Source organism: Actinospica robiniae DSM 44927 (assembly GCF_000504285.1).
GTDB lineage: Bacteria > Actinomycetota > Actinomycetes > Streptomycetales > Catenulisporaceae > Actinospica > Actinospica robiniae.
The window spans coordinates 5,113,842-5,171,512 of record NZ_KI632511.1 but is presented as its reverse complement, the minus strand read 5'-3'; the positions used below and the strand labels follow the sequence as shown (position 1 = coordinate 5,171,512).

The window sequence follows — 57,671 nt, the reverse complement described above, 5'->3', positions numbered from 1 at the left end:
GTACCGGTTCGACTCGATCGACCCGCGCGAGTTCCTGGTCCGCGGGCTGAAGGTGATCGACGCCGCCGCGGTCTCGCTGTGCGGCGACAACTCGCTGCCGCTGCTCGCCTTCGGCATGGAGACCGAGGGCAACATCGGCCGCGCCATCGCCGGTGAGAAGATCGGTACGCTGGTGAGCCGTGTCGACGGCTCCGACGCGCAGTAGCGTGAGCCCTGCAGTACCCGCCGGCACACGCGTGAGCACCTGGCGCAGTACCAGGCGGCCGCACGCGAGCGAGTGGCCCACAGCCGTAATCGAACCGATGTAGGGAGCCGTGATGATCGACGAGACCCTCCTCGAGGCCGAGGAGAAGATGGACAAGGCCGTGAGCGTGGCCAAGGAGGACTTCACCGGCATCCGCACCGGACGCGCCACCCCGGCGATGTTCAACAAGATCGTGGTGGAGTACTACGGCACGATGACGCCGGTCCCGCAGATGGCTTCGATCCAGGCGCCCGAGCCGCGGATGGCGGTGATCACGCCCTACGACAAGACCTCGCTGGCCGCGATCGAGAAGGCGATCCGCGACTCCGACCTGGGCGTGAACCCGAGCAACGACGGCAACATCATCCGCGTGGTCTTCCCGCAGCTGACCGAGGAGCGCCGGCGCGACTACATCAAGCTGGCCAAGTCCAAGGGCGAGGACGCGAAGGTCTCGGTGCGCAACATCCGCCGGCACGCCAAGGAGGCCATCGACAAGCTGGTCAAGGACGGCGAGGTCGGCGAGGACGAGGGCCGGCGCGCGGAGAAGGAGCTCGACGACCTGACCGCGAAGCACACCGCGCAGATCGACGAGGCGCTCAAGCACAAGGAGAACGAGCTGCTCGAGGTCTGAGCCGCTCGGCCCGCCGCGAACGGGCGCGGGACGGCCGCCGGACGTAGGCTTTCGGCCGGAGGAACGGCGCACCGCGTCCGGGTGTAGCCTCTCCGACGGCGACGTGACGTGATCACCGGGGCGGTGCCCGCGGACTGTGGAGGAAAAGGTGAGCGGGCAGATGACGAGCGCGGTCAAGCGGAGGGAGCAGCCCGTGGCGGAGCCGAAGGCCACGGGCAAGGCCGGTCGCAACCTGCCCGCCGCCATCGGCGTCGGCGTGGGCCTCGGCGCGGTCATCATCGCCTCTCTGCTGGTGGTCAAGGTCGCCTTCCTGGGCGTGGTGGCGCTCGCCGTGGTGGTGGCGCTGCACGAGTTGAGCGTGGCGCTCAAGGAGCGCGGCGTCTCGGTCCCGCTGATCCCGGTCACGGCGGGCGGGCTCGGCATCCTGGCCTCGGCGTACTTCGCGGGAGAGGGCGCGCAGACCGCGGTGCTCGGACTGACCGTGGTGGCCGTGCTGGTCTGGCGGCTGGCCGACGGCGCCGAGGGGTATCTGCGCGACGCCACGGCCGGCCTGTTCGCCGTCGTGTACGTGCCGTTCCTGGCGGCCTTCGCGATGCTGCTGACGGCGCAGGACAAGGGGGCCGAGAAGGTCCTGCTGTTCCTGCTGCTGGTGGTGTGCAACGACACCGGCGGGTACGCGGCCGGGGTGCTGTTCGGGCGGCACCCGATGGCGCCGAGGATCTCACCGAAGAAGTCCTGGGAGGGGCTGGCCGGCTCGGTCGTCACGGCCGCGGTGGCCGGCGCCCTGTGGATGGATTTCGTGCTGCACGGCAAGCCCTGGCAGGGCGCGGTGCTCGGCGTCGCGGTGGTGGCCAGCGCCACACTCGGCGACCTGTGCGAGTCCATGATCAAGCGCGACCTGGGCATCAAGGACATGGGCCGGCTGCTGCCGGGGCACGGCGGGATCATGGACCGGCTGGACTCGCTGCTGCCCACCGCTCCGGTCGTCTACCTGCTGCTGCAGCTCTTCCTCAAGCACTGAGCCCCGTGCCGCGCCGAGCGGCCGCTCGGCGACGCGGACCGAGCTGTCCGTGCGGGATGGGACAATAGTGGGATGAGTTCCGCACAAAAGCCCGGTGAACTGGTCTTCGAGGCGCCGCGTCGCGGCAAGCCCCCGCGCCACCTCGCGGACCTGACCCTGATCGAACGCAAGCAGGCCCTGTCCGACGCCGGCCTGCCGGGCTTCCGTGCCGCGCAGCTCTCCAAGCACTACTTCGACCGGCTCGAGGACGACCCGCAGGGCTGGACCGACATCCCGGCCGCCCAACGCGAGCAGCTGCGTGCGGCGATGCTTCCGCCGCTGCTCACGGCGGTGCGCGAGCTGACCGCGGACCAGGGCACCACCCGCAAGACGCTGTGGAAGCTGCACGACGGCGCGCTCGTCGAGTCGGTGCTGATGCGCTACCCGGACCGCGCCACGATGTGCGTCTCCTCGCAGGCCGGCTGCGGCATGAACTGCCCGTTCTGCGCGACCGGGCAGGCGGGGCTGACCCGCAACATGTCCACGGCCGAGATCGTGGAGCAGGTCGTGGCGGGCGCCCGGACGCTGGCCCGCGGCGAGGTGCCGGGCGGGCCGGGGCGGATCTCGAACGTCGTGTTCATGGGCATGGGCGAGCCGCTGGCGAACTACAAGGCCGTGATCGCGGCGGTGCGGCGGCTGGTCGAGCCCGCGCCCGAGGGGCTGGGCCTCTCACAACGCCACATCACCGTCTCGACGGTGGGCCTGGTGCCGGCGATCGAGAAGCTGATCGAGGAGAGGCTCAACGTCACCCTCGCCGTCTCGCTGCACGCCCCGGACGACGAGCTGCGCGACGAGCTCGTGCCGGTCAACACGCGCTGGCAGGTGGGGGAGGTGCTGGGGGCCGCGTGGGATTACGCCGCGCAGACCGGCCGCCGCGTCTCCATCGAGTACGCCCTGATCAAGGACGTGAACGACCAGGCGTGGCGGGCCGACCTGCTCGGCAAGCGGCTCAAGGGCAAGCTGGCGCACGTCAACCTGATCCCGCTGAACCCGACCCCCGGCTCGAAGTGGACCGCCTCCCGTCCGGAGGACGAGGCCGCGTTCGTCCGCACGCTGCAGGCGCACGGTGTCCCGGTGACGGTGCGGGACACCCGCGGCCGCGAGATCGACGGAGCCTGCGGCCAGCTCGCCGCGCACGAGGACTGAGGGAGGGGTCGCGATGGCCATCGACATGGAGCCGGCGATGATCGACGGCGCGCAGATCAGGCACGTGGTCTGGGACTGGAACGGGACCCTGTTCGACGACCAGCGCCTGGTCACGGCGGCCACGAACGCCTCGCTGCGGGCGGTGGGCTGCGCGCTGATGGATGAGGAGCACTACCGCGACCTGTACCGGCGGCCGTTGCAGGAGTTCTACTTCTCGTTGTCCGGCCGGCCGTACTCGGCGGCGGAGTGGGAGCTGATAGACAGCGCGTTCGCCCAGACGTACGCGGACGGCATCGGAACCTGCGGGCTGACGGTGGACGCGCTGGTCGCGATGGACAGCTGGGCGCCGCAGGGCCAGTCGCTGCTGTCGATGTACGACCACGACAAGCTCGTCCCGCTGGTCGACTCGCTGGGCCTCGGCGCCCGGCTCAACCGAGTGGACGGCCGGCCCGCCGCCCGGGACTACGGGACGAAGGCCAAGTACCTCACCGCTCACCTGACGCGTCTTCAGGACCTCGATCCGGGCCTGTCGGTCGGTCAGGTCGCCCTCGTCGGCGACTGTGTGGACGACGCGCTGGCCGCGCTCGAGGTCGGCGCGACGGCGGTGCTCTACACCGGCGGCTCCTCCAGCCGCACCAACCTCGAGGCGGCCAAGCTCGGTTTGCCGATCGTGGACACGCTCACTGAGGCTGTGGCTCTGCTCCGCGCCGGTCGAGCCGGCTGAGCATCCGTCCGAGCCACAGCCCCACTGTCTTTCCCGCCTCGCTGCTGAGCAGCGCGGTCAGCGCGACCAGCAGCAGCGCGGCGAGCGGCGCCGCATACGCCCAGCCGGCCGAGGACGACTTGATCGCCACGGCGAGCGGAGCCGTGCCCGGCAGGATCGTGCTCAGCGGGCCGTGCAGTATCAGGATGAGCAGCACCCCCAAGGCCGCGCCGATGAGCGGATAAGCCAACTGACGGCTCAGCGAGGTCATCGCAGCCGCCTGCCGGCTCAGCCGCACCTGACGCAGCGCCAGGGCGGTGCCGCGCCGCCGATCCCCGAGCTGGATCGCGTTGCGCCACAACAGCGGCAGCCCGGGGACGGACAGACACAGCAGGCTGGTCGCGGTGATCGCGGGCAGGCCGGCGTCGGCCAGCGCGATGGTCAGCGGCATCGCCAGGTACGCACACGCCCCGCCGACCCGGATGAGCGTGCGCCAGTCGCCGCGGTCGAGCGGCGGCAGGAAGCGCCAAGCGAGCCAGGCCAGCACGGACAGCCGGCTGTCGGTCGGGCTGCCGCCCTCGAAGGATTCCTCCGCGCCCGCGGCCTCTTTCATCGATGTCCTCCCGCGGTCGCTCTGGCGGCGCGGCTCGCCTCGGCGCCGGAGAGCACCGGCACGGCGGCGGGACGCGGCCCCGCGGGCTGCACGTCGGTCCGGCCGTCGGCCAGCCGGATGGTGCGGTTGAAGTACGCCGCCGTCATCGGATCCCGGGTGAAGACGACCACCGCGGTGCCGTGCGAGACCGCGATCGAGCGCAGGATCCGGGCGGTGGACTCGGCCGTCTGCGCGGCCAGCCCGGCCAGCGGCTCGTCCGCGAGCAGCACGAGCGGGTCGTTGACCAGCGCGCGGGCCAACGCCGCGCGGCGGAGCACCGGCGCGGTGAGCGTCGCGGCACGGCGCGGGGCATGGCGCTCTATCTCGAACCGCTCGAGCCAGATCCGGGACCGCTCGACCGCGTGCGCCGCGCTCATCCCGGCCAGGCGCAGCGGCAGCGCCACGTTCTCGGCCACGGTCAGCTCGGGCAGTATCCGGCAGTCCTGCGGCAGCACCCCGAACTGCCGCCGGAACACCTCGATCCGCTGCTCGGGCTCCATCGCGTGCAGCGGACGGCCGTTGGCCCACAGCGTGCCCGCGGCCGGGTCGATCAGCCCGGAGAGCACGGCCAGCAGGGTGGATTTGCCCGAGCCGGCTTCGCCGAGCACGGCCACGGCCTCTCTCTCGCCGACCGCGAGACCGGCCCCACGCAGCACCGAGCCGTCAGCCGGATAGGTCAGGCCGGCGGCGTTCAGAATGGGATTGTCCGAGGGTAGGCTCACTCCTCGACTCTGCCCAGGGGCACCGGGTTAATCCACCCAAACCGGGCGAGATTCGTCCGATCTGATGATGGTGCGCCTGGCTGGGCTGCGCCCGGCCGTGCCGGACACCGCGACCGGCGAGCGCGGCGCCGGTTCAGGCACCCAGGAAGCGCCCGAAGATCCGGGCCCGGCGGGAGGGGCGGCCGGTGCGGGCCTCCTCGGCGTCGGCGCCGTCCATCACCCGCAGGCCGAGGTTCGCGCCGATCCAGCGCAACGGCTCGATCTCCCATTTGGGTGAACGGTGACCGACCCAGGGCAGGGCGGTGAGGTCGGTGTGCTGACCCCGGATCAGGTCGGCCAGCGTGCGCCCGGCCAGGTTGGTCGCGCCCACGCCGTCGCCGACGTAGCCGCCGGCCCAGGCCAGCTTGGCCGTGCGGTCCAGGCCCACCGAGGCGAACCAGTCCCGCGGCACTCCCAACGCTCCGCCCCACGTGTGGGTGACCTTGACGTCGCTGAGCACCGGGAACAGCTCGGTCAGTACGCGCTTGAGCTCCGCGTGCACCCGCGGCTCGCGGTCGTACTCCGGCTTGATCGAGGAGCCGAAGTGGTAGGGCGCGCCACGTCCGCCGAACGCCAGCCGGCCGTCGGCGGTGCGCTGCCCGTAGATGATCAGATGGCGACCGTCGGAGAACGTCTGCCGTCGGTTCAGCCCGATCTCGGCCCAGGTGTGCTCCGGCAGCGGTTCGGTGGCCAGCATGAGCGAGTAGACCGGAGCCAGGTCGCGCTTGAAGCCGCCGATGCTCGTCGTGTAGCCCTCGGTCGCCCGCACCACGGTCTCGGCCTTCACCGAGCCGTGCGGCGTGCGCGCCTCGCCGTTCCCGATCGAGGTCACCGGGGTCTGCTCGTAGATCTCCACACCCATCCGCTCGACCACGTCGGCCAGGCCGCGCGCGAGCAGCGCCGGCTGGATGGCCGCGCAGTGCGGGGTATACGTGCCGCCGAGCACGTTGGTGGCGTTGAGTTCGGCGCGTGCCTCCTCGGCCGTGAGCAGCCGGTGGTCGTCTTCGCCGAAGCCGAACTCGCGGAACTCGGCGATCTCCTCGCGCGCACGCTCGAGCTGGACCGCGCTGCGGGCGAGGATGACCGTGCCGCCCTTGCCGAAGTGGCAGTCGATGCCCTCGGCTGCGGCCACAGCGCCGACCTCGTCCACCGCGCCGTTGAGTGCGCGCTGCAGGTTGATCGCCGCCTGCTTGGACCCGGCGACCTTCGCCACTTTGCCCAGGCTGGACGGGAACAGCGCCGAGCACCAGCCGCCGTTGCGGCCGGAGGCGCCGAAGCCCGCGTACTGCGCTTCGAGGACGACGACCCGCAGGGACGGGTCGGCCTTCTTCAGGTAGTACGCCGTCCACAGGCCGGTGTACCCGGCACCGACGATGGCGACGTCGGCCTCGCGGGAGCCGGGCAGACGGGGGCGTACGACGACGGGGTCGGGCAGGGAGTCATGCCAGAAGCTCGGCGCGGTCACGAACGTTCCTTAGCTGATCCGCTGTCGCCAGCGGTCGATGTACTCGGGTATGCGGGCGTGCTCGGGGGCGAGGTCGTCGGCCGGCACGGGCTCGCCCCACTGCCGTACCAGCGGCAGCCGGCCCGCCCAGACCGGAAGCGCGAGGTCCGCCGAGTCGTCGGTCGGACCGCCGTCGGAGACCTTCAGCGAGCACTCGTCCAGCGGGAGTTCGAGCACTGCGGTGGCCTTGAGCTCCTGGGCCGAAGGCGCGCGGATCTCCTCCCAGCGGCCGGGCATGAGGTGCTCGCCGATCTGACGCAGCCCCAGTTCCTTGGTCCGGCCGTGCAGAACGGTGCAGTGGCCGAGCACCATCGCGCTGCGGTAGTTCATCGACGACTCGAAGGCCGAGCGGGCTAGGACGAGCCCGTCGAGCTCGGTGACGGTGAAGCACACCGGCACTCCGGCCGCGCAGAGCCGGAAGAGCCGGCTCGCGCTCGAGCCGTGGAAGAGCACCGATTCGCCCGAGCGGGCGTACGCGACGGGCAACACGTACGGCTGGCCCGTCTCGTCGGCCGCGGCGAGGTGGCCGACCAGCGCGGCGTCCAGCAGTTGATGCAGCGCGCTGCGATCCCGCACGGCGTGTTCGGGGAGGCGGCGAACCCGGGTCCGCTCGGTGCAACCCGGGTTCGCGAGCAAAGCATCCATCGGAACGCTTACAGCCTCGTCCAGGCTTCGGTGAGCACGGAGCGCAGGATCTGCTCGATCTCGTCGAACTGCTCCTGGCCGGCGATCAGCGGCGGGGCCAGCTGCACCACCGGGTCGCCGCGGTCGTCGGCGCGGCAGTACAGGCCGGCGTCGAACAGCGCCTTGGACAGGAAGCCGCGCAGCAGGCGCTCGGACTCGTCCTCGTCGAACGTGGTCTTGGTCGCCTTGTCCTTGACCAGCTCGATGCCGTAGAAGTAGCCGTCGCCGCGCACGTCGCCCACGATCGGCAGGTCGTGCAGCTTCTCCAGGGTGGTCCGGAAGGCCTGCTCGTTCTTGAGCACGCGCTCGTTGAGGCCCTCACGCTCGAACAGGTCCAGGTTGGCCATCGCGACCGCGGCCGAGACCGGGTGGCCGCCGAAGGTGTAGCCGTGCGGGAAGTAGTTCGTGCCCTGGTAGAAGGGCTCGGCGATGCGGTCGGAGACGATCGCGGCGCCGATCGGGGAGTAGCCCGAGGTCATGCCCTTGGCGCAGGTGATGATGTCCGGGACGTAGCCGAACTTGTCGCAGGCGAACATCGTGCCCACCCGGCCGAAGGCGCAGATGACCTCGTCCGAGACCAGCAGCACGTCGTAGGTGTCGCAGATCTCGCGCAGCCGCTGGAAGTACCCGGGCGGCGGCGGGAAGCAGCCGCCGGAGTTCTGCACCGGCTCGACGAAGACCGCGGCCACCGTGTCCGGGCCCTCGGCCAGGATCGTCGCCTCGACCTGGTCCGCGGCCCAGCGGCCGAAGCGCTCGAGGTCCGCGCCGAGCTCCGGCACGCCGGAGATCTCCTCGGCCCGGTAGAAGTTCGTGTTGGGCACCTTGTGCGCGCCCGGCACCAGCGGCTCGAAGTACTTCTTGGCGTCCGGGATGCCGGTGATCGACAGGGCGCCGTGCGGGGTGCCGTGGTAGGCCACCGCGCGGCTGATCACCTTGTGCTTCATCGGCTTGCCGACCAGCTTGAAGTACTGCTTGGCCAGCTTCCAGGCGGTCTCCACCGCCTCGCCGCCGCCGGTGGTGAAGAAGACCTTGTTCAGGTCGCCCGGGGCGTAGCCGGCGAGCCGGTCGGCGAGGTCGATCGCGTGCGGGTGGGCGTAGGACCAGACCGGGAAGAACGCGAGCTCCTTGGCCTGCTTCGCCGCGGCCTCGGCCAGCTCGGCCCGGCCGTGCCCGGCCTGCACCACGAACAGGCCGGCCAGGCCGTCGAGGTACTTGCGGCCGTTCGCGTCCCAGATGTAGGCGCCCTCGCCCTTGACGATCGTGGGCACGGGGTTGTCCTTGTACGAGGACATCCGGGTGAAGTGCATCCAAAGGTGGTCGTAGGCCCGGCTGTCGGCAGTGGTCATCTCGTACCCCAGGTGTAGGTCTGTTTGTGCAGTTTCAGGTACACGAAACTCTCGGTGCTCCGGACCTGCGGGATCGCTCGGATCCTCTTGTTGATGATGTGCAGCAGCTGGTCGTCGTCCTCGGCGACCACCTCCGCGAGCAGATCGAAGGAACCCGCGGTGGCGACCACGTAGGCCACCTCGGCCATGCCGGACAGCGCCTCGGCGACCGGTTCGATATCACCTTCGCACCGAATCCCGATCATCGCCTGGCGGTTGAACCCGACCGTGAGCGGGTCGGTCACCGCCACGACCTGCATGACCTCCGCGTCCAGCAGCCGCTGCACCCGCTGGCGCACCGCGGCTTCGGACAGTCCCACCGCTTTGGCGATGGTCGCGTAGGGACGCCGGCCGTCCTGCTGGAGCTGTTCGATGATCGCCTTGGACAGCGGATCCAACGCCACGCCCGCGTTCTTGCGCCGGGGCGCTCCGTCGATCGACACGTCGTTCATCATGAGTGCTGTTCCCGTCGTTTGGCAAGCCTTTCGCGATGGATTTCGCGTTTAGTGGCCACTACCACTACGGATTCCATTGCTTCTCCTGCCTCGCTCTGTATCATTATCCGGACTAGAGTGCTGTGTGGAGCACCTTTTGAAGACCGATGGAGAGTGGTTATGGAGCCTCGCGTGCTGCGCAACATCGTCGGCGGCAAGCCGGCCGAGACCGTCGGCGGACGGACCAGCGAGATCATCGACCCGGTCACCGAGCAGGTGATCGCCCTGGCCCCGGTCTCCGAGGCCGAGGACGTCGAGAAGGCGCTGCGCGCCGCGGCCGAGGCCTTCAAGGAGTGGCGGCGCAGCACTCCGGCGGCCCGGCAGCGGGCTCTGCTCAAGCTGGCCGACGCGGTCGAGTCCCGCGCCCAGGAGTTCGCCGAGGTCGAGTCGCGCAACACCGGCAAGCCGGTGGGCCTCACGCGCACCGAGGAGCTCGTCCCGATCGTGGACCAGCTGCGCTTCTTCGCCGGCGCGGCGCGGCTGCTCGAGGGCCGCGCGTCCGGGGAGTACATGGACGGCCACACCTCCTCGATCCGGCGCGAGCCGATCGGCGTGTGCGCCCAGGTCACGCCGTGGAACTATCCGCTGCTGATGGCGATCTGGAAGATCGCCCCGGCGCTGGCGGCCGGCAACACCGTGGTGCTCAAGCCCTCGGACACCACGCCGATGTCCACGCTGCTGCTCGCCGAGGTCGCCCAGGAATTCTTCCCGGCCGGCGTGTTCAACGTCGTGTGCGGCGACCGGGACACCGGCCGCGCGCTGGTGGAGAGCCGGATTCCGGCGATGGTCTCGATCACCGGTTCGGTCCGCGCCGGTATGGAGGTGGCCACCGCCGCCGCCAAGGACGTCAAGCGGGTGCACCTCGAGCTCGGCGGCAAGGCGCCCTGCCTGGTGTTCGAGGACGCCGATCTGGACGCGGCGGCCGAGGGCATCAGCGTCGGCGGCTACTTCAACGCCGGTCAGGACTGCACCGCGGCGACCCGGGTGCTGGTGCACGAGTCGGTCTACGACGCTTTCGTGCAGAAGCTGACCGAGGCGGCGGCCGCCACCAAGACCGGCCTGCCGAACGACGAGGACGTGCTCTACGGCCCGCTCAACAACGCCGGCCAGCTCACCCGGGTACAGGGCTTCATCGAGCGGCTGCCCGCGCACGCCACCGTCACCACCGGCGGCAGCCGGGTCGGGGAGACGGGTTACTTCTTCGCCCCGACCGTCGTGGCCGACCTGAACCAGGACGACGAGATCATCCAGAACGAGGTCTTCGGCCCGGTCATCACCGTGCAGAAGTTCTCCTCGGACGAGCAGGCCCTGGAGTGGGCCAACGGCGTCGAGTACGGCCTGGCCTCGTCGGTGTGGACCACCTCGCACTCGCGCGCGCTGGCCTTCTCCCGCGACCTGGACTTCGGCTGCGTGTGGGTCAACACCCACATCCCGCTGGTCGCCGAGATGCCGCACGGCGGCTTCGGCCACTCCGGCTACGGCAAGGACCTGTCCATGTACGGGTTCGAGGACTACACCCGCGTCAAGCACGTGATGTCGGCTTTCTGACGGACGCTCAGGTAGAGTCACGGCACTCGGAGGCGGGGCGGAACGCGCCCTAGACGTTCCGCACCGCCTCCAGCGCCAGCAGTGCCACGTGCAGGGAGAGGCAGGACTCGACCGAGTCGAGGTCGACCCCCAGCACGCGCTCGATCCGGTGCAGCCGCTCGTAGAACGACGGTCGCGACAGGTGCGCGGCGTCGGCGGCGGCCGACTTGTTCCGGCCCTGATCCAGGTAGATGCCGAGCATCGCGACCAGGTTCGTGCCGCGCTCGGTGTCGTAGGCCAGCAGCGGGCCGAGCTCGCGCTCGACGTACGTCTGCAGCCGCGCGTCGTCGCGCAGCAGGTGCAGCAGGCCGCGCAGCCGCACGTCGACGAGCCGGTGGTAGGAGGGGCCGCCGGTCTGCCGGATCGCCGCGTCGGCCACCTGCACCGCCTCGAGCAGCGACCGGCGGGCGTCTCGCACCGCACCGACCGAGGTGCCGACCGCGATGGCGAAGTCGCCGCCGTCCGGACCGGCCAGCTTGCGCACGGTGCCGGCGAAGTTCTCCAGCGCGGCGTCCTCGCGGTCCTGCGGGCCCAGCGCGAGCAGCAGTCCCACCGAGTGCTCGTCCACGGCGCCGATCAGCGCGGCGAGCCGCTTGTCGCGCACGGCCGCGGCCGCGTGGTCGGTCAGTTCGCGCAGCCGGGACTGGTAGTCGAGCGAGGAGCTGTGTCCGCGCAGCCGCAGCACGATGCCGACGAGCCGCTTGTCGTCCAGCCGCACGCCGATCGCCCTGGCCCGCAGCGAGATCTCGGAGGACGAGTGCGCGTGGTTGAGGATCGCGGTCAGCAGAGTGCGATGGGTCTGTCGCTCGAGCGTCTCCCGGTCGCGCTGCATCAGCCGGTTCAGCGCGAGCGTCGCCGCGCCGCGTTCGGCCAGCATCACCAGGCGGCTCGGCGCGGGGGCCGCGATGCCGTCGCAGACCACGACCAGCCGGCCCCAGTCCTGCCCGCGCGCTCCCACCACGGTGGTCAGCCAGCCCGAGCGTTCGTCGTACGCGGTGCGCGTGCTCGGGCGCACCGCGCGGGAGCGGCCCTCCCAGCCGTCGAGCAGCGACTCCTCGGTCGTGCCGGTCGCGTCGTACACCAGCACCTGGTGCGCGAGGTTCTCCAGCACCACCGGATGCCCGGCCATCTTGCTGATCTGGCGCACCACCTCGGCCGGCTCCGCGCCCTCCACGGCGAGCTCGGTGAAGGTCTGGTGCACCTCCTCGGAGGCCCTGAGCTCGGCCAGCTGCGCGTCGATGATGCGGGCGTGCACGGCCTCCGTGATAGTGACGAATCGGGTATCACGGCCTAAGGTGATGACCGGCAGACGGTGCTTCTCCGCCGCGAGGAGCAGCGGCTTCGGCGGTGCCTGCGGGTAGCGCCGGCCCAGTTCGACCACGAGACCGGCGGCGCCGAGCGCGGCCAGATCGGCGACGTAGCGGGCCAGCGACTCGCGGTCGTCCGGCCACGCGATCGCGGTGGAGAGCACCAGCTCGCCGCCGCGCAGGATTTCGCGTACGTCGGTCAGCTCGGTCACGTGGACCCAGCGCACCCGCCGGTCCAGGCCCGCGGTGCCGGCCACGACCCTGGGGTTGCCCTGCCGCACGGCGTCGAGCGCGAGCACCTCGGCGACGGTCGGGTAGCCGGTCAGCACCGGAGTGCGCGGGTCGGTCGGGTTCTGGGACATCGCGTGGTGGGCCTTCGGGGTCGGCGGCGTCGGCGGACGGGCGGGGTGGTGGTCGCCGTCCGGCACCCAAGGCACGACAGGTTGTCTCGGCAAATGGGTGACGGAATGCACTCTGACAGCTAGACGCTCGGCTGGCAAGGTGGCAGAGCGCGCACACCCTTTCTGCGGATGTGCGGACAACGTCACCGGGAAGTTATGAGAATCCGTCGTCACGGCCAAGTTTCCCTGCGGAATCCCTTGTCGATGGCTGCTATTTATGTCACGATCCTTCGGTCGGAGCGGCAGAGTCGCCGCTGACGCGCGAGGCGCCGTCGGTGGACACTCTGCAAACGCTCGTGACGCTGTGGGTTCAAAGCGTCTGACAGGGTTCACTTTCGACCTCGCCCCGGGAGCACACCATGCACCAGTACATCGCCGGCCGGCTCGAGGACGGCACCGGGAGCGACGAGCTGGCCGTGCTCGACCCCGCCACCGGCCGGGTCGTGGCGGCCTCCACGCACGCCGGCCCCGCGGACGTCGAGCGCGCCGTCGCCGCCGCCCGGGCCGCGCAGCCCGGCTGGGCCGCGGCCACCCCGGGCGAGCGCAGTGCCCTGATGCACAAGCTGGCCGTGATCCTGGACGGGCGCTCGGCGGAGCTGGCCCGGCTCGAGACCTCGCAGACCGGCAAGCCGATCCGGCTCACCACGAACTTCGACGTGCCCGGCACCGTGGACAACGTCGCCTTCTTCGCCGGCGCCGCCCGCCACCTCGAGGGCAAGGCCCAGGCCGAGTACAGCGGCCTGCACGCCTCCTCGATCCGGCGTGAGCCGATCGGCGTGGTCGGCTCGATCGCGCCGTGGAACTACCCGCTGCAGATGGCCGCCTGGAAGATCCTGCCGGCCATCGCCGCCGGCAACACGATCGTGCTCAAGCCGGCCGAGATCACCCCGCTGACCGCCCTCGCCTTCGCCGAGGCGTGCACCGAGGCCGGCCTGCCGGACGGCGTGGTCAACGTCGTCACCGGGCGCGGCCGGATCGCCGGCGAGGCGCTGATCTCGCACCCCGGCGTGGACATGGTCTCCTTCACCGGCTCCACCCCGGTCGGCAAGCGCATCGCCGAGATCGCCGCGCAGAGCGTCAAGCGGGTGCACCTCGAGCTCGGCGGCAAGGCCCCCTTCGTGGTCTTCGACGACGCCGACCTCGAGGCCGCGATCCACGGCGCGGTGGCCGGCTCCCTGATCAACACCGGCCAGGACTGCACCGCCGCCACCCGCGCCTACGTGCACCGCTCCCGCTTCGACGAGTTCGTCGAGGGCGTGGCCGAGCTGTTCGCCGCCGTCAAGCTCGGCGACCCGAACGACCCGGCCACCGACCTCGGCCCGCTCAGCTCCCTGCGCCAGCGCGACGCCGTGGCCGGCTACGTCGAGCGCGCCCGCGGCTACGGCGCCAAGATCGTGGCCGGCGGCGAGATCCCGGCCGAGCTGCGCGGCACCGAGTTCGAGGCCGGCGCCTACTACCGACCCACCCTGGTCGCCGGCGTGAGCCAGGACTCGGAGATCGTGCAGCAGGAGCTGTTCGGCCCGGTCCTGGTGGCACTGCCGTTCGACGAGGACGACGAGGCGATCCGCCTGGCCAACGACACCCCGTTCGGCCTCGCCGCCTCAGCGTGGACCAAGGACCTGGTCCGCGCGCACAAGGCCAGCCGGGAGATCAAGGCCGGCTGCGTCTGGATCAACGATCACATCCCGATCATCAGCGAGATGCCCCACGGCGGATACAAGCAGTCCGGCTACGGCAAGGACATGTCCGCCTACTCCCTCGAGGAGTACACCCAGGTCAAGCATGTCATGCACGACATCACTGGCACCGCCCGCAAGGAGTGGCACCGGACGATTTTCTCGGCCTGACGGCCGCAGACCGCCCGCGAGCAAGGACCTGACAGACCCGCGCGGTTCCCAGCACACCAGAAGGCCGAGATCTCTATGCCCCCTGCGATACCGTCCCCCGATCCGGACGAGATCCAAGAGCGCCGGTCCGTCCTCGCCCGCGCGGCCGAGGCCGGCGCGATGCGGCGCACCAGCCACACCTATGCCGCGTCCTCGGCCCTGAGCCGGCGCAACCTGCTGCGGGCCGGAGCCTTCGGCGGCCTCGCGGTGGCCGGCGCCGGCGCGCTGAGCGCGTGCGGCGTGGACCCGAAGTACCCGGTGGTGCCGATGTCCGTGTCCACCGGCCGCGCCGGGGTGGACTACTCGGACGTCGAGAAAGTCGTGAACTTCCACAACTGGGGCTCGTACATCGACGTCCTCGACGACACGCACACGAGCGACCACCCGACCTTGGACGCGTTCACCAAGAAGTACGGGATCAAGGTCAACTACGTCGAGGACATCACCGACAACAACGAGTACTACACCAAGATCGACCGCAGCCTGTCCGCGGGCAAGGACACCGGCGACGACATCATGGTCTTCTCGGACTACATGATCCCGATCCTGCGGTACTACAACTACATCCAGAAGCTGGACCTCTCGAACATCCCGAACCACAAGAACGCGCTGCCCGAGATCCTCAACGATCCGATCGACCCGGGCCGCAAGTTCACCCTCCCCTGGGCCTACGGCTACACCACGATCGCCTACAACAAGGACATCGTGAAGGAGCCGGTCAACTCCATCAAGGAGCTGTTCGAGCGACCGGACCTGCGCGGCAAGGTGGTGCTGTTCGCCGAGATGGAGGACACCATCGCGTTCGCTCTGCTCGCCCTCGGCAAGGACCCGCAGAGCTTCACCGACGCGGAGTTCTCCGACGCCCTCGCCTACACCGCCCAGGCCCGCAGCAGCGGCCAGGTGCGCCAGTTCATGGGCCAGGACTACATCAGCTCCTTCAGCCAGGGCAACATCGGCGCGACCATGGCCTACTCCGGCGACGTCGCCCAGCTCGGCCAGGACAACCTGGTGACGGTCGACCTGCCCACCGAGGGCATGCTCTCGTGGTCCGACAACATGTGCGTCCCGAACTTCGCCCGGCACAAGAAGAACGCCGAGCTGCTGATGAACTGGTACTACAACCCGGACATCGCCGCCCAGCTCGACGACTGGATCGACTACCTGCCCTGCGTCGACGGTGCGGCGGAGGCGCTGCAGGAGCTCGACCCGGACACCGCGAGCAGCCCGCTGATCGTGCCCACGGCCAAGATGAAGGCCGGGGCCAAGGGCTTCATGAACCTGAACGTGGACCAGCTCAACTCGTACACCACCCGTTTCCAGCAGATCACCGGCTGACTCCGACGTATTGAAAGCAATGGCGATGACTACTCTCAACGCGGTCGGCGATCTGCGACTGACCGGACTGACCAAGCGTTTCGGCTCGTTCACCGCGGTGGACCAGCTCGACCTGACCATCCCGCAGGGCTCGTTCTTCGCCCTGCTCGGCGCATCCGGCTGCGGCAAGACCACCACCCTGCGGATGGTCTCCGGCCTCGAGGACCCGAGCGCCGGCCGGATATACCTGGGCGACACGGAAGTCACCCACACCAAGCCGTACAAGCGCCCGGTCAACACCGTCTTCCAGAACTACGCGCTCTTCCCGCACCTGAGCATCTACGAGAACGTGGCCTTCGGCCTGCGCCGGCGCGGCGTGAAGGACGTCAAGCCGCAGGTCGAGCAGATGCTCGCGCTGGTCGAGCTCGGCCACCTGGGCAAGCGCAAGCCGACCCAGCTCTCCGGCGGACAGCAGCAACGCGTCGCGGTCGCCCGCGCCCTGATCAACCAGCCGCAGGTGCTGCTGCTCGACGAGCCGCTCGGCGCGCTCGACCTGAAGCTGCGCCGGCAGATGCAGATCGAGCTCAAGCGCATCCAGACCGAGGTCGGCCTGACCTTCGTGCACGTCACCCACGACCAGGAGGAGGCCATGACCATGGCCGACACCATCGCGGTGATGAACGCGGGCCGGATCGAGCAGCTCGGCTCGCCCGAGGAGCTCTACGAGAACCCGGCCACCACCTTCGTGGCCAACTTCCTCGGCCAGTCCAACCTGGTCGTGGGCACCGTGGCGAGCAAGGGCGACGTGGTCGCGGTCGAGGCCCACGGGCACCGGCTGACCGTCCCCGCCGCCCGCTGCCGCGCCGCCTCGGACGCCGTGATCGTCGGCGTGCGGCCGGAGAAGGTCGCGCTGCTCGCCGCGGGCACCGAGGCCCCGGCCGACCGCAACGTGCTGACCGGCGGCGTCGTCACCGACGCCTCGTTCATCGGCGTCTCCACCCAGTACCTGGTGAAGATGCCGTGGGGCCAGGAGCTGTCGGTGTTCGAGCAGAACATGGGCAAGGAGATATTCCGGCCGGGCACCGAGGTCTCGCTGGTGTGGGACCCGAGCCAGACCTTCGGCCTCGACGGCCGCCAGGACATCGAGGCCGGCGCCGACATCGACGACGAGGCGGCCAAGTGAGCGCCCCGACCGTTCCGGCCGCGCTGCCGAGCGCGCCCGCCGAGGAAGCGCTCGCGCACCGGAAGAAGCGCAACGTACTGCCGTACGTGCTGCTCGCGCCGGGCGTGCTGTGGCTCATCGTGTTCTTCCTCATCCCGATCATCACGGCGGTCTCGGCCTCGGTCCAGACCGGAAGCCTGGACATGGGCTTCAACGTCACCTGGGACTGGTCGAACTACAGCACCACGTTCTCGAAGTACAGCACCGAGGTCTGGCACTCGCTGGAGTACTCGGTCGCCTGCACGGTGATCTGCCTGATCCTCGGCTACCCGCTGGCCTACTTCATCGCCTTCCGCGGCGGCAGGTGGAAGAACCTGCTGATGGCGCTGGTGATCGCGCCCGCCTTCACCAGCTTCCTGATCCGCACGGTCGCCTGGGAGACGATCCTGTCCGACCACGGGTGGGTGACCCGGGTGCTGATGGACCTGAAGGTCACCAACGTGATGGTGCACATGGGCCTGCTGACCAACAGCCACCAGCTGCTCAACACGCCGTTCTCGGTGATCTTCGGCATGGTCTACAACTTCCTGCCGTTCACCGTGCTCCCGCTCTACACGTCGCTGGAGAAGATCGATTCGCGGCTGCACGAGGCCAGCGCGGACCTGTACTGCTCCGGCTTGCGCACCTGGCGCCACGTCACCTGGCCACTCTCCCTCCCGGGCGTGGTCGGCGGCACGCTGCTCACCTTCATCCCGGCGGTCGGCGACTACATCAACGCCTACATGCTGGGCGGGCCCAACACCCACGTCATCGGCTCCGTCATCGAGAACGAGGCGCTGCGCGACGTGTTCGGCTATCCGGTCGCCTCGGCCATGGGCGTCATGCTCACGGCCGCCACCCTCATCATCGTGCTCACCTACGTCAAGAAGGCCGGATCGGAGGACCTGCTCTAATGACTCGGACTCTCGACTGGATCAAGTCGCACATCCTGCTGTTCGTCGCGATCCTCATCTTCGTCTTCTTGGTCGCGCCGAACGCGGTCATGCTGCTGTTCTCGTTCAACCAGCCGGTGAACAAGTACAACTTCATCTGGAACAAGTTCTCCACGAACGCCTGGCAGCACCCGTGCGCGAGCTCCGACATGTGCTCGTCGATCAAGCTCTCGCTCGTCATCGCGGTCATCGCCACGATCGGAGCGACCGCGCTGGGCACGATGGTGGCGTTCGCGATGATGCGGCACCGCTTCAAGGCCCGCGGCTTCCTCAACGTGCTGCTGTTCCTGCCGATGGCGGCGCCCGAGGTCACCATGGGCGTCACGCTGATGGCGTTCTTCTACAACACCACCGGCAGCAACTCGCTGGGCTTCTGGACGATCGTCATCGCCCACATCATGTTCTCGCTCAGCTACGTGGTGGTGACGGTGAAGGCGCGCCTGGCCGGCATGGACCCGACGCTGGAGAGCGCGGCGGCGGACCTCTACGCCACGCCGTTCCAGACCTTCCGGCGGGTCACCCTGCCGCTGGTGATGCCGGGCATCCTGGCCGCCGCGCTGCTCTCCTTCGCCCTGTCGATCGACGACTACATCATCACGGTGCTGACGGCGGGCAACGAGATCACCTTCCCGATGTACGTCTACGCCTCGTTCCAGCACTCGGTGCCGGCCCAGATCGACGTCATCGGATCCACCATGCTGCTGGTCACCCTGGCGGGCATCGCGTTCGCCCAGGTGCCGCAGATCATCAAGGCCCGCCGCGCCTAGCGAGCCGCGTGGCACTCCGGGCCCTGGTCGAACTCGTTTCGGCCGGGGCCCGCGTGCCCTTCCCCCACCCCCTCCGCCCGGCGCGTCGGTGCCGGCGACGAAGAGAAAGCCGAGAGAATCCCTCATGGAAGTCAGCCATGCGTTGGCCGGGGCCGCGCCAGTACCCTTCTGGCTGGACGACCCCGGCCGCCCCGCGCCGCTGCCCGCCGTGGCCGAACACCTCAGCTGCGATCTGGCCGTGGTCGGCGGCGGATACAGCGGACTGTGGACCGCGCTGATCGCCAAGGAGCGAGACCCCGAACGCGACGTGGTGCTCGTCGAGGCCAACCGGATCGGCTGGGCCGCCTCCGGACGCAACGGCGGATTCGCCGAGGCCTCCCTCACCCACGGCCTGCCCAACGGCATCGACCGCTTCGAGCCCGAGCTCTCCACGCTCGTGCGGCTCGGCGAGGCCAACCTGGACGCCATGCAGGCCGCGGTGCAGAAGTACGGCATCGACTGCGACTTCGAGCGCACCGGCCAGCTGTCCGTGGCCACCTCCGACTGGCAGGCCCGCGACCTGGCCGAATACGCCGAGGTCGCCGGAAAGTACGGCGAGCACGTCGAGTATCTCGATGCCGACGCCGTCCGCGCCGAAGTCGACTCGCCGACGTATCAGGCCGGCCTGTGGGACCGCGAAGGCTGCGCCATGGTGCACCCGGCCAAGCTCGCCTGGGGCTTGCGCGACGCGTGCCTCGCCCTCGGCGTGCGGATCCACGAGGGCACCCGCGTGACCGGCCTGGAGAAGTCCGGCACCGGCATGGTGCTGCACACCGAAGACGGCCGCCGGATCACCGCGGGACGCGTCGCCCTGGGCACGAACGTCTTCCCGTCGCTGATCAAGCGGGTGCGCCCGTACATCGTGCCGGTCTACGACTATGCGCTGATGACCGAACCGCTGACGCCTGCCCAACTCGACTCGATCGGCTGGCGCAACCGGCAGGGCATCGGCGACAGCGCCAACCACTTCCACTACTACCGGCTCAGCGCGGACAACCGGATCCTGTGGGGCGGCTACGACGCCGTCTACCACTTCGGCAGCCGCATCGCGCCCGAGCTGGATCAGCGCCCGAAGACGTTCGAGAAGCTGGCCGGCCACTTCTATCAGACCTTCCCGCAGCTGGCCGACCTGCGGTTCACGCACAAGTGGGGCGGCGTCATCGACACCTGCACCCGCTTCTGCGCGTTCTTCGACACCGCCTACGACGGCCGGGTGGCCTACGCCGCCGGCTTCACCGGTCTGGGCGTCGGCGCCACCCGTTTCGGCGCCGAAGTCATGCTGGATCTGCTGACCGGGCAGCTCACCGAGCTGACGGAGCTGCAGCTGGTGCGGTCCAAGCCGCTGCCGTTCCCGCCCGAGCCGTTCAAGGCGATCGGCATCAACGTCACCGCCTGGTCGCTCGGCCGCGCGGACCGCAACGGCGGCGAGCGCAACCTCTGGCTGCGCACGCTCGACCGCTTCGGCCTGGGCTTCGACTCGTGAGCTCCGGCAGGTGTAAGGCGATCGGCCGCTGTGCCGACACCCTGGAAAGTGACGCGGCCCCCGCCCCGCCCGCAGACTCGAAGCACGACAATCCACGCACATCTGAAGGCAGAGGTCTTTCGTGAGCAAGCATGTGACGCATTGGATCGACGGTCAGCCGTGGACCGGCTCGGCCGAGCGGCACGGCGACGTCTACGACCCGGCGACCGGCGCGCCGGCCGGCACGGTGGACTTCGCCTCGGTGCGCGAGGTGGACGACGCCGTGGCCGCGGCCGCCGCCGCGTTCCCGGCCTGGCGTTCGACCTCGCTGGCCAAGCGGGTCAGCATCCTGTTCCGCTTCCGCGAGCTGATCAACGCCCGCCGGGACGAGCTCGCCGCGATCATCGTGGCCGAGCACGGCAAGGTGCACTCCGACGCGCTCGGCGAGGTCGCCCGCGGCATCGAGGTCGTGGAGTTCGCCTGCGGGGTCCAGCAGCTGCTCAAGGGCGGCTTCACCGACCAGGCGTCCACCGGCGTCGAGGTCTACGAGCTGCACCAGCCGCTCGGCCCGGTCGCGATCATCTCCCCGTTCAACTTCCCGGCCATGGTGCCGATGTGGTTCTTCCCGCTCGCCCTGGCCACCGGCAACACGGTGATCCTCAAGCCCAGCGAGAAGGACCCGTCCGCGGCGAACTGGCTGGCCGCGCTGTGGAAGGAAGCCGGCCTGCCGGACGGGGTGTTCAACGTCGTGCACGGCGACAAGGTCGCGGTGGACCGCCTGCTCGAGCACCCGGACGTCAAGGCGGTCTCGTTCGTCGGCTCGACCCCGATCGCCCGCTACGTCTACGAGAACGGCACCCGCTACGGCAAGCGCGTGCAGGCCCTCGGCGGCGCCAAGAACCACATGCTGATCCTGCCCGACGCAGACCTCGACCTCGCCGCCGACTCCGCCGTCAACGCGGGCTTCGGTGCCGCGGGCGAGCGCTGCATGGCCGTGTCCGTGCTGGTCGCGGTGGACCCGATCGGCGACGAGCTGGTCGGCAAGATCGTCGAGCGGATGGGCAAGCTGCGCGTCGGCCCCGGCTGCGCGGCGACCTCCGAGATGGGCCCGCTGGTCACCGGCGTCCACCGAGACAAGGTCACCGGCTACCTCGACGCCGGCACCGAGGCGGGCGCGACGCTCGTGGTGGACGGCCGCAAGCACCCGGTCGACTCGCTGACGGAGACCGGCATCGACACCACCGACGGCTTCTGGCTCGGCCCGACGCTGTTCGACAACGTCACCCGCGAGATGCCGATCTACACCGACGAGATCTTCGGCCCCGTGCTCTCCGTCGTGCGCGCCAAGTCCTACGAGGACGCGCTGGAGCTGATCAACTCCAACCCGTACGGCAACGGCACCGCCATCTTCACCAACGACGGCGGCGCCGCGGCGAAGTTCCGCAACGAGGTCGAGGTCGGCATGGTCGGCATCAACGTCCCGATCCCGGTCCCCGTCGCGTACTACTCCTTCGGCGGTTGGAAGGCCTCGCTGTTCGGCGACTCGCACGCGTACGGCACCCAGGGCGTGCACTTCTACACCCGCACCAAGGCCGTCACTCAGCGCTGGCTCGACCCGTCACACGGCGGGATCAACCTCGGCTTCCCGACGAACGGCTGAGGCGGCGGGCTGGCTGGTTCGCCCTTCCGCTTCTGTTTCTGGGCTGCTGGGCCCCGCCTCCGCACGCGTTCCGCGTGCGGAGGCGGGGCTTTCGCGTTCCTGACACTTGCTTGCCGGAAATACGTCTTTTGCATGATGTGCCCGTATAGCCCCATAGATCAGAATTGAGCTCAGAGCACGCATCCTCGCGGCTCCCGGTACGCGAACTCCAGTACACGAATGACTCACGGGGCGGGCAAAGACAGATGGCTAGGCACCACCAATCGATCAACGAGCTCTTCGAAGCTCAGGACGGCCTCGCGACGCGGACGCAGCTGCTTGCGCTCGGCGTCCCGGCGTCCACCATCCGCTACCGCGAGGGTCCGCAGGGTCCGTGGCGCCGCGTCCTGAAGGGCACGATCGCCAACCGAGTCGGTCCGCTGAGCCGCTGGCAGCGGCTGCGTGCGGCACTGCTCTTCGCCGGCCCGGGTGCACTGGTGACCAGCTTCGCCGCGCTCTGGGCGTACGACATCGGTCTCGGCATCGGTCTCGGCGTCCGCGTGCTGATTCCGCATGCCCGAAGGCTCAAGCCGGACGGCTTCGTCGTACTGACGCGGACCACCAGACTGCCTCCACCCGTCGTCATCGGCAGCTGTGCCCTCGCACCACCCGCTCGCGCCGCCGTGGACGCCTGCCTGCGGGCCCGAAGCAGTGAGATCGTCCGCAACATCGTGACGGCCATCGTGCGAAGCGGAAGGTGCAGCCCGGCCGAGTTGGCGCACGAGCTCGAAGCGCACCAGGTGCAGAACTCGGCGCGTCTCAGAGCCGTGCTGTCTCGTGGTCAGCCGAGGCGTCGTCCCGTGATCGTGCGACCGACGCCGTTGACCCCGTGGACCATCGCGCGATGACCAGAAGCCACGCGGCGCACCAGCAAAGGGAGCCGATGACGTCAGAGAGCCAATGGAAGTTGGACCAGAGCAGCCCGAACATCGTGGCCGCGACCAACAGCGTCGCCGCGCCGCCCAAGGCACGCCGGGCAGTGCGTCCCTGCCATACGAAGAGGTAAAGGAGGAAGGCTGACATGCCGTAACAGCACAGGGCGTCGGCAGTGTGGCCAGAAGGGAAGAAGCCCAAGTCGGCATCGCCGAGCACGACTTCGCCGGGCCCCGGACGCGCGATCCAGAGCTTGAGCGGGATGACGGTTGCCAGCACAACCAATGCGGCAGCCGCCGGCAGCGCCGGTCGCCACGAGCGACAGTGCCAGGCGGCGTAGGCGGTGACGCAGACGATGCAGAGCAGGGAGAGCTCGCGGTCGCCGAGGTCGGCGCAGCCGCGGCCGATCTTGAAAAGCCAGGAGAATCCGGAGGAGTGAGCGGCACTCTGGATGCCGTTGCGCACGTGCACGTCGACGCGGGTGACGAATCCGTGCGACAGCACCTGCCAGAGCAGCACGAAGAACCCGCCGAGCAGCACGCCCGGCGCGATCCAAGCTCGGCGACTCGACCCGATCATCCCCCCGACCCTACGCCCCACGTCGTGGCCCCTCCGCACGCCCTATGCCGCCGACTACCACTGTCACTGCCAACCGCCGCGGCCACACCGCCACGGCCATACGGCCTCGGCTCTTGCCACCGCCGGCCACGGCAACCGTGGCAACCGTCGCCAGAGCGCGGCGGGCCGTATGACCAGCTACCGCAGGTTACCGCCTGTCGCTGTCCGTCGCCGCCGCTTCCGCCATCTGACATCTTTTCCGCCCCGGCCGTCGCCGGCAGAGCCTCGTCCGCCAGCCCGCCAGCCCGCCAGCCCGCCAGCCCGCCAGTCCGCTCGTCCGCTCGCCCGCTTGCCGGCTCGGCCGGTCTGGCCTCGAACGTCGCCGGCCATGCGCCGGACATGCGGCGGCGCGGTGGCCCGAACCGGGCCACCGCGCCGTGCACCGCACTGCCGCATCACGGGTTACGCCGCGGCGGCGGCTTCCTGCTCGAACGCGCCCTCGATGATGTCGAGGCCCTCGTTCAGCAGCTCCTCGCCGATCACCAGCGGCGGCAGGAAGCGCAGGACGTTGCCGTACGTGCCGCACGTCAGCACGATCAGGCCCTGGGCGTGGCAGGCCTTGGCGATGCGGCCGGTCAGACCGGCGTCGGCGTCCTTGGTGCCGGGCTTGACCAGCTCGACCGCGATCATGGCGCCGCGGCCGCGGACGTCGCCGATCTGCGGGAAGCGCTCGGCCAGCTTGTTCAGACGCGGCAGCATGACCTCGCCGATGCGGCGGGCGGCGGCGGGCAGGTCGAGGGCGCGCATCGTGTCGATGGCGCCGAGGGCGCCGGCGCAGGCCACCGGGTTGCCGCCGTAGGTGCCGCCGAGGCCGCCGGAGTGCGCGGCGTCCATGATCTCGGCGCGGCCGGTCACGCCGGCCAGCGGCAGGCCGCCGGCCAGGCCCTTGGCCGTGGTGACGAGGTCGGGGACGATGCCCTCGTGCTCGCAGGCGAACCAGTCGCCGGTGCGGCAGAAGCCGGTCTGGATCTCGTCGGCGATGAACACGATGCCGTTCGCCTTGCAGAACTCGGCGATGCGCGGCAGGAAGCCGAGCGGCGGCTCGATGAACCCGCCCTCGCCCTGGATCGGCTCGATGATGACCGCAGCCACGTTCCCGGCGCCGACCTGCTTCTCGATCTGCGAGATCGCCTGCGCGGCGGCCTCCTCGGCGCAGTTCTCGGGACCGGTCGGCCAGTGGAACGGGTAGGCCATCGGCACCCGGTAGACCTCGGGCGCGAACGGGCCGAAGCCGTCCTTGTACGGCATGTTCTTCGCGGTCAGCGCCATGGTCAGGTTCGTCCGGCCGTGGTAGCCGTGGTCGAACACGACGACGGCCTGCCGCTTGGTGTAGGCACGGGCGATCTTGACCGCGTTCTCCACCGCCTCGGCGCCCGAGTTGAACAGGGCCGACTTCTTCGCGTGGTCGCCCGGGGTCAGCTCGGCGAGCTGCTCGCACACGGCGACATACGACTCGTAGGGGGTGACCATGAAGCAGGTGTGGGTGAACCGGCGCAGCTGCTCGCCGGCCCGGTTGACCACGGACTCGGCGCTGTTGCCCACGCTGGTGACGGCGATGCCGGAGCCGAAGTCGATCAGCGAGTTGCCGTCGACGTCCACGACCACGCCGCCGCCCGCCTGCGTGACGAAGATCGGCAGCGTGGTGGACACGCCGTTGGCCACGACCGCGTTGCGCCGCTCGAACAGCTCCCGCGAGAGCGGCCCGGGAATCTCGGTGACGAGGCGACGCTCCTGCGGGAGCGTGGGACCTCCGTGGGCGAGCGCGGACATTGGGGACTCCATTCGTCAAGCGTGAGGGCTTGCGATCGACACTAGCCAAGGTCGGGCGGGACGGCACCTCGCACATCGTCGCCAATATCGGGACGGACCTTCGCACAGTGTCGGCATGCCCACCCGCCGCCCCATGCCCGTCCGTCCGCCCCGCGCCCGGACCCCCGCTGCGCCGCGGCGGGCTTCCTCGACGGCTCTGACCTCCCCGCCGCGTCCGGCCCGGCTCCCCCGCCGCATGACCGACGCATCAGCTCGCCCGTCCTCCCGCGCGTCCCCGACCCGCCGCTGTGGCAGACGCCTTATCTGCGCGGGTGCCGCTCGATACCATCGATCCGACAGGTCATCAGGTGCGTCATCAGCAGGGGAGCGGCACAGTGACGGTGGACCAGGACGCGGCGGACGGGTCCTCGGCCCGACGGCAGGGCATGCGGGAGGGCTGGTATCCGTGCCCGAGCGGGCAACCCCAGCTGCGCTACTGGACCGGGTCGTCGTGGACCGAGCAGGTCCGGCCGGACCTGGTCAGCTGGGTGCACGGGGACCGGCTGCTGGACGTGCCGGGGGTCTTCGCGTTCGGGCGCTCGGGGGAGGCGGACGCGGGCGGGCGGCCGGGGCCGCTGCCGGCGCATCTGTGGCGGCGCGCGCGGCTGGCGCTGATCCTGCTCGTGCCGATCTACCTCGGGCTGCTCCTCCCGCTCGGCTTCGCGCTCTCCTGGATCGGGCTGCCGGCGGTGCCTCAGCTCACCGTCCTCGTCGCCGTCGTGGCCTGCGGGATCTACGGGCGCTGGCACGTCATCCTGCGCTGGCTCTACCTGCGCTACCGGCCCGAGCCGCCGCAGCCGGCGGCGGTGCCCAAGCCGCGGCCGGACCTGTGGGCCGACCTGCGGGCGGCCGGGTTCATGGACGCGGCTCAGCGGCTGGACGAGGAGGTCGCGACCGGTGAGCTGACCGACGTCGACTACGTCCGGGTCGCGCGGGTGGTGCAGCAGACAGTGCGGCGGAACGGGCCGCAGGAGCTCGCGCCGATAGCGACCGCGATCCAGGAGAAGGGCGGCGGTGCCTTCCTGCACCCGTCCGGGCAGCGCGACCTGCCGATGCCCCGGCTGGTTCAGCACGACCTGGTCACCGGGCAGGCGCGGCTGGGCGTCGCGGCGGAGACCGACCGGAATCCGGCCACTCACCAGCGGGAATGGTTCGCCCTCGACACCGAGGTGCTGCGCACGTCCATGCTCGTGGTCGGGCCGCCCGGGGCCGGCAAGACGCGCTCCTTCGCCCGGCCGATCATCGAGCTGCTCGGGCTGCAGACGCTGGTCGGGCTCGCTTCCGTCGTCGTCATCGACCCGACCGGCTCGGCGTTCGACGCGCGGCAGCTTCCTGACTTCTTCGACGTCGACATCGATCCGAACGTCCCGGCGGGGCCCAAGTCCTGGGGCTTCGACCTGTTCGGCGGGGCGAACGGGCCGGAGGAGGCAGCCGACCGGCTGGCCGGAGCGGTGCTCCCGCCGGACAGCGCGGTGCGCGACCCCGCGGTCGACTCGGCCGCGCGCAACACGCTCTACTCCATCATCGCCGGCTTCACCGAGCGCAACGGCCGCTATCCGCGGCTGCGCGAGCTGATCGACGACGTGCTCGCGCACAGCCCGGTGCCGCTGCTCAATGAGCGGCTGCGGCTGCTCGACCGGCCGCAGCTGATCGACCTGTTCGACGGGCGCACGCGGAAGTTCTCCATGCGGGAGATCGACCGGCCGCTGCGGGTGCGCATCGCGCTGCCGGAGGGCAGTTCGCCGCAGGCGGCGCGGATACTGGCTCGCCTGGCGATCGCCCAGTTCGTGCAGGTGGTCGCCGCTCCCGAGGCGAACCGCGAGGTCTTCAAGGGTCTGGTGGTGGACGAGGCGGGGCGCTTCGTCGACGAGTACGTGGTGCAGGGGCTGCAGCGGGCCCGCGCGGCCAACGCCGGGATCGTGCTGCTGACGCAGTCGCTGGCGCAGTTCCCGGAGCACCTTCGCTCGGCGGTGTTCACCGCGACCGGCTGCAAGGCCGTCTTCGCCGGTGTCGAGCCGGCCGACGCGCGCTACTTCGCCGAATACTGGGGCACGGCCTGGTCCGCGGAGACGACCGTGACCACCGGTTCGGCGACGACCAACACCAGCGGCCACACCTCCTCGCCGGGTTCGCCCGGGCGCTTCGGGCGGGGTGAGAAGTCGGTGGTGCAGACGCTCAGCGGGTCCACGGCCACGCAGTACTCGCGTTCGGTGGCGACGCGGGCGGTCGAGCGCTATGTATGGTCGCCCTCGGACATCATCAACGAGGTACCGGTCGGGCACGCGCTGATCTCGCTGGCGACGCCGGACGGCATCCGCACGCCGCCGGTCCTGGTGAACCTCCGCGCCTGAGGCTCGCTGGTCGGCTCGGGCTTGCAACCTGAGGGCGGGGGACCGGTTTCCCCGCCAAGGTGTAGCGAGACATGCTTGCGGCCGCGTTTTAGGGTGACGGGAGTGATCGCCATCGCTCGAATAACCGCCGCCCTGAGCCCCGAGGGAGCCGTCCGTGTCCGCTGAGTCCACCGAGTCGCGCCCGTCCGCCGCACCGCGTTCGTCCACCGAGCCGCGCGGCTTCTGGCTGGCCGGGCGGCCGGCCACCGGGTCCGGGTCCTTCGAGGTGCGCAACCCGTACGACGGCAGCCTGGTCGCGACCGTCTCCGTGCCGACGGACGAGCAGGTGGAGCAGGCCGTCGCGGCCGCCCACGCCGCCGTGCCGGCCACCACGGCGCTTTCGGCGCACGCGCGGGCCACGGCGCTGGATCACGTCGCGCGGCGGCTCGGCGAGCGCGCCGAAGAGGTGGCGCAGCTGATCACGGCCGAGAACGGCAAGCCGATCAAGTGGGCCCGCGGCGAGGTCGGCCGCGCGGTCTCGGTCTTCCGCTGGGCGGCCGAGGAGGCGCGGCGCTTCGGCGGCGAGGTGCAGCGGCTCGACACCGATGCCGCCGCGGCCGGGCGCACCGCGATCGTGCGCCGGTTCCCGAAGGGCGCCGTGTTGGGCATCTCGCCGTTCAACTTCCCGCTCAACCTGGCCGCGCACAAGGTCGCCCCGGCCATCGCGGCGGGCGCGCCGATCCTGCTCAAGCCGGCTCCGGCCACGCCGCTCTCCGGGCTGCTGATCGGCGAGCTGCTGGCCGAGACCGACCTGCCCGAGGGCAGCTGGTCCATCCTGCCGGTGCCCAACGAGCGCATGGCCGCGCTCACCACGGACCCGCGTCTACCGGTCATCTCGTTCACCGGGTCCACTGTGGTGGGCGAGCTGATCCAGGGTCAGGCCCCGCACAAGCACGTCACGCTCGAGCTCGGCGGGAACGCGGCGGCCGTGGTGCTGGACGACTACTCCGCCGAGGCCGACCTCGATTGGGCAGCTAGCCGGATAGCCACCTTCGCCAACTACCAGGGTGGGCAGTCCTGCATCTCGGTGCAGCGAGTGATCGCGGATCGCTCGGTCTACGACCGGCTGGTCACGAAGGTGGTGGACGCGGTCAACCGGCAGGGCGTGGGCGCTCCCACCGACCCGGCCACGGACGTGGGCCCGCTGATCAACGAGGCTGCGGCGCTGCGCGTGGAGCAGTGGGTGAACGAGGCTGTGGACGCCGGAGCCAAGCTGCTCGCCGGCGGCACTCGCGACGGTTCCTCGTACGCGCCGACGGTGCTGGCCGAAGTGCCGCGTGACGCCAAGGCCGTGTGCGAGGAGATCTTCGGGCCCGTACTCGTGCTCGAAGTCGTCGATGGTGTGGACGAGGCCTTCGCCGCGGTCAACGACTCGAAGTACGGCTTGCAGGCCGGCGTCTTCACGCACAATCTGCAGCACGCCTTCCGGGCGCACCGCGAGCTCGAGGTCGGCGGCGTGGTCATCGGCGACGCGCCGAGCTTTCGGGCCGATCAGATGCCTTATGGCGGTGCGAAGGCTTCCGGCGTCGGTCGCGAGGGCGTGAAGTACGCGATGGCGGACTACACGTATGAGCGGGTCCTGGTACTGACGGGCATCGACCTCTGACGATCGCCGTTCGAGGGCTGACTCAGGCCTCGATGTCCTCGGCATTCTCGAAGCCGGCCTGGCCGGAGGCGGTGACGGTGCCTTCCTGACGGATCTCGAACCGACCCGACTCGTCCACCTCGATGGTGGCGGGCGGGTCGGGTTCGGTGAACCGGGTCGCCTTCAGCGCGCAGGAGATCATCCGCAGTTCCGGCGCGCCGCGCTGAAGCGCCGCGGCCTGTCGCACGGCACTGATCAGGGTGACTCCGGTGATGTGGTCGCTCGGGTGATCGTGCAGGAACGGGTGGTGCGGGTCGGCGGGGGCGATCCGGACCGCGCCCTGCTCGTCGAGGGCCACCAGCACCTCGTGCGGACCGAACATGCCGACGCGCTCGGGGGCGACCGGCTCGATCAGGCTCGCCGGGTCGGGGCCGGCCTCGCCTTCGGTCTCCTCCCGCACCAGCTTGCGACGGTTGCGTACGGCTCGGTACGCGGCGAGGCTCAGCACCCGGGCGATGCCGTCGGCGCGGGCGAAGGGCGCGCTCCCGCTCCGGGCGGAGAACTCCACGGAGAGCGCGAGGCTGTGCGGCGGGCCGGAGACGGCCGCGCCCGCTCGCCGGACTTGGGCCGTGCAGGTGATTTCCGTGCCGGTCGGATGATCTTCCGGTTCGGCCGCGGAGTCGAGGGTGAAGCTGAGCTCTTCGATCACCAGCCGCGAGGCGGGGTCGACGCCGTAGTAGCGCAGCGGCAGGAAGACGCCGAGCTGGCGCAGGGTCTCGGCGACCATCAGCGGGTCGGGCTTGACCGGCCGGGTGGCGGAGGGCTCGTGCGCGGGCCGGGCCCGCGGCCAGTGCACCACCGCGCGGTATTCGTCGTGACCGGCCGGACGCACCTCCGTGAGCAGCACCTGGGAGGGTGCGAGGCGGTGCACGAATTCCCTTGCCACCAGTGCGGACCGGTGCACCGCGGGTTCGCTGAGCAGGTCGATATCCGTCATGGAATCATATAAATGAGCTGCGGTTTCTCCCGCATCTCGGCGTTTCGGGGCGGGAATCGGCGCCCGCGTGCCGCCCGAACGGCCCTCGCGCAGGGCCGTCCGGGTAACGCGTCGGCCGGGGCGCTGCGCCACAATGGCGGTCATGAACGCGAGCAGCTCACCCCGGCGCATCGTCATCCTCGGCTCCACCGGTTCGATCGGCACGCAGGCCATCGACGTGGTGCGGCGCAACCCCGGCCGTTTCCGCGTGGTCGCCCTGGCCGCGGGCGGCTCGAACCCGCGGTTGCTGGCGGAGCAGGCTCTCGACCTCGAGGTCGAGGTGGTCGCGGTGGCCAAGGGCACGGCGGTGGAGGACGTGCAACTCGAGCTGTACGCGGAGGCGCAGCGGCGTGGCTACGCCGTCGGGGAGGCCCGGGTCCCGAAGATCATGGCCGGGCGCGAGGCCGTGGTGGAGCTGGCCGAGTACGACTGCGACGTCGTGCTCAACGGGATCGACGGCGCGGCCGGGCTGCTGGCCACGCTGGCGGCGCTCAAGGCCGGGCGCACGCTCGCCCTGGCCAACAAGGAGTCGCTGATCATCGGCGGCGACCTGGTGACCTCGCTGGCCGCCCCGGGCCAGATCGTGGCGGTCGACTCGGAGCACTCGGCGCTCGCGCAGTGCCTGCGCGGCGGCGCCGCCGAGGAGGTGCGCAAGCTCATCGTGACCGCGAGCGGCGGGCCCTTCCGCGGCCGCAAGCGCGAGGAGCTGCACTCGGTCACGCCGGAGCAGGCGCTGGCGCACCCGACCTGGGCGATGGGGCCGCTGGTCACGATCAACTCGGCCACCCTCGTCAACAAGGGGCTCGAGGTGATCGAGGCGCACCTGCTCTACGGCGTGCCGTTCGACCGGATCGAGGTGGTGGTGCACCCGACCTCGATCGTGCACTCCATGGTCGAGTTCGCGGACGGCTCGACCCTGGCGCAGGCCTCGCCGCCGGACATGCGCATCCCGATCGCCCTGGGCATGGGCTGGCCGGAGCGGGTCGCCGACGCGGCCCCGGCCTGCGACTGGACCAAAGCGGCGACCTGGGAGTTCTTCCCGCTGGACGAGGAGGCCTTCCCGGCGGTGGGCCTGGCCAAGCGCGTGGGCGCGGCCGGCGGCACCATGCCAGCCGTGTTCAACGGCGCGAACGAGGCCTGCGTCGCCGCGTTCCTGGAGGGGCGGATCGCGTTCACCGGGATCGTGGACACTGTGGCGGCCGTGGTGGCCGAGCACGAGGCCTCGGCCGAACGGGTGAGTGCGGACGGGCTCAGCCTGGATGCCGTGCTCGCGGCGGATGCGTGGGCCCGGAAGCGGGCGGCTGAGCTGGCCGCGGCTGGCTAGAGCCGCGCGCGAAAGCACCCGGCGGCACCCGGTGAGGCTCCGGCGGATCCGGGGCGCCGCGGGTCGGCACCGGGATAGGGTGGCCCGATCGGCCCAACGGCGCTTCCCGGCTTCGGCCCCGATGCGTCGACTTGGGTGACATGGATTACGCCACTGCGGTGATGGCCGCAGGAACTTTCCGGTGCTCTTCGTGCGTCTGTCCCCTCGACGGGTAGGGGCGCGGAAGACTGTCGGACAGGCAAGCGAAGGCGGGAAGTCGAGCGTGGGTGTCGTAGGCGCGCTGTTATTCGTGCTCGCTCTGTTGATCTCGATCGTGCTGCACGAGGCGGGCCACATGTGGTGCGCGCGCTGGTCGGGCGGCAAGGTGACCGAGTTCTTCGTCGGATTCGGGCCCAAGCTGTGGTCCTTCCGGCGGGGCGAGACCGAGTACGGGGTCAAGGCCATTCCGGCCGGCGGGTACGTCAAGATCGTCGGAATGACCGATCTCGACGAGATCGAGCCGGGCGACGAGGACCGCGCGCTCAAGTACAAGCCGGCCCGCAAGCGCCTGCTCACCCTCTCGGCCGGCTCGCTCATGCACTTCCTGATCGCGCTGCTGCTGTTCGCCTTCATCCCGATGCTCTTCGGCCTGCAGAAGTCCACCACGACGGTGGGCACGGTCTACCCCTGCATGGTGCCGAGCGGGAAGAACGCCGGAAGCACCACGGCCTGCCAGACCGGTCAGGTCAGCCCGGCCGCGAAGGCGGGCCTGGTCTCCGGCGACACGATCCTCGACGTGAACGGCAAGCCGGTGCCGGACACGACCACGCTGGTGGACTCGCTCCGCGCGCTGCCCGGCGGCAAGCCGGCCCAGCTGACCGTCCGGGACGCGCAGGGCCACACGAAGACGCTGCAGGTCACCCCGGTCGGCGGCGCCGCGGTCACGGAGAACGACGGCAGCACCGGCGTCGGCAGCGTGATCGGCATCCTGCCCGGCACCGTGCAGGTGCGGCAGAACCCGATCACGGCGATCAAGACCAGCGGCGACGACTACTGGCTCACCATCAAGGGCACCTTCCAGGGGCTGGCCTCGATCCCGGCGTCCATCCCGAAGCTGTTCCACTCGACCGTGGACCACACCCAGCGTTCCACCGACAGCCCGGTCGGCGTGGTCGGCATGGCCCAGGCCAGCGGCACGCTCTACCAGCAGGGCGGCGTGGGCGCGGTGCTGGCGCTGGTGGCCGAGGTGAACGTCTTCATCGGCGTGTTCAACCTGCTGCCGATCCTGCCGCTGGACGGCGGCCACATCGCGATCCTGCTCTACGAGGAGGGCCGCAAGCGGGCCTACCGCCTGCTGCGCCGGCCGGATCCGGGCCGGGTGGACCTGAACAAGATGATCCCGGTCGCCTACGTCTTCTTGATGGTCTTCGTCTGCCTGACGGTCCTTCTGGTCGCCGCGGACATCACCAACCCCATTCATCTGGGCTGACGCGGCGTCCGGCCGCGGGGGCGCCGCGATCCGCTCTGCGCCGTTCGGACGCGCGCGGTGAAGATCGGGTGAAGACCGGGTGCCGCTCGGCGACCGGAGTGCACCGCTGGCGAGCACGTGCCGTAGCGTGGACGGGTAGCAGCCTCGTCTGCGGAACAGAATCTTGGTAGAGCACGACCGCCACGACCCAGGGAGAACCCGACCCGATGACCGCTGTCGCACTCGGCACTCCGTCCGTGCCGGCCAAGCCGCTCGCGCCCCGCCGTGTCTCGCGGCAGATCCACGTGGGCTCCGTCCCGGTGGGCGGGGACGCGCCGGTGTCGGTGCAGTCGATGACCACCACGCTGACCTCCGACGTGAACGCGACGCTGCAGCAGATCGCGCAGCTGACCGCGTCGGGCTGCCAGATCGTCCGGGTGGCGGTGCCCTCGCAGGACGACGCGGACGCGCTGCCGATGATCGCGAAGAAGTCGCAGATCCCGGTGATCGCGGACATCCACTTCCAGCCCAAGTACGTCTTCGCCGCCCTCGACGCCGGGTGCGCGGCGGTGCGGGTGAACCCGGGCAACATCCGCAAGTTCGACGACCAGGTGGGCGAGATCGCCCGCCGGGCCAAGTACCTCGGCACCCCGATCCGGATCGGGGTGAACGCCGGCTCGCTCGACCCGCGGCTGTACGAGAAGTACGGCAAGGCCACCCCGGAGGCGCTGGTCGAGTCCGCGCTGTGGGAGTGCTCGCTGTTCGAGGAGCACGACTTCCGCGACATCAAGATCTCGGTCAAGCACAACGACCCGGTCGTGATGATCCAGGCCTACCGGCAGCTCGCCGCCGCCTGCGACTACCCGCTGCACCTCGGGGTGACCGAGGCCGGTCCCGCCTTCCAGGGCACCATCAAGTCCGCGGTCGCCTTCGGCGCGCTGCTGGCCGAGGGCATCGGCGACACCATCCGGGTCTCCCTCTCCGCCCCGCCGGTGGAAGAGGTCAAGGTCGGCACCCAGATCCTCGAGTCGCTCGGGCTGCGCAAGCGCGGCCTGGAGATCGTCTCCTGCCCCTCGTGCGGACGCGCCCAGGTGGACGTCTACACCCTGGCCGACCAGGTCTCCGCGGCGCTCGAGGGTCTCGACGTGCCGCTGCGGGTGGCGGTCATGGGCTGCGTGGTGAACGGCCCGGGCGAGGCCCGCGAGGCCGACCTCGGCGTGGCCTCGGGCAACGGCAAGGGCCAGATCTTCGTGCGCGGCGAGGTCATCAAGACCGTCTCCGAAGCCAAGATCGTCGAGACCCTGGTGGAGGAGGCGGCCCGGCTGGCCGAGGAGCTCGGCGTCGATCTCGGCGAGGGCGAACCGCAGGTGACGGCCGGCTGAGCCGGCCTCGGTGGACCCGTGCGGGCGGTGCGGCGGGGCGGCGCCGCGATCGAGACCGAACCGAAGAGTCGGGACAGGGCTTAAAGTGGTGCTGTGCCCTTCGAGTCGGTCCGCGTCCGCACGGGCGGCGCCATGTCCACCCCGCCGGCGCCGCGTCCTGCCGCGGGGGTGAGCTGAGCGGTGAACATGGTCACGCGTCTGCTCTCACCTTCCTCCGCCGCCCGCGTCCTCGGTCCGGGTGATCTCGGCGAGGCGCTCGACCTGCTCGCCCGGGACCCGGTGGACAACGTCTTCATCGCCTCCCGCGTGGCCGCCGCCGGGCTCGACCCGTGGCAGCTCGGCGGGGAGCTGTGGGGCTTCCACGTGGGCGGGCGGCTGACCTCGATGTGCTTCTCCGGCGCGAACCTGGTGCCGGTGTGCGCGACGCCCGAGTCGGTGCGCGCCTTCGCCGACCGCGCCCGCAAGCAGGGGCGGCGCTGCTCCTCGATCGTCGGCCCGCGCGAGCCGGTGCTGGACCTGTGGTCCTACCTCGGCGCGCACTGGGGCCGGCCGCGCGAGGTGCGGGCCAGCCAGCCGGTGATGGCCATCCGCGAGTCCTCGCCGACCGTCGCGCCCGACTTCCGGGTGCGCCCGGTGCGCCCGGCCGAGCTCGACGCGCTCATGCCGGCCTGCGTGGCGATGTTCACCGAGGAGGTGGGCGTCTCGCCGATCGGGGCCGACGGCGGGCACGGCTACCGGCAGCGGGTGGCCGAGCTGATCGGCGCCGGGCGCGCGTTCGCCTGGATCGACCGCGGCGAGGTGGTGTTCAAGGCCGAGATCGGCGCCGTCACCCGCGAGGTGTGCCAGATCCAGGGCGTCTGGGTCAATCCGCGCTTCCGCGGGCAGCGCGTCTCCGAGGGCGGGATGTCGGCCGTGGTCGAGTACGCGCTGCGCGACTTCGCACCGGTGGTCTCGCTGTACGTCAACGACTTCAACGCCCCGGCGCGCGCGGCCTACCACCGGGTGGGCTTCCGCGAGGTCTCGGAATTCGCCTCGGTTCTGTTCTGAAACTCCCTCCATCCGGGCCGGATCGGCAAACGCGTTCGAAGTGCGGCGCCCGGGCGGATATCCTCGGGTATCGGTTCGTCCATCCCCGCCTCCGAGGAGCCCCGCAGTGATCTCGCGCATGTCGTCGCTGTTCCTTCGCACCCTTCGCGATGATCCGGCCGACGCCGAGGTGCCGAGCCACAAGCTCCTGGTGCGCGCCGGCTACGTCCGCCGGGTCGCGCCGGGCATCTACTCCTGGCTGCCGCTGGGCAAGATGGTGCTCGACAACGTCGCGCGCGTGGTCAAGGAGGAGATGGACGCCTTCGGCGCGCAGGAGGTCCACTTCCCCGCGCTGCTGCCGCGGGAGATCTACGACGTCACCGGCCGCTGGACCGAGTACGGCGACAACATCTTCCGGCTCAAGGACCGCAAGGGCAACGACTACCTGCTCGGTCCGACGCACGAGGAGATGTTCACCCTCATGGTCAAGGGCGAGTACTCGTCCTACAAGGACCTGCCGGTGAACCTCTACCAGATCCAGACCAAGTACCGGGACGAGGCCCGTCCGCGGGCCGGCATCCTGCGCGGGCGCGAGTTCGTGATGAAGGACTCGTACTCCTTCGACCTGGACGACGAGGGCCTCAAGCGCGCCTACGAGCTGCACCGCGAGGCCTATATCAGGATCTTCACGCGGCTCGGCATGCAGTACCGGATCGTCTCGGCCATGTCCGGCGCGATGGGCGGCTCGGCCTCGGAGGAGTTCCTGGCCCCGGCGCCGACCGGCGAGGACACCTTCGTCCAGTGCACCGACTGCGACTACGCGGCCAACACAGAGGCCTTCGAAGGCCGCCCGGGCGCCGAGCTCGACGCGTCCGGCGTGCCCGCGGCGAAGGTGTTCGACACGCCGGACACGCCCACGATCGAGACCCTGGTGCAGGTGTTCCAGGGCTTCGAGGGGTTCGGCGAGACCACCGCGGCGAACACGCTCAAGAACGTGGTCGTCAAGCTGCGCCACCCCGGCGAGAAGGAGGCCGAGGTCCTGATCGTCGGCGTGCCGGGGGACCGGGACGTCGACATGAAGCGCCTCGAGGCCGCCGTCAGCCCGGCCGAGATCGAGATGTTCGAGGCCGAGGACTTCGCCAGGCACCCGGCCCTGGTACGCGGCTACATCGGCCCGCAGGGCCTGGCAGAGGCCGGATACACCTACAAGGTGGACACCCTGGTGGTGCCGGGCTCGGCCTGGATCACCGGGGCCAACGAGGCGGGCAAGCACGCCGCGCACGTGGTGAACGGGCGCGACTTCACCCCCTCGGGAACGATCGGCGCCGCCGAGGTGCGCGCCGGGGACGCCTGCCCGCGCTGCGGCTCGGCGATCACCATCGACCGCGGCATCGAGATCGGGCACATCTTCCAGCTCGGCCGCAAGTACACCGACGTCTTCCAGTTCGACGTGCTCGGCCCGGACGGCAAGCCGGTGCGGGTGACCATGGGCTCCTACGGCATCGGCGTCTCCCGCGCGGTGGCGGCCATCGCCGAGCAGAAGTACGACGAGCTCGGCCTGGTCTGGCCGCGCGAGATCGCCCCGGCGGACGTGCACCTCGTCGCCACCGGCAAGGACGACGCGGTGTACGAGGCGGCCGGCCGCCTCGCCGCCGACCTCGACGCGGCCGGCCTGCGGGTGCTGTTCGACGACCGGCGCTCGGCCTCGCCGGGTGTGAAGTTCAAGGACGCCGAGCTGATCGGCGTGCCGACGATCGTGGTGGTGGGCAAGGGCCTGGCCGAGGGCAAGGTCGAGGTCAAGGACCGCGCGACCGGCGAGCGCACGGACGTGCCGCTGGCCGACCTCGTCGCCACCCTCGCGGGCTGACGGACTCGCCACTGGCTTACCGGGGCCCCGGGAGCGACTACCCTGTGGGGTGCGCAGTTCGAGGTCCGCGCCGCGCCCCGGCTTTGCCGGAGGCGCGAAGGCGCGCGCCCCTGCGCGTCTGGCGTAGTCCCGTTGGTCCGTAGTCCGCCGCAGTCCCGCAGTCCCATACCGCCCGAGGAGCGAAGTCCGATGAGTCCCGCCGCCCGCGCCGAAATCGACGGGACCAAACTCCGCGTCCAGCTGGAACCGGTGGTGGCCGAGTTGGGCTACGACCTCGAGGAGGTCGTGGTGCACCGGGCCGGCTCCCGCCGGCTGCTGCGGATCGTGGTGGACGGCGACGACGGGGTCACCCTGGACGACATCGCCGAGGTCAGCCAGGCCGTCTCGGCCGCGCTGGACGCCGGCAACCAGATGGGCGAGACCGCTTATGACCTCGAAGTCACCTCGCCCGGGGTCAGCCGTCCGCTGACCGAGCCGCGGCACTGGCGGCGGGCGGCCGGCCGATTGGTGCAGGTGCCGCTGGCCTCCGGCGGCGAGGTCACCGGCCGGGTGGTGGAGACCGACGACGAGGCGGTCACCCTGGAGCTGCCGGGGAAGAAGCCCGGAGTGCCGGGTGAACGGCGCCGCCTCGGGTACTCGGAGCTGGGCAAGGGCAGGGTCCAGATCGAGTTCAACCGCCCCGGGGCCGACGGGGAGCCGGCCTGGGACGAGGCCGATGAAGACGTGGACGAGCAGAGCTGAGGGACCGTGGACATCGACATGAGGATGCTGCGCGATCTCGCGCAGGATCGAGAGATCTCGCCGGACCTGTTGTACGGGGCCATCGAGCAGGCGCTGCTGCACGCGTACGAGCACACCGAGGGCGCCCGCTCCGGCGCCCGGGTGGAGCTGGACCGCAAGAGCGGGCACGTCACCGTGTTCGTGAAGGAGACCGACGAGTCCGGCAGCCCGGTCGGGCTGGAGTTCGACGACACCCCGACCGGCTTCGGCCGGATCGCGGCGGCCACCGCCCGGCAGGTCATCGCGCAGAAGCTGCGCGAGGCCGCGGACGAGGCGGTGTTCAAGGACTTCGCCGCGCGCGAGGGCGACCTGGTCTCCGGCCGGGTGCAGCAGAGCGACGACCCGCGGCACGTGCTGGTGGAGATCGACTCGGGCAAGCAGGAGCGCTTCGAGGCGATGCTGCCGACCCCCGAGCAGGTGCCGGGCGAGCAGTACGGCCACGGCATGCGGATCAAGTGCCTGGTGGTCCAGGTGCGCCGGACCCCGCGCGGCCCGGCCGTGATCCTCTCCCGCAGCCACCCCAACCTGGTGCGCAAGCTCTTCGCGCTGGAGGTGCCCGAGGTCGCCGACGGCACCGTGGAGATCGCCGCGCTGGCCCGCGAGGCCGGGCACCGCACCAAGATGGCGGTGCGCTCGCGCAAGCCCGGGGTCAACGCCAAGGGTGCCTGCATCGGGCCGGTCGGCTCGCGCGTGCGCAACGTGATGACCGAGCTGCACGGCGAGAAGATCGACATCGTGGACTGGTCCGAGGACCCGGAGAAGCTGGTGGCCTCGGCCCTCTCGCCGGCCAAGGTCTCCAAGGTCAAGATCATCGACCTGGAGAGCCGCTCGGCCCAGGTGGTCGTGCCGGACTACCAGTTGTCCCTGGCCATCGGCAAGGAAGGGCAGAACGCCCGGCTCGCGGCGCGGCTGACCGGCTGGCGCATCGACATCCGCTCGGACGCGGATCCGGAGCGCTGAGCCGGGGCGCGGTGAAGATCGGCCCAGGGGCGCCGGGAACCTCCTGATCACGAGGGTATCGACGTGTTCTGACTCGGCTGACGCGGCATCAGACTCGGGCCCCGGCGGAACAAACGCCGGGGCCGCCGCGTTGTGTCGGTGCATGCCGATCTTGCCCCGGTGAGAACCGGTGGCGATTGGCGGTAGCATAGGGTGTGACTGGCCTGCCGGTAATCCCCGAAGTCCACGGCGTCCCGACGCGCATGTGCGTCGGATGCCGGGAGCGGGGTGCGCAGGACCTGTTGCTCCGTGTCGTCGTGGGGACGGGGGACTCGGGTGATCCCGAAGTCCGGCCCGATCCGCGGCGGCGCCTTCCGGGACGAGGGGCCTATGTGCATCCGCGTCCCGAGTGTCTCGCCCTAGCCGAGCGCAAGCGGGCCTTTCCGCGGGCATTGCGCCTGCCGGGACCGCTCGGGCTCGAGCCGCTGCACGCCGCGCTCGGTGTGCGACGGAGCGGGGAGTGAGGCAGGCTGACGGAGGGGAAGCAGGTCGTGGGCTCCCGTCGGGAGTCCATGCGGGCACGGCGTTATCAGGCGGAAGCAGGTAGAGAAACATCATGAGCACGCGATGAGCACACAGCGATGAGCACGCCCATGAAGTGACAGCGACGGTCACGCGGACTGAGAAGACGCGGACCGAAGATGAGGAGTGAAGTGGCCAAGGTCCGGGTCTATGAGCTCGCCAAGGATTTGGGTGTTGAGAGCAAGGTCGTCATGGCCAAGCTCCAAGACCTCGGTGAGTTCGTCCGTTCGGCGTCATCGACGATCGAGGCGCCAGTCGAGCGTAAACTGAGAGACTCCCTCGCGGCCGAGGGTAAGGGAGCGTCCGCGCCTGCGCGGTCCGGCGCCCCGCGGCCGACCCCCCAGCCGCGTCCCGCGGCGCCCGCCCCCGGCCCGAAGCCGGGTCCCGCGGCGGCGGTCAAGCCCGGCTCCGCGCCGGCCCCCAAGCCCGCCGGCCCCGCGCCCGCGCCGCAGGTCAAGGCGCAGGCTTCGCCTGCCCCGAGTACCCCGGCGACGCCCCCGGCGGCGAACCAGAACCCGTCGCGTCCCGCGGCGCCGGCTCCCGGCCCGCGTCCCGGCCCGGCGAACCCCAAGCCCAACCCGGCGGCCCAGCAGCCCCCGGCCCAGGGCGAGCGCGGCCAGCGTCCCGGCTCGGCCGAGCGCGGCCCCCGTCCGGCGACCCCCGGCCCGCGTCCGGGCGGCGACCGCCCGCGCGGCCCGCGTCCCGGCAACAACCCGTTCACCAGCGGCTCGACCGGCATGCCCCGGCCGCAGGCGCCTCGTCCGCAGGGCCAGCGCCCGGGCGGCGAGGGCCGCGGCGAAGGCGGCTCGGTCCCCGGCGCCCCGCGTCCGGGCATGCCGCCGCGTCCCGCAGCGCCCCGCTCCGGCGGCGGCCCCGGCGGTCCGCGTCCCAACCCGGGCATGATGCCCAACCGTCCCGGCCCGTCCCAGGGCGGCGGCGGACGCCCCGGCGGCGGCCCCGGCCAGGGCGGCCCGCGTCCCGGCGGCGGCCAGGGCGGCCCCGGCCAGCGCTCCGGCGCGCCCGGCGGTCCCCGTCCGGCCGGCGGCGCCCCGCGTCCCGGTGGCGGCGGTCCGCGTCCCGGACCCGGCGCCGGCTTCGGCCCGCGTCCCGGCGGCTTCGGCGGCGGCGCGAGCGGCGGCCCCGGCGGCGGCGGTGGCGGCGGCGGCTTCGCCGGACGTCCCGGCGGCGGTGGCGGCGGCGGTCGCGGCGGTCGCGGTGCCGGCACCCAGGGCGCCTTCGGACGCCCGGGCGGCCGTGGCCCGGCCCGCGGACGCAAGTCCAAGAAGCAGCGCAGGCAAGAGTTCGACAACATGCAGGCCCCGTCCATGGGCGGAGCGATGCTGCCCCGCGGCAACGGACAGGTCGTCCGGCTGCCCCGCGGCTCGTCGCTGATGGACCTCGGCGAGAAGATCGGCGCCAACCCGGCCGCGCTGGTGCAGGCCGCCTTCGCGATCGGCGAGATGGTCACCGCGACCCAGTCGGTCAACGAGGAGATCCTGCAGCTGATCGGCTCGGAGATCGGCTTCGAGATCCAGATCGTCTCGCCCGAGGAGGAGGACCGCGAGCTGCTCGAGTCCTTCGACATCGAGTTCGGCGAGGACGAGGGCGGCGAGGACGACCTCGCGGCGCGCCCGCCGGTGGTCACCGTCATGGGCCACGTCGACCACGGTAAGACCCGCCTGCTGGACGCGATCCGCAAGGCGAACGTGGTGGCGGGCGAGGCCGGCGGCATCACCCAGCACATCGGTGCCTACCAGGTCGCGGCCGAGATCCACGGCCTCGACCGGCGGATCACCTTCATCGACACCCCGGGCCACGAGGCGTTCACCGCCATGCGTGCCCGCGGTGCCAAGGTGACCGACATCGCGGTGCTCGTGGTGGCGGCCGACGACGGCGTCAAGCCGCAGACGATCGAGGCGCTCAACCACGCCAAGGCGGCCGACGTGCCGATCGTGGTGGCCGTCAACAAGATCGACAAGGAAGGCGCCGACCCGCTCAAGGTGCGCAGCCAGCTCACCGAGTACGGCCTGGTGGCCGAGGAGTTCGGCGGCGACACCATGTTCGTCGACATCTCCGCGCGGGAGAACATCGGCATCGAGGAGCTGCTCGAGGCGGTCGTGCTGACCGCGGACGCGTCCCTCGACCTGAAGGCCAACCCGCACCAGAACGCGGAGGGCGTCGCGATCGAGGCCCACCTGGACCGCGGCCGCGGTGCCGTGGCCACGGTGCTGGTCCAGCGCGGCACGCTGCGCGTGGGCGACACCATGGTCGTCGGCGACGCGCACGGCCGGGTCCGGGCCATGCTCGACGAGAACGGCAACAACGTCGAGATCGCCGACCCGTCCCGGCCGGTGCAGGTGCTCGGTCTGACCTCGGTCCCCGGGGCCGGCGACACCTTCCTGGTGGTCGAGGAGGAGCGGGTGGCCCGGCAGATCGCCGAGCGCCGCGCCGCACGCGACCGCAACGCGCTGCTCTCCAAGCGGCGGGTGCGGGTCTCGTTCGAGGACATCGACCGGGCCATGAAGGCCGGCGAGATCCAGCGGCTCAACCTCATCCTCAAGGGCGACGTGTCCGGTTCGGTCGAGGCCCTCGAGGACGCGCTGCTCAAGCTGGACGTCGGCGAGGAGGTCGACCTGCGGATCATCCACCGCGGCGTCGGCGCGATCACCGAGTCGGACGTGGACCTGGCGCTGACCAGCGACACGATCATCATCGGCTTCAACGTCCGGGCCGATGGCCGGGCTCGGACCAAGGCCGACCGCGAGGGTGTCGAGATCCGCTACTACTCGGTCATCTACCAGGCGATCGAGGAGATGGAAGCGGCGCTCAAGGGCATGCTCAAGCCGGAGTTCGAGGAGGTGCAGCTCGGCACCGCGGAGATCCGCGAGGTCTACCGCTCCTCCAAGTTCGGCAACATCGCGGGCACCCTGGTGCGTTCGGGCCTGATCCGCCGCAACGCCAAGGCCCGGCTCATCCGGGACGGCGCGGTGGTCGCGGAGAACCTGACCATCGACTCGCTGAAGCGGTTCAAGGACGACGCCACCGAGGTCCGCGAGGGCTACGAGTGCGGTATCGGACTCGGCTCGTTCAACAACATCCAGGTGGACGACGTCATCGAGACGTACGAGATGCGGGAGAAGACCCGCGCGTAGCGTCCCGGACACGGTGCCGGCGGACCCCGGCGGCACCGTGGCGGACGCCCCGCGCGCGGGATAACCCGTTGTCCCCACAGGCCCGATATGCAAGTCTCTTGCGTATCGGGCCTGCGGGCCTGGAATCCCTTCACCTCCCCTGGGCTGGGTCAAGCCCTGATGCCTGTGTCCGACGGCACCGTGTTCTCCGGAACGCTGAAGATCGACGTATTGTTGGGCGAGGTGCACTCGCTCAAGCAGAAGCGGGCGCTGATCCGGCCCGTTCTGGCCGACCTCAACCGCCGTCCCGGAGTGGGCGCGGCGGAGGTGGCGCTGCAGGATCTGCACCGACGCGCCGTGTTCGGCGTGGCCGTCGTGGCGGGCACGCACCGGCGGGTGGTAGAGCTTTTGGATGACTGCGAGGGCGCGGTGTCCTGGCGGCCCGAGCTCGAGGTCCTCTCGGTGCGCCGCCGCGTCCGCAGCGACGAAGACGACTGAGAATCAAAGGAGCGGACCATGGCGAACAGCACGCGTTCGGCGAAGCTGGCCGACCGGATCAAGGTGGTGGTCGCCGAGACGCTGAAGACGAAGATCAAGGATCCGCGTCTCGGGTTCGTCACCATCACCGACACCCGGATCACCGGGGACCTGCGGGAGGCCACGGTCTTCTACACGGTCTTCGGCGACGAGGAGGAGCGGGCCGCCTCGGCCGCCGCGCTCGAGTCGGCCAAGGGCATCCTGCGCAGCGAGGTCGGCCGGCAGACCGGGGTGAAGTTCACCCCGACCCTCGCGTTCATCCTGGACGCGATCCCGGAGGGCGCCCGGCAGATCGACGACCTGCTCGCCCGGGCCGCGGCCGAGGACGCCCGGGTGCGCGAGATCGCCCAGGGCAAGACCTTCGCGGGCGAGGCCGACCCGTACCGCGCGCCGCGTCCGGAGGACGAGGACGCCGAGCCCGAGGACGCCGAGCCGGACGACGAGGACGAGCGTTGAGCCGTCGGCCCAAGGCCTATGCGGACCGTCCGGCCCCGCCGGACGGTCTCGTCATCATCGACAAGCCCGGCGGCTGGACCTCGCACGACGTGGTCGGCAAGATGCGCCGGCTGGTCGGCACCCGCCGGGTCGGGCACGCCGGCACGCTGGACCCGATGGCCACCGGCGTGCTCGTGCTCGGCGTGGAGAAGGCGACCCGGCTGCTCGGGCACCTGGCGCTGACCCGCAAGGAGTACGAGGCGACCATCCGGCTCGGCCAGGCCACCGTCACCGACGACGCCGAGGGCGAGGTGACCGCGCAGGCCGACCCCGCCGCGGTGGCCGCCGTCACCGACGCGGCCGTGGCCGCCGGGATCGCCGCGCTCACCGGCGAGATCATGCAGACGCCCTCGTCCGTCTCGGCGATCAAGGTGGACGGCGTCCGCTCGTACCACCGGGTCCGTTCGGGTGACGAGGTCAAGCTCCAGCCCCGCCCGATCACCGTGTACGAGTTCGAACTCTTCGGGATCCGGCGCGAACCGGGCGTGCTCGACGCGGACGTGCGGGTGGTCTGCTCCAGCGGCACGTATATCCGGGCCCTGGCCCGCGATCTGGGCGCGAGCCTCGGCGTGGGCGGCCATCTGACGGCGCTTCGGCGCACGCGGGTCGGCCCGTACTCCCTGGCCGACGCCGCGTCACTGACGCAGCTCGCCGAGCGCGCCGAAGCGGGCGAGGCGGTGCCGGTGCTGCCGATCGCCGACGCCGCCGGAGCCGCGTTCCCGCGCTACGACGCGGACGAGGAGCAGGCCCGGGCGATCGCCCACGGCGGTCCGCTGCCGGCCCGCGGCCTCGGCCCCGGCCCCATCGCGGTGTTCGCGCCGGACGGGGCCTTCCTGGCTCTGGTCGAGGAGCAGGGCCGGCGTTGCAAGCCGATAGCCGTCTTCGTCTGAAGCCGGCCCCGCCCTTCGGGGTTGCCGCGCCGCCTTACTGCGGCGGGGTGCTCCACGGGTCGTTCGGCTGCTGCGGCGCGCCCTCCTGCGGCGCGGCCCCGCCCTGGTCCGGCACCTGCGGGTACTGGGCCTGCGGGTACTGCGGCTGCGGGTAGCCCTGCGGGTACTGGGCCTGCGGGTAACCGCCCTGCGGCGGGTACGGGTAGGGGTAGCCGGCCGGGGCGTAGGCCTGCGCCGGCCGGAAGAAGGCCGCGTTGCTCTTGTGCCAGAACATCACCAGCGCGTAGAGGCCGACCAGGACGATCACCCAGCCGAGGATCGTGACGGCCGCGGACTGGTGCACCGAGGCGTTGGTGGTCTCGTCGCCGGACGTCACGCTGGACCGGTAGTTGACGCCGCCGATCAGCACCGAGAAGCACTCGAGGCCGAAGAAGACCGAGGAGAGCACCCGGGCCCAGTGCCGGCCGGACTTGATCTTCCAGGCCATCCACAGCCAGAGCAGGACCCCGATGATGCCGAAGACGACGATCAAGGCGATCTCGACGTTGATGAACGTGTTGATCGTGTCCTCGCCGAAGCCCTTGGGCGCGAGCTGGTCGCGCAGCTGCGAGCGGATGGAGCCCATGCTGGTGAGCCCGATGACGATGCTCACCGCGCTCAGCGCGGCTCCGGCGAGGATCGCGTAGTAGGAGCGCAGGGCGGCCTGCGGGATCGGCGGGCGCCCCTGCGGCGGCATGCCGTAGACCGGCGGCATCGAAGCGACCGGATAGGACCCGGGCGGCTGATAGGACATCGGAGCTTTCCCCTCCTAACGGACGCCGCGGCGGCGTCCGGTTCGATATGCGCAGGCCATCGTAGGCCTGGCGCCCGGTTCCCGCCAGCACTCGTCACCGCGTTACGGCGGGCTCGGTACGGAGCACGCCGGAAGATCTGGCACGCTTGGTCTGTGAGCGGACAGCGGGATGCGATGCAGCGGTGGGACAGCCTGGCCGAGGTGCCCACGGCCTGGGGGGACTCGGTCGTCACCGTCGGCTTCTTCGACGGGGTGCACCACGGGCACCGGCGGGTGGTGCGCCGAGCGGTGGAGCTGGCCCGCGAGCGCGGTGTCAAGGCGGTCGTGCTGACCTTCGACCCGCACCCGAGCGAGGTCGTGCGCCCGGGCACGCATCCGCCGCTGCTCACCACGCCGACCCACCGGGCCGACCTGATGGGCGAGCTCGGCGTGGACGCGGTCCTCGTGCTCCCGTTCACGGTGGAGCTCTCCCGGCTGACCCCGGCCGAGTTCGCGAAGCAGGTGCTGGTCGAGCGGCTGCACGCGGTCGCCGTGGTGGTGGGGGAGAACTTCCGCTTCGGCCACAAGGCGGCCGGCACGGTCGCGGTACTGACCGAGCTCGGCGCCGAGCACGGCTTCGCGGTCGAGGGCCTGGCCCTGGCCGCGCCCGAGGAGGGCGAGGGTTCCCGCTTCTCCTCCACCGACGTGCGCCGGATGGTGCTGGCCGGCGACGTGGAGACGGCCGCGCTGCGGCTGGACCGCCCGCACCGGGTGGAGGGCACCGTCGTGCACGGGGCCAAGCGCGGTCGCGAGCTCGGCTTCCCCACCGCCAACGTCGACACCCCGGCGCACACCGCGATCCCGGCCGACGGAGTCTACGCCGGCTGGCTGTCCTTCGGCCCGGACCGGCTGCCCGCCGCCATCTCCGTCGGCACCAACCCCCAGTTCGACGGCGAGCACCGCACCGTGGAGGCGTACGCCCTCGACCGCACCGACCTCGACCTCTACGACAAGCACGTCTCGGTCGACTTCGTGGCCCGGGTGCGCGGCCAGGAGAAGTTCTCCGGCATCGCAGAGCTCGTCGAGCGGATGAACCAGGACGTGGCCAAGGTCAGGGTGCTGCTGTCCGAGTAGCCCGGTACTGCCAGGTCCGATATCGTGATCGCCCGTCGGGTGAGCAACACCCGCCTGCGTACGGCGGGCGGGCCAGGGGTGGGAAGACGGGCTGACGATGGCAGAGAGCTACGACGTACTGCTGAAGAGTACTGAGAGCTGGTTCGTTCGAAGGGGGCTGCCTTACTTCATCGAGGATCGCAAGGTCACCGAGGACGTCTTCAACAGGGCCCTGCCGATGCTGCTGATCTACTTCGTCGGCAACCTGATGGTGGTGCTCTCCTTGCACCTCAGCGCCCTGCAACGGATGGGCGGCGCCGTGCTCGGCGTGGTGCTGCTCGGGCTGGTGTACATGGTGCGCAACAGGTTCCGGGGCGAGAAGGTCCTCGGCCGGCCGAGCCAGATCGGCTGGTTCGAGCTCGGCGGCTTCATCGTGATCCCGCCGATCGTCGCGTTCGTGGCGCGGCACAAGGTGAAGGACGCGCTGATCGACCTCGCCGTCGACGTCGCCGTCGTGGTGCTGATCTACGTGATCGCCTCCGCGCTCTTCCCGTTGGCCCGCTGGGCTTTCCGGCGCACCTTCCAGGAGCTCGGCGAGGTCTTCGACCTTGCGGCCAGAGCCCTGCCGCTGGTGTTCCTGTTCAACAGCTTCCTGTTCATCAGCGGCGACGTGTGGGAGTTCGCCGGCGACATCAGTCGGCCGCGCCTGTGGGGCGTGGTCGCGATGTTCACCGTCTTCACCGTGCTGTTCCTGATCTATCGGCTCCCGGACGAAGTGCGCCGGGTCGCCGGTCACGACGACCGCACGACCATCGTCGAGGCCTGCAGAGACACCCCGTTGGACGGCGTCATGTCCGGATTCGTCCTGCACGAAGGCGCGCTTCCGCTCAGCCGCTCGCAGCGGATCAATATGCTGCTGGTGCTCTTCGTCGGCCAGATGCTGCAAGTGGTGATGCTCGGCGTCCTCGTGTTCGCGTTCTTCCTCGGCTTCGGCCGGCTCGCCATCGACGATGAGCTCATCAACAAGTGGACCAAGAACCCGGACCTGAAGTTCGAGGATCACGTCCACGTTTTCGGCCACGACCTCGACCACTACATCGGCATCGGCATCGACAACCGGCTCTGGCAGGTCTCGCTGTTCCTGGCCGCCGTGTCGGCGTTCTTCTTCGCGATCTCCTCGATGACCGACGAGGCGTACAAGGAGCAGTTCTACGCGCGGATGAACAAGGAGCTCGAGACGGCCATCCAGGTCCGCCGTGTCTACCTGGCCGTCTACGAGCGCCGGCACGCGGTGAAGACCGAGCTGAGCGCCTCCGGCATCCACCTGCTGCACATCGACGCGCCGCACGTGACCATGCCGAAGATGACGGTCCCGCGCCTGCTCGAGGCCGAGGCCGCGATCGAGCGCGAGTTGCATCTGCGTGAACATTCCCACCAGAACCCGCCCGCGACGCTTTGGCATGCCCAGGAGGAGTCGCAGCCGGATTAAGCTGGCCGTATGAGCCAGCCTGAGCAGGTACACGAGACCGAAGCCGCCACGGGCGCCGAGCCGGGTTACGGCGAGGTGGTCGGATTCCTGACCGATCTCATCCGGATCGACACCTCGAACCCGACCAAGCCCGAGCGCCCGGCCGCCGAGTACGTCGCCGAGAAGCTGGCCGAGGCGGGTCTGGACCCGCAGATCTTCGAGTCCGAGCCCGGCCGGGCCTCGGTCGTCGCCCGGATCGAGGGCACCGATTCCGCGGCCCCCGGCCTGCTCGTGCACGGCCACCTCGACGTGGTCCCGGCCGACCCGGCCGACTGGAGCGTCCACCCGTTCGCCGGCGAGGTGCGCGACGGCCTGGTGTGGGGCCGCGGCGCCGTCGACATGAAGGACATGGACGCGATGACGCTCGCCGTCGTGCGCCGGATGATGCGCGAGGGCCGCCGACCGCGCCGGGACGTGGTCGTGGCCTTCCTCGCCGACGAGGAGGCCGGCGGCAAGCTCGGCGCGCGGTTCCTCGCCGACAACCACCCCGGCCTGTTCGCCGGCTGCACGGAGGCCATCAGCGAAGTCGGCGGCTACTCCATGGAGATAAACCCCGACCTGCGGCTGTACCTGATCGAGACCGCGCAGAAGGGCCTGGCCTGGATGCGGCTGCGGGCGCGCGGCCGAGCCGGCCACGGCTCGATGATCAACCACGACAACGCCGTCACCGCGCTCGCCGCCGCCGTCGCGCGCATCGGCACGCACGAGTTCCCGGTGACCCTGACCCCGACCGTGCGCGACTTCCTCGCCGAGGTCTGCGACGCGATGGGCGTCGAGTTCGACCCGTCCGAGCCCGAGCAGGCGGTGGCGAAGCTGGGCCCGCTGGCCCGGTTCGTCGGCGCCACGCTGCGCCACACCGCGAACCCGACGATGTTCACGGCGGGGTACAAGACCAACGTCATCCCGGAGCGCGCCGAAGCGGTGATCGACGGCAGGTTCCTGCCCGGCGGCCAGGAGGAGTTCCTGGCCGCGATCGACGAGCTGATCGGCCCGGACGTGGTCCGCGAGGACATCCACCTCGACCGCAGCGTCGAGTCGCCGTTCGCCGCGCCGCTGGTGGAGCGGATGCTCGAGGCCCTCCAGGCCGAGGACCCGGCCGCGCGCACGGTGCCCTACTGCCTGTCCGCGGGCACGGACAACAAGACCTTCGCCGACATGGGCATGACAGGGTACGGGTTCGTCCCGCTGCGCCTGACGCCGGACCTCGACTTCGCCGCCATGTTCCACGGCGTGGACGAGCGCGTGCCGGTCTCCGCCCTCGACTTCGGCGCGCGCGTGCTCGACCGCTTCCTGATGTCGGCCTGAGCCACCCGCCGCAAGCCAAGGGGCCCGCCCCACTCCGGGACGGGCCTCTGGGCATTACTTCTCGGGCTTCGGTGGCTCCTAGCCCTGGTACGGCCTCATCCCACGCGGCGAGACGAATCCCTCCGCGACATGCGCGGCCAGTTCCAGGTAGGCGTCCGCAGTAGCAGGCCTGAGGTATTCGAGGTCGATCTCCGCGCCCGTGGACAGGTGCGAGTCGTAGGGAATCGGCACCACCGCGCGGCACCGCGCCGCGAAGTGCGCGATGAGCTGGGACAGGTCGATCTCCTTGGACGACGGCCGGACCGCCGAGATGACGGTGATCGAGCGGCGCACGAGGTCCTCGAAACCGTGCGCGACAAGCCAGTCCAGCGTCGTCGACGCCGAGTTGCCGCCGTCCACGCTGGGCGTGGAGACCACGATCAGCTGGTCGGCCATCGTCAGCACCCCGCGCATGGCGGAGTAGAGCAGCCCGGTGCCGGAGTCGGTGAGGATAATCGAGTACTGATTCTGCAGCGCCTCGATGATCCGCCGGTAGTCCTCGTCGTTGAACGTGGTCGAGACGGCCGGGTCGACGTCGTTGGCGAGGATCTCCAGCCGGCTCGGCGCCTGTGAGGTGAACCGGCGCATGTCGACATAGCTGCGGATGGACGGCAACGCCTGCAGCATGTCGCGGATCGTCGCCCCGGTCTCCCGCCGCACACGCCGACCGAGCGTTCCCGCGTCCGGGTTGGCGTCGACGGCGATGACACGGTCCCCGCGGTTCCACGCGAGCGTCGCCCCGAGCGCCGTGGTGGTGGTCGTCTTCCCCACGCCGCCCTTGAGCGAGATGACCGCGATCCGGTAGCACCCGACCAGCGGGCTGCGCACCCGCTCGAGCAGCTCGTTGCGGTAGGCCTCGATCTTGCCGGGCCCCGGCTTGATCAGCCCCCCGCTCGCCGAGCGCACCGTGCGCCGCCACCCCGTCTTGGCAACGGGTTCGGCCTTGCGGACGAGCCGCTCCGAGCTGAGCTCCTGCGACGCCTGGAACCCGAGCGGCGTGCTGAGGCCGGAGCCGTAGCCCTGCTCGTAACCCTGCTGCGGAAAGCCCGGGATGTTGGGCGCGCCCGGATAGCCGGGCTGAGCCGCCCACCCACCAGACTGCCCCGACGGTCCGGGCTGGCCAGGCTGTCCCGGCTGCCCGTACTGCAACGGCTGCTGGCCTTGCGACTGCGGCCCGTAGAGGATCTGTCCCGCCTGGTCCTGCTGCGCCTGTCCCGGCCCCGGATAGGGCTGCCCCGGTCCTGGGTACGGCTGGCCCGGCTGAGGCTGCTGCGCCCCCGGATACGGCTGCCCGGGCTGCTGCGGCGGATATCCCGGCTGTGGCTGTCCCTGCTGATAAGGCTGCGGCAGCCCCGAGAGCCCGAGCGCAGAAGGCTGAATCACGACCGTCCCTGGCGCCACCCCCTGCTGCGGCGGTACGCCAGGCTGCTGCGATCCCGCCGGAAGCTCCGGTTGCGGCCTGTCACTGAAAGGTGACTGAGCGGGAACTCCGTGCTGCGGCGGAACGTTGATCGGAGCAGGGACGGGAAGTGCGGGAAGTGCGGGAAGTGCGGGAAGTGCGGGAAGTGCGGGAAGTGCGGGAGGTCCGGGAGGTGCCAGTGGTGGCGTGAGTGACGAAGGCGAGGTGGGTGAAAGAGGAGCAGCCGACGACGAAGAAGGCGACGGCGAAGAGGGCCCGGCTGAGGAAGCCGCGGGCATAGAGGGTGAAGGCGACTGTCCGTGCGCCATCGCCTGGTCGGGACGCGAGGTAGGCGCAGGAGCCTGCCCCGGCGCCGCAGGCGAAGGCGCGGCAGCAGCCTGCCACACCCCCGGCGCCGGCGGATTCACGGCGAGCTCGTTCTGCCGTGCGAGTGCGATCTCGCCCGACCGCGGCTCGGCCGCGCTCGCAGAGCCGGACGTAAGCGCCGGCGCGGCGGAAGGACCGGGCGCGGCACCCGACCCCGGCAGTGCCGTGGCCGCAGCCGCGGCGGTGTCCGAAGCCTCGCCGCCTGCCTCCCCCGGAGCACCATGCCGCGGTGCCGGAGCCTCTGACTTCTCATCAGAGCCCTCGGAGCCCGCGGAGCCTGTGGCTCCAGCCGTACCCGACCCTGCACTGCCCGACCCTGTACTGCCCGTTCCCGAGGCGCCCGCCTCACCGACAGCAGACGCCTTAGGCGCCGAGGAATCATCCGAACCAGAGGAGGTACTGCCGGCAGAAGAAGACGACGACCCAGAACTCGACAGCGAAGCGCCCTGCCCAGTCGACGACGCCGACGTCGGTGTGCCGAACGGCGAAGGTGGCGGCGGCGGAATGGCAGGGCTCTGCTGAGTCGGCGCTACCGACCCCGCCGGACCAGCTGCAGCCCCGCCATCCGTCCCCGCGCCGCTGCCCGGAAAGCCGCTGCCCGGAAACACGGGCGGCGGCGGAGGCGGAGGCACGGCGACGCCCGGACTGGGCGCGCCCGCCGTCCCAGGCGCAGCCCCCGACGCCGGCGATGTCGGCGATGTCGGCGACGCGAATGATGCGGGCGGCGCAGGCGGCGGCGGGAACACCGGCGTCCCGCCGGGCGGCGGCAGTTGCACAGGCGCGTTCGTAGGCGGCGGTGCTGACGACGGTTGGCCCGCCGTCGGCCCCGTCACCGGAGACGGCGATGGTGACGCAGGGGGCATCGAAGCCGGGGACGCAGGGGACGCCGACGCCGCGGGCGGTGGCACCGGGGACGGTGACGCCGGCGACGGGAACGGCTTGGCTCCGAACGGCGCGGGCGGCGGCGGGGGAATCTGCGGCTGGCCTGGCCGTCCCGGCTGCCCCGGCTGTCCTGGTTGCCCCGGTTGTCCGGCAGCGCCAGGTGCTCCTGCCGCAAAGGGCTGCTGCGCGGCAGGTGCCCCGAAAGGCGGCTGTGCGCCAGGGCCTTGGCCAGGCTGCGCACCGGGCCCTTGCCCAGGCTGTCCGAGCGGCTGACCGCCGGGTCGCTGCCAGGGCTGGCCCGGCGCACCCGGTTGACCCGGTGCGCCCGGTTGGCCCTGGGCACCCGGTTGACCCTGCGCGCCGGGCTGGCCGGGCGTTCCCGCCTGGCCGCCTGCGCCGGGTGCTCCAAAGGGCTGTCCGGGAACTTGTCCCGGCTGTCCGCCTGCGCCGGGTGCTCCAAAAGGCTGCCCGGGAACCTGTCCCGGCTGTCCGCCTGCGCCAGGTGCGCCGAACGGTTGTCCGCTCGGTCCCTGTCCCGGCTGGCCGGACTGTCCCGGACCGTATGGGGGCTGGCCTTGCGCGGGGCCTGGGCCTTGGCCGATTCCCGGCTGTGCGCCAGGTCGGGGACCGTACGGCGACTGGCCTTGAGCCGGTCCCTGCTGACCGTACGGCGGTTGACCCTGAGCGGGGCCCTGGCCGTAAGGGGACTGACCCGGGGTCGGTCCCTGGCCGAACGGTGGCTGTCCTTGTGCGGGACCTTGTCCGTACGGCGACTGGCCTTGGCCCGGTCCTTGTCCTTGTCCGTACGGCGGCTGTCCTGGCGCAGGACTCTGACCGATCCCTGGCTGTCCGCCAGGTCCGGGGCCGTATGGGGATTGCCCTTGTGCGGGGCCTTGGCCGATTCCGGGCGGGCCGGCAGGGCTCTGACCGTAGGGCGGCTGGGCGCTGGGGCCGCGGCCGGGCAGACTACTGGAGTTTGGACCACTGGAGCCGAGTCCGCCGGGGCCGGACTGGTCCGGCGCGCGTCCTTGGCCGGGTACGTATGCCTGGCCCGGCAACGGACCGGGCGCTCCCTGGCCCGGAAGCTGTCCTTGCCCAGGGCCCTGACCTGGCAGCGGGCCCGGCGCACCGGGGCCCGGCAGCTGCCCCTGGCCCAGCGCTCCTTGCCCTGGAACCTGCCCCTGGCCCAGCGCTCCTTGCCCTGGAACCTGCCCCTGTCCGGGTCCCTGGCCTGGCGACTGCCCCAGTCTCTGGTCCGGACCCTGCCCCGATCCCTGTCCCGGCGCGCCCGGCTGGGCAGGCGGCTGCGCCGGCGGGGCCGCCGGCGTCCCCGTGTTGCCCAGGCGGTACCACTCCGGGGTCGTGTAGACCGGGCCGGTCCAGCTGTCTTCCTCCGGCCCGTCTGCGTACCCGTGCTCGCCGCTCACGCCGCTTCCAACTTTCTGTGCTGCTACCGCTGCGCCGCCTCGTCCTTGCCGCCACGCTCTGCGCGCCAACCCTGATGCCTACAGTAACCAGGCTCGGGCCCCGATTGAAAACAATGTCCTCACTCGGTTCTTGCCGGTTACCCGTCGGTCTCCCGTTCGACGCCGATCCGCCGTCGCCTGGCCGTCGACCGGTCGCTCAGTGGGCGAGTGATCGAGTCGACGGACGTTCACCCGGGCTCCGCTCGAACCCGGGCCTGGCCGCCTCTGACGCCCGTGCGACTGCTCTCGTTGCCGAGACTGTGCGTGTCGTCGTCCCCGTGCTGACTTGCCGACTTCCACCCGATCGCACCGCGCTGGTTCTCGCCGTTCGATTCGGGCTCATACCCCGTCCGCGGTCCCGTACTGCGCTGACGGTTGTCAATCTTCGTGCTTCGTTCTTGCTCTTCGTGCTCGTGCTTTCGCAGCCGCCGACCGACTGCCGCCGACCGACTGCCGCCGGCCGAAGCCCGACGGCCGCCGACTATCCCGCGCTAGTCCATCCTCCTCGGCGCGCCGAGCAGTGCCGACTCGTCGTGGGTCGGGGCGGTGTAGACGTACTGCCGGCCGTGCCGGGCGGTCCACAGGGCCAGCTCGGGGAGCAGGGTGGGGAGCGCGGCGACGTCTTGGGCGCTGAGGCGGAACAGACGGGCCGCCAGTTCCGCTTCCTGGGGGGAGATCTGCTGCATCGCCACGTAGTCCGAGCTGATCAGGTGGCCGGCGAAGGTGGGGTCGAGGAACGGCAACAGGGTCAGTGTCGTCATCCACGGGGTCTTCGGGGCGGCGCTGCGCGGGGGGCGGGCGCCGCAGTCGCGCAGCAGCAGCACGGGGGATGCGGGGGTGGCGCCGAGGTTTCCGACTCTGCGCACGGGGACCACGGCGATCACCTGCTGGCCGCCGCCGGCGTTCTGGGCCAGCGGGGCCCACAGCTGGGGGCGCGCGGTCTCGACCACGACGCGGGCGCCGGTCGCGGTGGCGCGCAGGGCGATCAGCTGCGCCATGTACGCGCCGCCGACCAGGGCCGCGTCCACCGCCCTCGGCTTGAACAGGCTGATCACCGCGGGGCGGCTGGCCTGGTCCGTGCCGATGACGACGCCGTCGTCTCCCACCGGGAGGGCGAGCGCGTCGAGCTGGCCGGCCTCCAGCAGGTGCTTCTCCAGCTTGGGGCCGCGGGCCGGGATCAGGTGCACCTCGTGGCCGCGCTCCGGGCGCGCCGCCACCACTGTCCGCTGCTCTGCCTGCGCGGCGCCGCGCTTCGCCCTCCTGGGGGCGTACGCGGCTGACGATCCGTTCGACGACATTCCTTATTCCCCTCCGAGCGGGACCGTGGCCACCAGGCCGGGCAGCTGCTCGCCGTCGAGGCGGGTGAGCCCGGCGCCGGCCTTGCCGGCCTGCTGCTCGAGCACCTTGCCCGACTCGGTGAGCTGCTGCTCCGAGCCCGCCGCGATCCGGATGAAGCAGCTGAACGCGACCGAGTCCCCGGTGCCCTTGGTCAGATTCACCGCGACGCTGGTGGCCAGTGACGGCAGCGCGCCCACCGTGGCGAAGAAGTCAGGGCTCGTACGGTCGGTGAACGTCGGCGGCTTGTCCAGCCAGTACGTCGTGTGCCAGCTGCCGTCGCAGCGCCAGTAACGGCGCGTCTCCTCGGTCCGCTTGTGCGCGGCCGCGGTCGGGTTCACCGCCACCTGCGTGACGTTGCAGGCGGTGCCCAGCGCGGAGATCAGCTCCGGCTCGCTCAGGATCGTCGCCTCGAAGCCGGCGCCCTCGATCTGGCTGGCCACCCGCTGAACGGCTGTCAGCAGCGCGCGCTGCGCGCCGACCGTGCCGCCGCCGCGGGCCTCGACGGCTCCCTGCGCCTGCTCCGGGTCGAGCCGCACGGCCGCCCAGGTGGTGCGCTGCGCGGGGACGGTGGCGCCGATGCTCTGGTACGAGCGCGCGGACAGGGACTGGCGCGGCAGGTGCGGGGCGGGGGCCGGGCGCGAGTGCGTGATCAGCTGCACGCTCGCCACCGGGACCTGCGCGTCCGAGAGGGCCGCGGCGACGGCGCCGACCGGCAGCGGGTGCGCCTGGCGCTGTTCCCGCAGCGGTTCGCCGCGCGAGTCGAGCTGGATCACGGCGGTCAGGAACGTCCCGTCGCCGATCACGCCGACGGGCTCGCCGCCGCGGGTGGCCACGGTCGCGGTACGCAGCGCCGGGAACGTCTCCCGCAGCGGCGCGAGCGCGGACTCCCCGGAGGCCGGCCGGCGCTGCTCCTGACGCTCCTTGTAATCCGCGTGCACGAGCCGGCTCGCGCCGAGCCAGCGGCCTCTGCTGCCGCCGATCGCGGCGACCACGCACAGCAGCGCGGCCGGGCCGGTGCCCGCGAACACCATCGGCTTGTGCACCAGGATCGGCGTCGCGGCGAGCGCGGCGGCGGCCTCCAGCAGGATCAGCCGCACCAGCGGCAGCGAGCCGATCCGCCCGGGCCGCGGCTGGAATCCGGGGTCGGCCGACACTTCGGCGAGCCCGCGCCCGCCTGCTCCCGCCTCCGTCGCCGGCCGGCCGGACCCGCGGGCGTCGTTGCGTGCTGCTGCTGTCGCCATCAGGTGCGCCTGCCCCCTCGTATGAGCGCGTTTGCCTTGGTCTGCAGCCCGTATCGTACGTGCAGATCCGGGTTCGACGATAGCCGCGCCGCACCTCGTCGCCCGTCAGCGCGCCCGTCCGTCCGCGCCGCCGTTACTGTACTCTGTTTCGCACGCATGCTCCGTGCCCTCGGGTATCGGGGATGAGAGGGGAAAAGGGGCAGACCGTGGCGACTCGCAAGGACCAGCTCGACGCGTTCAACTTCGCCCGCCGGCGGATGGTGGCGAACCTGGTGGTGCCGACCGCCACCGGCAGCGACGAGGGGGCTCCGCGGCCGGTCAAGACCTTCGCCACCTCGATCATCCTGAGCGCCATCGCGGTCGCCGCGGTCGCGGTCATCGGCGTCTTCAAGCCGGCCGCGCCCTCCGGGTGGCAGAACGGCCTGGCCGTGGACGAGTCCACCGGCGCCGCGTACATCTATACGAAGTCGAACAATCAGCTGCACTCGGTTTACAACATCACCTCGGCGCGGCTGATTCTGGGTTCGAACTTCGCCAAGTACGACGTGCCGGATTCGACCATCAACAACTCCGGTATCACCATCGGCTCGCCGGTCGGCATTCTCGGCGCTCCGGAGGACGTGCCGAGCGCGTCCAACATGAACCTGACCCAGTGGTCGCTGTGCCAGAACGAGAAGGATCCGAACAACGAGTCGCTCCCGGGCGGTTCGACCTATCTGCAGATCGGCTACGGGCCGAGCGCGCAGACGGCGGTGTGGAACGCGACCAGCCACGAGGGCATCATCGTGCACGACTCGCAGGACGACGTGTACCTGATCGACGGCGACTACAAGTACGAGGTCGGCAACTACACCGATGACGCGCAGAACGTCGCGAACCTGCTGTCCGGTCTGCAGTCCGACCAGTACTGGACCGCGGGCGACGGGTTCTGGGTGTCGGACGCGTGGTTGAGCGTGTTCACCTCGGGTGCGCAGATCACCGCTCCGGCGTTGCTCAGCGGTGTCGGCGACCCCGTGACGGGCGCGGGTCAGATCGGCCAGCACGTGGGCGACTACGGCCTCAACTACGCCGGCGGCGGTGGCTCCGTGCAGACCGCTGACGGCCTGCTCGAGCTCACTCCGTTCGAGTACTACCTCTACGCGACCAACTCCGCGCTGAGCGGCCACGTCGCGAACATCGACTCGAACAAGCTCACCGCGATCGCGATCGAGGGCGCGAACGCCCACGGCGCTCCGAAGGCGAGCGACCTGCTGGCTTCGAACACGCTCGGCGCCGACTGGCCGACGATCGAGCCGAGTCTGGACTCTGACGCCAAACTGGCGACCAGCCAGAATCTCTGCGTGGGCTACGACGGCGCGTACGACGGCGGCGGCAAGGTGCCGCAGCTGACCACCTGGCTCTACCAGTCCCTGCCCTACGGCTCGCCGGGCGGCCAGTTCGGCTTGAACCAGGTGGGCAACAACAACGAGGCCAACAACGTGGTCGTGCGCCCGGGCTACGGCCTGGTCGCCCGGCGGCTCACCGGCGACTTCAACAGCGGCGGCAAGGAGTTCCTGATCGAGGACTCCGACTACCGCTACGAGCTGGTCGACGTGAAGGCCGCGTCCACC

46 protein-coding genes (2 of these 46 cut by a window edge) are annotated in these 57,671 nt (G+C 70.9%); 32 read left to right on the top strand and 14 right to left on the bottom strand.

Going from position 1 to position 57,671, the window contains the following annotated elements; genetic code table 11:
- The 5 genes from pyrH to ACTRO_RS21740 form a co-directional block, all read left to right on the top strand.
- On the top strand, positions 1-205 hold the 3' portion of the coding sequence (pyrH, locus tag ACTRO_RS21760; RefSeq protein WP_169739935.1) for a UMP kinase. The gene continues 545 nt to the left of window position 1, outside the view; 205 of the gene's 750 nt are visible here — the last part of the coding sequence; its start codon lies beyond the left edge, outside the window; its stop codon occupies positions 203-205.
- A gap of 112 nt (positions 206-317) precedes the next feature.
- Complete coding sequence (gene frr, locus ACTRO_RS21755) at positions 318-875, top strand: ribosome recycling factor (RefSeq protein ID WP_034265729.1); 558 nt, start codon at positions 318-320, stop codon at positions 873-875.
- A gap of 148 nt (positions 876-1,023) precedes the next feature.
- Positions 1,024-1,896 carry a phosphatidate cytidylyltransferase gene (locus ACTRO_RS21750; protein ID WP_245594453.1) on the top strand — a complete coding sequence of 291 codons (873 nt, stop codon included), beginning with the start codon at positions 1,024-1,026 and terminating at the stop codon, positions 1,894-1,896.
- A gap of 72 nt (positions 1,897-1,968) precedes the next feature.
- On the top strand, positions 1,969-3,081 hold the full coding sequence (gene rlmN / locus ACTRO_RS21745) for a dual-specificity RNA methyltransferase RlmN (RefSeq protein ID WP_034265727.1): 1,113 nt from the start codon (positions 1,969-1,971) through the stop codon (positions 3,079-3,081).
- 13 nt (positions 3,082-3,094) lie between these two features.
- Positions 3,095-3,805: an HAD family hydrolase gene (locus ACTRO_RS21740; RefSeq protein WP_051451182.1), complete on the top strand. Its 711-nt coding sequence runs from the start codon at positions 3,095-3,097 to the stop codon at positions 3,803-3,805.
- On the opposite strand, the gene ACTRO_RS21735 is transcribed toward ACTRO_RS21740, so the two are convergent.
- The 6 genes from ACTRO_RS21735 to ACTRO_RS21710 form a co-directional block, all read right to left on the bottom strand.
- Positions 3,762-4,397, bottom strand: a complete 636-nt coding sequence (locus tag ACTRO_RS21735) for a hypothetical protein (protein WP_034265723.1) — start codon at positions 4,395-4,397, stop codon at positions 3,762-3,764. The two genes, ACTRO_RS21740 and ACTRO_RS21735, sit on opposite strands and share 44 nt — an antisense overlap.
- Positions 4,394-5,158: an ABC transporter ATP-binding protein gene (locus ACTRO_RS21730; RefSeq protein ID WP_051451181.1), complete on the bottom strand. Its 765-nt coding sequence runs from the start codon at positions 5,156-5,158 to the stop codon at positions 4,394-4,396. Before ACTRO_RS21730 ends, ACTRO_RS21735 begins: the two co-directional genes overlap by 4 nt.
- Positions 5,159-5,291: 133 nt before the next feature.
- Positions 5,292-6,662 (bottom strand): NAD(P)/FAD-dependent oxidoreductase, encoded by a 1,371-nt coding sequence (locus ACTRO_RS21725; protein WP_034265721.1) that lies wholly within the window; start codon positions 6,660-6,662, stop codon positions 5,292-5,294.
- A gap of 9 nt (positions 6,663-6,671) precedes the next feature.
- Positions 6,672-7,346: a pyridoxamine 5'-phosphate oxidase family protein gene (locus ACTRO_RS21720; RefSeq protein ID WP_063628051.1), complete on the bottom strand. Its 675-nt coding sequence runs from the start codon at positions 7,344-7,346 to the stop codon at positions 6,672-6,674.
- Positions 7,347-7,354: 8 nt separating this feature from the next.
- A complete protein-coding gene (locus tag ACTRO_RS21715) occupies positions 7,355-8,731 on the bottom strand; it encodes an aspartate aminotransferase family protein (RefSeq protein WP_034265716.1) in 1,377 nt (458 codons plus the stop codon).
- Positions 8,728-9,207: an Lrp/AsnC family transcriptional regulator gene (locus ACTRO_RS21710; RefSeq protein ID WP_425394883.1), complete on the bottom strand. Its 480-nt coding sequence runs from the start codon at positions 9,205-9,207 to the stop codon at positions 8,728-8,730. The genes ACTRO_RS21715 and ACTRO_RS21710 overlap by 4 nt, the downstream gene beginning before the upstream one ends.
- Positions 9,208-9,378: 171 nt before the next feature.
- Here ACTRO_RS21710 and ACTRO_RS21705 point away from each other — a divergent pair, with 171 nt between their 5' ends.
- Complete coding sequence (locus ACTRO_RS21705; protein WP_157436364.1) at positions 9,379-10,812, top strand: aminobutyraldehyde dehydrogenase; 1,434 nt, start codon at positions 9,379-9,381, stop codon at positions 10,810-10,812.
- Positions 10,813-10,861: 49 nt separating this feature from the next.
- Here ACTRO_RS21705 and ACTRO_RS21700 read toward each other — a convergent pair whose 3' ends face one another.
- Entirely contained in the window at positions 10,862-12,520 is a 1,659-nt protein-coding gene (locus ACTRO_RS21700; RefSeq protein WP_051451179.1) for a PucR family transcriptional regulator ligand-binding domain-containing protein, read from the bottom strand.
- 398 nt (positions 12,521-12,918) lie between these two features.
- On the opposite strand from ACTRO_RS21700, the gene ACTRO_RS21695 reads away from it, so the two are divergent.
- From ACTRO_RS21695 to ACTRO_RS47395, 8 genes are all read left to right on the top strand, one after another.
- On the top strand, positions 12,919-14,406 hold the full coding sequence (locus ACTRO_RS21695) for a gamma-aminobutyraldehyde dehydrogenase (protein ID WP_034265710.1): 1,488 nt from the start codon (positions 12,919-12,921) through the stop codon (positions 14,404-14,406).
- Positions 14,407-14,481: 75 nt separating this feature from the next.
- Complete coding sequence (locus tag ACTRO_RS21690; RefSeq protein ID WP_051451178.1) at positions 14,482-15,780, top strand: polyamine ABC transporter substrate-binding protein; 1,299 nt, start codon at positions 14,482-14,484, stop codon at positions 15,778-15,780.
- A gap of 19 nt (positions 15,781-15,799) precedes the next feature.
- A complete protein-coding gene (locus tag ACTRO_RS21685) occupies positions 15,800-16,942 on the top strand; it encodes an ABC transporter ATP-binding protein (RefSeq protein ID WP_211244373.1) in 1,143 nt (380 codons plus the stop codon).
- Positions 16,939-17,874, top strand: coding sequence for an ABC transporter permease (locus ACTRO_RS21680; RefSeq protein ID WP_034265708.1), 936 nt, complete (start codon positions 16,939-16,941; stop codon positions 17,872-17,874). The genes ACTRO_RS21685 and ACTRO_RS21680 overlap by 4 nt, the downstream gene beginning before the upstream one ends.
- Entirely contained in the window at positions 17,874-18,680 is an 807-nt protein-coding gene (locus tag ACTRO_RS21675) for an ABC transporter permease (protein WP_034265706.1), read from the top strand. Before ACTRO_RS21680 ends, ACTRO_RS21675 begins: the two co-directional genes overlap by 1 nt.
- 124 nt (positions 18,681-18,804) lie before the next feature.
- A complete protein-coding gene (locus ACTRO_RS21670; RefSeq protein WP_034265703.1) occupies positions 18,805-20,202 on the top strand; it encodes an NAD(P)/FAD-dependent oxidoreductase in 1,398 nt (465 codons plus the stop codon).
- A gap of 121 nt (positions 20,203-20,323) precedes the next feature.
- Positions 20,324-21,841: a CoA-acylating methylmalonate-semialdehyde dehydrogenase gene (locus ACTRO_RS21665; RefSeq protein ID WP_034265700.1), complete on the top strand. Its 1,518-nt coding sequence runs from the start codon at positions 20,324-20,326 to the stop codon at positions 21,839-21,841.
- A gap of 245 nt (positions 21,842-22,086) precedes the next feature.
- The gene (locus ACTRO_RS47395; protein WP_157436363.1) at positions 22,087-22,728 is read left to right on the top strand and encodes a hypothetical protein; all 642 of its coding nucleotides are present in this window, start codon (positions 22,087-22,089) and stop codon (positions 22,726-22,728) included.
- Here ACTRO_RS47395 and ACTRO_RS43660 read toward each other — a convergent pair.
- Together ACTRO_RS43660 and gabT are read right to left on the bottom strand one after the other, a co-directional pair.
- Entirely contained in the window at positions 22,640-23,293 is a 654-nt protein-coding gene (locus ACTRO_RS43660; protein ID WP_051451177.1) for a phosphatase PAP2 family protein, read from the bottom strand. The two genes, ACTRO_RS47395 and ACTRO_RS43660, sit on opposite strands and share 89 nt — an antisense overlap.
- A gap of 480 nt (positions 23,294-23,773) precedes the next feature.
- A complete protein-coding gene (gabT, locus tag ACTRO_RS21655) occupies positions 23,774-25,153 on the bottom strand; it encodes a 4-aminobutyrate--2-oxoglutarate transaminase (protein WP_245594450.1) in 1,380 nt (459 codons plus the stop codon).
- A gap of 362 nt (positions 25,154-25,515) precedes the next feature.
- Between gabT and ACTRO_RS21650 the strand changes: the two genes are divergently transcribed.
- Entirely contained in the window at positions 25,516-27,531 is a 2,016-nt protein-coding gene (locus tag ACTRO_RS21650; RefSeq protein WP_051451176.1) for a DUF2510 domain-containing protein, read from the top strand.
- Between the two features lie 154 nt (positions 27,532-27,685).
- Positions 27,686-29,176 (top strand): aldehyde dehydrogenase family protein, encoded by a 1,491-nt coding sequence (locus ACTRO_RS21645; protein WP_084316454.1) that lies wholly within the window; start codon positions 27,686-27,688, stop codon positions 29,174-29,176.
- 22 nt (positions 29,177-29,198) lie between these two features.
- Here the strand turns inward: ACTRO_RS21645 and ACTRO_RS47390 are convergent, their stop codons facing one another.
- On the bottom strand, positions 29,199-30,152 hold the full coding sequence (locus ACTRO_RS47390; RefSeq protein WP_051451175.1) for an AfsA-related hotdog domain-containing protein: 954 nt from the start codon (positions 30,150-30,152) through the stop codon (positions 29,199-29,201).
- 142 nt (positions 30,153-30,294) lie between these two features.
- Here ACTRO_RS47390 and dxr point away from each other — a divergent pair, with 142 nt between their 5' ends.
- From dxr to truB, 12 genes are all read left to right on the top strand, one after another.
- A complete protein-coding gene (gene dxr / locus ACTRO_RS21635; RefSeq protein WP_051452467.1) occupies positions 30,295-31,515 on the top strand; it encodes a 1-deoxy-D-xylulose-5-phosphate reductoisomerase in 1,221 nt (406 codons plus the stop codon).
- 262 nt (positions 31,516-31,777) lie between these two features.
- The gene (locus ACTRO_RS21630) at positions 31,778-32,983 is read left to right on the top strand and encodes a M50 family metallopeptidase (RefSeq protein WP_034265693.1); all 1,206 of its coding nucleotides are present in this window, start codon (positions 31,778-31,780) and stop codon (positions 32,981-32,983) included.
- Positions 32,984-33,189: 206 nt separating this feature from the next.
- Positions 33,190-34,344 carry a flavodoxin-dependent (E)-4-hydroxy-3-methylbut-2-enyl-diphosphate synthase gene (ispG, locus tag ACTRO_RS21625; protein WP_034265690.1) on the top strand — a complete coding sequence of 385 codons (1,155 nt, stop codon included), beginning with the start codon at positions 33,190-33,192 and terminating at the stop codon, positions 34,342-34,344.
- 186 nt (positions 34,345-34,530) lie between these two features.
- Positions 34,531-35,391 (top strand): GNAT family N-acetyltransferase, encoded by an 861-nt coding sequence (locus ACTRO_RS21620; protein WP_034265688.1) that lies wholly within the window; start codon positions 34,531-34,533, stop codon positions 35,389-35,391.
- Positions 35,392-35,497: 106 nt separating this feature from the next.
- Positions 35,498-37,237 (top strand): proline--tRNA ligase, encoded by a 1,740-nt coding sequence (locus ACTRO_RS21615; protein WP_034265684.1) that lies wholly within the window; start codon positions 35,498-35,500, stop codon positions 37,235-37,237.
- A gap of 189 nt (positions 37,238-37,426) precedes the next feature.
- Entirely contained in the window at positions 37,427-37,978 is a 552-nt protein-coding gene (gene rimP / locus ACTRO_RS21610; RefSeq protein ID WP_034265680.1) for a ribosome maturation factor RimP, read from the top strand.
- Between the two features lie 6 nt (positions 37,979-37,984).
- Positions 37,985-38,977, top strand: coding sequence for a transcription termination factor NusA (gene nusA / locus ACTRO_RS21605; RefSeq protein WP_034265677.1), 993 nt, complete (start codon positions 37,985-37,987; stop codon positions 38,975-38,977).
- 242 nt (positions 38,978-39,219) lie between these two features.
- Complete coding sequence (locus ACTRO_RS45930) at positions 39,220-39,480, top strand: YlxR family protein (protein WP_084317129.1); 261 nt, start codon at positions 39,220-39,222, stop codon at positions 39,478-39,480.
- A gap of 189 nt (positions 39,481-39,669) precedes the next feature.
- A complete protein-coding gene (gene infB, locus ACTRO_RS50415; RefSeq protein ID WP_034265674.1) occupies positions 39,670-42,690 on the top strand; it encodes a translation initiation factor IF-2 in 3,021 nt (1,006 codons plus the stop codon).
- Positions 42,691-42,870: 180 nt separating this feature from the next.
- Positions 42,871-43,167, top strand: coding sequence for a DUF503 family protein (locus ACTRO_RS21595; protein WP_034276039.1), 297 nt, complete (start codon positions 42,871-42,873; stop codon positions 43,165-43,167).
- An 18-nt stretch (positions 43,168-43,185) separates the two neighbouring features.
- Positions 43,186-43,662, top strand: coding sequence for a 30S ribosome-binding factor RbfA (gene rbfA / locus ACTRO_RS21590; protein ID WP_034265671.1), 477 nt, complete (start codon positions 43,186-43,188; stop codon positions 43,660-43,662).
- Positions 43,659-44,591 carry a tRNA pseudouridine(55) synthase TruB gene (gene truB / locus ACTRO_RS21585; protein WP_034265668.1) on the top strand — a complete coding sequence of 311 codons (933 nt, stop codon included), beginning with the start codon at positions 43,659-43,661 and terminating at the stop codon, positions 44,589-44,591. Before rbfA ends, truB begins: the two co-directional genes overlap by 4 nt.
- 34 nt (positions 44,592-44,625) lie before the next feature.
- On the opposite strand, the gene ACTRO_RS21580 is transcribed toward truB, so the two are convergent.
- Positions 44,626-45,384 (bottom strand): hypothetical protein, encoded by a 759-nt coding sequence (locus ACTRO_RS21580; protein ID WP_034265667.1) that lies wholly within the window; start codon positions 45,382-45,384, stop codon positions 44,626-44,628.
- Positions 45,385-45,558: 174 nt separating this feature from the next.
- On the opposite strand from ACTRO_RS21580, the gene ACTRO_RS21575 reads away from it, so the two are divergent.
- The 3 genes from ACTRO_RS21575 to ACTRO_RS21565 all read left to right on the top strand — a co-directional run bounded on the left by ACTRO_RS21575 (position 45,559) and on the right by ACTRO_RS21565 (position 49,309).
- The gene (locus tag ACTRO_RS21575) at positions 45,559-46,497 is read left to right on the top strand and encodes a bifunctional riboflavin kinase/FAD synthetase (RefSeq protein ID WP_034276036.1); all 939 of its coding nucleotides are present in this window, start codon (positions 45,559-45,561) and stop codon (positions 46,495-46,497) included.
- A gap of 97 nt (positions 46,498-46,594) precedes the next feature.
- Positions 46,595-47,965, top strand: a complete 1,371-nt coding sequence (locus tag ACTRO_RS21570; protein WP_034265666.1) for a hypothetical protein — start codon at positions 46,595-46,597, stop codon at positions 47,963-47,965.
- A 9-nt stretch (positions 47,966-47,974) separates the two neighbouring features.
- Entirely contained in the window at positions 47,975-49,309 is a 1,335-nt protein-coding gene (locus tag ACTRO_RS21565; protein WP_034265664.1) for a M20/M25/M40 family metallo-hydrolase, read from the top strand.
- Between the two features lie 78 nt (positions 49,310-49,387).
- Here ACTRO_RS21565 and ACTRO_RS21560 read toward each other — a convergent pair whose 3' ends face one another.
- The 3 genes from ACTRO_RS21560 to eccE all read right to left on the bottom strand — a co-directional run bounded on the left by ACTRO_RS21560 (position 49,388) and on the right by eccE (position 56,061).
- The gene (locus ACTRO_RS21560; RefSeq protein ID WP_169739934.1) at positions 49,388-50,731 is read right to left on the bottom strand and encodes a MinD/ParA family ATP-binding protein; all 1,344 of its coding nucleotides are present in this window, start codon (positions 50,729-50,731) and stop codon (positions 49,388-49,390) included.
- 3,242 nt (positions 50,732-53,973) lie between these two features.
- Positions 53,974-54,780 (bottom strand): hypothetical protein, encoded by an 807-nt coding sequence (locus ACTRO_RS21555; protein WP_211244371.1) that lies wholly within the window; start codon positions 54,778-54,780, stop codon positions 53,974-53,976.
- Positions 54,781-54,783: 3 nt separating this feature from the next.
- Positions 54,784-56,061: a type VII secretion protein EccE gene (eccE, locus tag ACTRO_RS21550; protein WP_084316451.1), complete on the bottom strand. Its 1,278-nt coding sequence runs from the start codon at positions 56,059-56,061 to the stop codon at positions 54,784-54,786.
- A 206-nt stretch (positions 56,062-56,267) separates the two neighbouring features.
- Here eccE and ACTRO_RS21545 point away from each other — a divergent pair, with 206 nt between their 5' ends.
- A protein-coding gene (locus ACTRO_RS21545; RefSeq protein WP_034265663.1) for a type VII secretion protein EccB crosses the window boundary here: on the top strand, positions 56,268-57,671 show its 5' portion. It continues 174 nt past the right edge of the window; the window shows 1,404 of its 1,578 coding nt (coding positions 1-1,404); its start codon is at positions 56,268-56,270; its stop codon lies off the right edge, out of view.

Excerpts from the sequence above, each read along its gene's own strand:
- frr (WP_034265729.1), top strand. The coding sequence starts at position 318 with ATGATCGACGAGACCCTCCTCGAGGCCGAGGAGAAGATGGACAAGGCC.
- rlmN (WP_034265727.1), top strand. The coding sequence starts at position 1,969 with ATGAGTTCCGCACAAAAGCCCGGTGAACTGGTCTTCGAGGCGCCGCGT.
- ACTRO_RS21740 (WP_051451182.1), top strand. The coding sequence starts at position 3,095 with ATGGCCATCGACATGGAGCCGGCGATGATCGACGGCGCGCAGATCAGG.
- ACTRO_RS21735 (WP_034265723.1), bottom strand. The coding sequence starts at position 4,397 with ATGAAAGAGGCCGCGGGCGCGGAGGAATCCTTCGAGGGCGGCAGCCCG.
- ACTRO_RS21720 (WP_063628051.1), bottom strand. The coding sequence starts at position 7,346 with ATGGATGCTTTGCTCGCGAACCCGGGTTGCACCGAGCGGACCCGGGTT.
- ACTRO_RS21715 (WP_034265716.1), bottom strand. The coding sequence starts at position 8,731 with ATGACCACTGCCGACAGCCGGGCCTACGACCACCTTTGGATGCACTTC.
- ACTRO_RS21700 (WP_051451179.1), bottom strand. The coding sequence starts at position 12,520 with ATGTCCCAGAACCCGACCGACCCGCGCACTCCGGTGCTGACCGGCTAC.
- ACTRO_RS21695 (WP_034265710.1), top strand. The coding sequence starts at position 12,919 with ATGCACCAGTACATCGCCGGCCGGCTCGAGGACGGCACCGGGAGCGAC.
- ACTRO_RS21690 (WP_051451178.1), top strand. The coding sequence starts at position 14,482 with ATGCCCCCTGCGATACCGTCCCCCGATCCGGACGAGATCCAAGAGCGC.
- ACTRO_RS21685 (WP_211244373.1), top strand. The coding sequence starts at position 15,800 with ATGGCGATGACTACTCTCAACGCGGTCGGCGATCTGCGACTGACCGGA.
- ACTRO_RS21675 (WP_034265706.1), top strand. The coding sequence starts at position 17,874 with ATGACTCGGACTCTCGACTGGATCAAGTCGCACATCCTGCTGTTCGTC.
- ACTRO_RS21670 (WP_034265703.1), top strand. The coding sequence starts at position 18,805 with ATGGAAGTCAGCCATGCGTTGGCCGGGGCCGCGCCAGTACCCTTCTGG.
- ACTRO_RS47395 (WP_157436363.1), top strand. The coding sequence starts at position 22,087 with ATGGCTAGGCACCACCAATCGATCAACGAGCTCTTCGAAGCTCAGGAC.
- gabT (WP_245594450.1), bottom strand. The coding sequence starts at position 25,153 with ATGGAGTCCCCAATGTCCGCGCTCGCCCACGGAGGTCCCACGCTCCCG.
- ACTRO_RS47390 (WP_051451175.1), bottom strand. The coding sequence starts at position 30,152 with ATGACGGATATCGACCTGCTCAGCGAACCCGCGGTGCACCGGTCCGCA.
- dxr (WP_051452467.1), top strand. The coding sequence starts at position 30,295 with ATGAACGCGAGCAGCTCACCCCGGCGCATCGTCATCCTCGGCTCCACC.
- ispG (WP_034265690.1), top strand. The coding sequence starts at position 33,190 with ATGACCGCTGTCGCACTCGGCACTCCGTCCGTGCCGGCCAAGCCGCTC.
- ACTRO_RS21620 (WP_034265688.1), top strand. The coding sequence starts at position 34,531 with ATGGTCACGCGTCTGCTCTCACCTTCCTCCGCCGCCCGCGTCCTCGGT.
- rimP (WP_034265680.1), top strand. The coding sequence starts at position 37,427 with ATGAGTCCCGCCGCCCGCGCCGAAATCGACGGGACCAAACTCCGCGTC.
- ACTRO_RS45930 (WP_084317129.1), top strand. The coding sequence starts at position 39,220 with ATGTGCGTCGGATGCCGGGAGCGGGGTGCGCAGGACCTGTTGCTCCGT.
- rbfA (WP_034265671.1), top strand. The coding sequence starts at position 43,186 with ATGGCGAACAGCACGCGTTCGGCGAAGCTGGCCGACCGGATCAAGGTG.
- ACTRO_RS21580 (WP_034265667.1), bottom strand. The coding sequence starts at position 45,384 with ATGTCCTATCAGCCGCCCGGGTCCTATCCGGTCGCTTCGATGCCGCCG.
- ACTRO_RS21575 (WP_034276036.1), top strand. The coding sequence starts at position 45,559 with ATGCAGCGGTGGGACAGCCTGGCCGAGGTGCCCACGGCCTGGGGGGAC.
- ACTRO_RS21570 (WP_034265666.1), top strand. The coding sequence starts at position 46,595 with ATGGCAGAGAGCTACGACGTACTGCTGAAGAGTACTGAGAGCTGGTTC.
- ACTRO_RS21565 (WP_034265664.1), top strand. The coding sequence starts at position 47,975 with ATGAGCCAGCCTGAGCAGGTACACGAGACCGAAGCCGCCACGGGCGCC.
- ACTRO_RS21555 (WP_211244371.1), bottom strand. The coding sequence starts at position 54,780 with ATGTCGTCGAACGGATCGTCAGCCGCGTACGCCCCCAGGAGGGCGAAG.
- eccE (WP_084316451.1), bottom strand. The coding sequence starts at position 56,061 with ATGGCGACAGCAGCAGCACGCAACGACGCCCGCGGGTCCGGCCGGCCG.